General features: G+C 69.4%; 47 protein-coding genes, 1 tRNA gene and 2 pseudogenes (1 of these 50 running past the window's edge). 18 read left to right on the top strand and 32 right to left on the bottom strand.

Annotation, left to right across the window (positions count from 1 at the left end; translation table 11 throughout):
* A protein-coding gene (locus ACFYM2_RS00250) for a CehA/McbA family metallohydrolase (RefSeq protein ID WP_388832074.1) crosses the window boundary here: on the bottom strand, positions 1–810 show its 5' portion. It extends 726 nt beyond the left edge of the window; 810 of the gene's 1,536 nt are visible here — the first part of the coding sequence; the start codon lies at positions 808–810; its stop codon lies off the left edge, out of view.
* Positions 811–1,722: 912 nt separating this feature from the next.
* Here ACFYM2_RS00250 and ACFYM2_RS00245 point away from each other — a divergent pair.
* The 3 genes from ACFYM2_RS00245 (at position 1,723) to ACFYM2_RS00235 (ending at position 6,448) form a co-directional block, all read left to right on the top strand.
* Positions 1,723–4,317, top strand: coding sequence for a bifunctional FO biosynthesis protein CofGH (locus tag ACFYM2_RS00245; protein ID WP_388832071.1), 2,595 nt, complete (start codon positions 1,723–1,725; stop codon positions 4,315–4,317).
* A 528-nt stretch (positions 4,318–4,845) separates the two neighbouring features.
* The gene (locus ACFYM2_RS00240; protein WP_359008286.1) at positions 4,846–5,964 is read left to right on the top strand and encodes an ADP-ribosylglycohydrolase family protein; all 1,119 of its coding nucleotides are present in this window, start codon (positions 4,846–4,848) and stop codon (positions 5,962–5,964) included.
* Between the two features lie 82 nt (positions 5,965–6,046).
* Positions 6,047–6,448, top strand: a complete 402-nt coding sequence (locus ACFYM2_RS00235) for a hypothetical protein (protein WP_388832068.1) — start codon at positions 6,047–6,049, stop codon at positions 6,446–6,448.
* 76 nt (positions 6,449–6,524) lie between these two features.
* Here ACFYM2_RS00235 and ACFYM2_RS00230 read toward each other — a convergent pair whose 3' ends face one another.
* A complete protein-coding gene (locus tag ACFYM2_RS00230) occupies positions 6,525–7,307 on the bottom strand; it encodes an SDR family oxidoreductase (RefSeq protein WP_388462143.1) in 783 nt (260 codons plus the stop codon).
* 81 nt (positions 7,308–7,388) lie between these two features.
* Here ACFYM2_RS00230 and ACFYM2_RS00225 point away from each other — a divergent pair, with 81 nt between their 5' ends.
* Positions 7,389–8,240 carry a hypothetical protein gene (locus ACFYM2_RS00225; RefSeq protein ID WP_388832065.1) on the top strand — a complete coding sequence of 284 codons (852 nt, stop codon included), beginning with the start codon at positions 7,389–7,391 and terminating at the stop codon, positions 8,238–8,240.
* A gap of 94 nt (positions 8,241–8,334) precedes the next feature.
* On the opposite strand, the gene ACFYM2_RS00220 is transcribed toward ACFYM2_RS00225, so the two are convergent.
* The 3 genes from ACFYM2_RS00220 to ACFYM2_RS00210 form a co-directional block, all read right to left on the bottom strand.
* The gene (locus ACFYM2_RS00220) at positions 8,335–8,538 is read right to left on the bottom strand and encodes a DUF397 domain-containing protein (RefSeq protein WP_350230948.1); all 204 of its coding nucleotides are present in this window, start codon (positions 8,536–8,538) and stop codon (positions 8,335–8,337) included.
* A gap of 216 nt (positions 8,539–8,754) precedes the next feature.
* The gene (locus ACFYM2_RS00215; RefSeq protein ID WP_359008294.1) at positions 8,755–9,624 is read right to left on the bottom strand and encodes a helix-turn-helix transcriptional regulator; all 870 of its coding nucleotides are present in this window, start codon (positions 9,622–9,624) and stop codon (positions 8,755–8,757) included.
* A 230-nt stretch (positions 9,625–9,854) separates the two neighbouring features.
* Positions 9,855–10,598: a GPP34 family phosphoprotein gene (locus tag ACFYM2_RS00210; RefSeq protein WP_350230946.1), complete on the bottom strand. Its 744-nt coding sequence runs from the start codon at positions 10,596–10,598 to the stop codon at positions 9,855–9,857.
* Positions 10,599–10,793: 195 nt separating this feature from the next.
* Between ACFYM2_RS00210 and ACFYM2_RS00205 the strand changes: the two genes are divergently transcribed.
* Together ACFYM2_RS00205 and ACFYM2_RS00200 are read left to right on the top strand one after the other, a co-directional pair.
* Positions 10,794–13,469, top strand: a complete 2,676-nt coding sequence (locus ACFYM2_RS00205; protein ID WP_388832062.1) for a serine hydrolase — start codon at positions 10,794–10,796, stop codon at positions 13,467–13,469.
* 609 nt (positions 13,470–14,078) lie between these two features.
* Entirely contained in the window at positions 14,079–15,968 is a 1,890-nt protein-coding gene (locus ACFYM2_RS00200; protein ID WP_388833046.1) for an MFS transporter, read from the top strand.
* Positions 15,969–15,970: 2 nt separating this feature from the next.
* On the opposite strand, the pseudogene ACFYM2_RS00195 reads toward ACFYM2_RS00200, so the two are convergent.
* A pseudogene (locus tag ACFYM2_RS00195) lies at positions 15,971–16,165 on the bottom strand (HD domain-containing protein); the annotation flags it as partial.
* 848 nt (positions 16,166–17,013) lie between these two features.
* On the opposite strand from ACFYM2_RS00195, the gene ACFYM2_RS00190 reads away from it, so the two are divergent.
* The gene (locus tag ACFYM2_RS00190; RefSeq protein WP_388832059.1) at positions 17,014–17,445 is read left to right on the top strand and encodes a MerR family transcriptional regulator; all 432 of its coding nucleotides are present in this window, start codon (positions 17,014–17,016) and stop codon (positions 17,443–17,445) included.
* A gap of 91 nt (positions 17,446–17,536) precedes the next feature.
* Here ACFYM2_RS00190 and ACFYM2_RS00185 read toward each other — a convergent pair.
* From ACFYM2_RS00185 to ACFYM2_RS00165, 5 genes and pseudogenes are all read right to left on the bottom strand, one after another.
* Positions 17,537–17,965, bottom strand: a pseudogene (locus ACFYM2_RS00185) (SDR family oxidoreductase); the annotation flags it as partial.
* A gap of 291 nt (positions 17,966–18,256) precedes the next feature.
* Positions 18,257–19,108 (bottom strand): TIGR03619 family F420-dependent LLM class oxidoreductase, encoded by an 852-nt coding sequence (locus tag ACFYM2_RS00180; protein WP_359008300.1) that lies wholly within the window; start codon positions 19,106–19,108, stop codon positions 18,257–18,259.
* Entirely contained in the window at positions 19,105–19,434 is a 330-nt protein-coding gene (locus ACFYM2_RS00175) for a hypothetical protein (protein WP_388832056.1), read from the bottom strand. Before ACFYM2_RS00175 ends, ACFYM2_RS00180 begins: the two co-directional genes overlap by 4 nt.
* 238 nt (positions 19,435–19,672) lie before the next feature.
* Positions 19,673–20,953 (bottom strand): MFS transporter, encoded by a 1,281-nt coding sequence (locus ACFYM2_RS00170; RefSeq protein ID WP_388462153.1) that lies wholly within the window; start codon positions 20,951–20,953, stop codon positions 19,673–19,675.
* A 236-nt stretch (positions 20,954–21,189) separates the two neighbouring features.
* The gene (locus ACFYM2_RS00165) at positions 21,190–21,888 is read right to left on the bottom strand and encodes a hypothetical protein (protein WP_388832053.1); all 699 of its coding nucleotides are present in this window, start codon (positions 21,886–21,888) and stop codon (positions 21,190–21,192) included.
* 662 nt (positions 21,889–22,550) lie between these two features.
* On the opposite strand from ACFYM2_RS00165, the gene ACFYM2_RS00160 reads away from it, so the two are divergent.
* The 3 genes from ACFYM2_RS00160 (at position 22,551) to ACFYM2_RS00150 (ending at position 28,996) form a co-directional block, all read left to right on the top strand.
* Positions 22,551–23,315, top strand: coding sequence for a nuclease-related domain-containing protein (locus ACFYM2_RS00160; RefSeq protein WP_388832050.1), 765 nt, complete (start codon positions 22,551–22,553; stop codon positions 23,313–23,315).
* Between the two features lie 133 nt (positions 23,316–23,448).
* Complete coding sequence (locus tag ACFYM2_RS00155) at positions 23,449–28,032, top strand: AAA domain-containing protein (RefSeq protein WP_388832047.1); 4,584 nt, start codon at positions 23,449–23,451, stop codon at positions 28,030–28,032.
* 1 nt (position 28,033) lies between these two features.
* Positions 28,034–28,996 carry a hypothetical protein gene (locus ACFYM2_RS00150; RefSeq protein ID WP_388832044.1) on the top strand — a complete coding sequence of 321 codons (963 nt, stop codon included), beginning with the start codon at positions 28,034–28,036 and terminating at the stop codon, positions 28,994–28,996.
* A 102-nt stretch (positions 28,997–29,098) separates the two neighbouring features.
* Here ACFYM2_RS00150 and ACFYM2_RS00145 read toward each other — a convergent pair whose 3' ends face one another.
* Positions 29,099–30,463 carry a hypothetical protein gene (locus ACFYM2_RS00145; RefSeq protein WP_388832041.1) on the bottom strand — a complete coding sequence of 455 codons (1,365 nt, stop codon included), beginning with the start codon at positions 30,461–30,463 and terminating at the stop codon, positions 29,099–29,101.
* A gap of 1,176 nt (positions 30,464–31,639) precedes the next feature.
* Between ACFYM2_RS00145 and ACFYM2_RS00140 the strand changes: the two genes are divergently transcribed.
* Together ACFYM2_RS00140 and ACFYM2_RS00135 are read left to right on the top strand one after the other, a co-directional pair.
* The gene (locus tag ACFYM2_RS00140; RefSeq protein ID WP_388832038.1) at positions 31,640–32,647 is read left to right on the top strand and encodes a hypothetical protein; all 1,008 of its coding nucleotides are present in this window, start codon (positions 31,640–31,642) and stop codon (positions 32,645–32,647) included.
* A 259-nt stretch (positions 32,648–32,906) separates the two neighbouring features.
* A complete protein-coding gene (locus ACFYM2_RS00135) occupies positions 32,907–33,191 on the top strand; it encodes a transposase (protein WP_388832036.1) in 285 nt (94 codons plus the stop codon).
* A 308-nt stretch (positions 33,192–33,499) separates the two neighbouring features.
* Here ACFYM2_RS00135 and ACFYM2_RS00130 read toward each other — a convergent pair whose 3' ends face one another.
* From ACFYM2_RS00130 to ACFYM2_RS00065, 14 genes are all read right to left on the bottom strand, one after another.
* Entirely contained in the window at positions 33,500–33,841 is a 342-nt protein-coding gene (locus tag ACFYM2_RS00130) for a glutamate ligase domain-containing protein (RefSeq protein WP_388832032.1), read from the bottom strand.
* A complete protein-coding gene (locus ACFYM2_RS00125) occupies positions 33,838–34,389 on the bottom strand; it encodes a C39 family peptidase (protein ID WP_388832029.1) in 552 nt (183 codons plus the stop codon). The genes ACFYM2_RS00130 and ACFYM2_RS00125 overlap by 4 nt, the downstream gene beginning before the upstream one ends.
* 12 nt (positions 34,390–34,401) lie before the next feature.
* A complete protein-coding gene (locus tag ACFYM2_RS00120) occupies positions 34,402–35,493 on the bottom strand; it encodes an ATP-grasp domain-containing protein (RefSeq protein ID WP_388832026.1) in 1,092 nt (363 codons plus the stop codon).
* Positions 35,490–36,599 (bottom strand): diaminopimelate epimerase, encoded by a 1,110-nt coding sequence (dapF, locus tag ACFYM2_RS00115; protein WP_388832023.1) that lies wholly within the window; start codon positions 36,597–36,599, stop codon positions 35,490–35,492. Before dapF ends, ACFYM2_RS00120 begins: the two co-directional genes overlap by 4 nt.
* 82 nt (positions 36,600–36,681) lie before the next feature.
* Entirely contained in the window at positions 36,682–37,221 is a 540-nt protein-coding gene (locus tag ACFYM2_RS00110; RefSeq protein ID WP_388832020.1) for an NUDIX domain-containing protein, read from the bottom strand.
* The gene (locus tag ACFYM2_RS00105; RefSeq protein ID WP_388832017.1) at positions 37,218–37,487 is read right to left on the bottom strand and encodes a hypothetical protein; all 270 of its coding nucleotides are present in this window, start codon (positions 37,485–37,487) and stop codon (positions 37,218–37,220) included. Before ACFYM2_RS00105 ends, ACFYM2_RS00110 begins: the two co-directional genes overlap by 4 nt.
* Before the next feature lie 215 nt (positions 37,488–37,702).
* Positions 37,703–38,545, bottom strand: a complete 843-nt coding sequence (locus tag ACFYM2_RS00100) for a helix-turn-helix domain-containing protein (protein ID WP_388832014.1) — start codon at positions 38,543–38,545, stop codon at positions 37,703–37,705.
* Between the two features lie 27 nt (positions 38,546–38,572).
* A complete protein-coding gene (locus ACFYM2_RS00095; protein WP_388832012.1) occupies positions 38,573–39,085 on the bottom strand; it encodes a DUF6879 family protein in 513 nt (170 codons plus the stop codon).
* Entirely contained in the window at positions 39,063–39,290 is a 228-nt protein-coding gene (locus ACFYM2_RS00090) for a hypothetical protein (protein WP_188276832.1), read from the bottom strand. Before ACFYM2_RS00090 ends, ACFYM2_RS00095 begins: the two co-directional genes overlap by 23 nt.
* A gap of 166 nt (positions 39,291–39,456) precedes the next feature.
* Positions 39,457–41,142 (bottom strand): relaxase/mobilization nuclease domain-containing protein, encoded by a 1,686-nt coding sequence (locus tag ACFYM2_RS00085; RefSeq protein WP_388832009.1) that lies wholly within the window; start codon positions 41,140–41,142, stop codon positions 39,457–39,459.
* Positions 41,139–41,798: a plasmid mobilization relaxosome protein MobC gene (gene mobC / locus ACFYM2_RS00080; protein WP_388832006.1), complete on the bottom strand. Its 660-nt coding sequence runs from the start codon at positions 41,796–41,798 to the stop codon at positions 41,139–41,141. Before mobC ends, ACFYM2_RS00085 begins: the two co-directional genes overlap by 4 nt.
* Before the next feature lie 145 nt (positions 41,799–41,943).
* On the bottom strand, positions 41,944–42,837 hold the full coding sequence (locus ACFYM2_RS00075) for a DUF2637 domain-containing protein (protein WP_388832003.1): 894 nt from the start codon (positions 42,835–42,837) through the stop codon (positions 41,944–41,946).
* A gap of 213 nt (positions 42,838–43,050) precedes the next feature.
* The gene (locus ACFYM2_RS00070) at positions 43,051–44,289 is read right to left on the bottom strand and encodes a DUF3631 domain-containing protein (protein ID WP_388832000.1); all 1,239 of its coding nucleotides are present in this window, start codon (positions 44,287–44,289) and stop codon (positions 43,051–43,053) included.
* A 140-nt stretch (positions 44,290–44,429) separates the two neighbouring features.
* Positions 44,430–44,672, bottom strand: a complete 243-nt coding sequence (locus ACFYM2_RS00065) for a helix-turn-helix transcriptional regulator (protein WP_388831997.1) — start codon at positions 44,670–44,672, stop codon at positions 44,430–44,432.
* A 467-nt stretch (positions 44,673–45,139) separates the two neighbouring features.
* Between ACFYM2_RS00065 and ACFYM2_RS00060 the strand changes: the two genes are divergently transcribed.
* Complete coding sequence (locus tag ACFYM2_RS00060; protein WP_388831994.1) at positions 45,140–45,421, top strand: helix-turn-helix domain-containing protein; 282 nt, start codon at positions 45,140–45,142, stop codon at positions 45,419–45,421.
* Complete coding sequence (locus tag ACFYM2_RS00055) at positions 45,422–46,660, top strand: tyrosine-type recombinase/integrase (RefSeq protein WP_388831992.1); 1,239 nt, start codon at positions 45,422–45,424, stop codon at positions 46,658–46,660.
* A gap of 94 nt (positions 46,661–46,754) precedes the next feature.
* On the opposite strand, the gene ACFYM2_RS00050 is transcribed toward ACFYM2_RS00055, so the two are convergent.
* The 4 genes from ACFYM2_RS00050 to ACFYM2_RS00035 form a co-directional block, all read right to left on the bottom strand.
* Positions 46,755–47,099 (bottom strand): hypothetical protein, encoded by a 345-nt coding sequence (locus tag ACFYM2_RS00050; RefSeq protein ID WP_388831989.1) that lies wholly within the window; start codon positions 47,097–47,099, stop codon positions 46,755–46,757.
* A gap of 113 nt (positions 47,100–47,212) precedes the next feature.
* A tRNA-Arg gene (locus tag ACFYM2_RS00045) sits at positions 47,213–47,285 on the bottom strand.
* Between the two features lie 438 nt (positions 47,286–47,723).
* Positions 47,724–48,599, bottom strand: coding sequence for a ScbA/BarX family gamma-butyrolactone biosynthesis protein (locus ACFYM2_RS00040; protein WP_388831986.1), 876 nt, complete (start codon positions 48,597–48,599; stop codon positions 47,724–47,726).
* Positions 48,600–49,334: 735 nt separating this feature from the next.
* Complete coding sequence (locus ACFYM2_RS00035; protein ID WP_388831983.1) at positions 49,335–49,991, bottom strand: ScbR family autoregulator-binding transcription factor; 657 nt, start codon at positions 49,989–49,991, stop codon at positions 49,335–49,337.
* Positions 49,992–50,143: 152 nt separating this feature from the next.
* On the opposite strand from ACFYM2_RS00035, the gene ACFYM2_RS00030 reads away from it, so the two are divergent.
* On the top strand, positions 50,144–51,025 hold the full coding sequence (locus ACFYM2_RS00030) for an NAD(P)H-binding protein (RefSeq protein WP_359008321.1): 882 nt from the start codon (positions 50,144–50,146) through the stop codon (positions 51,023–51,025).
* A 37-nt stretch (positions 51,026–51,062) separates the two neighbouring features.
* Here ACFYM2_RS00030 and ACFYM2_RS00025 read toward each other — a convergent pair whose 3' ends face one another.
* Both ACFYM2_RS00025 and ACFYM2_RS00020 read right to left on the bottom strand, forming a co-directional pair.
* Positions 51,063–52,277, bottom strand: a complete 1,215-nt coding sequence (locus ACFYM2_RS00025) for an ATP-binding protein (RefSeq protein ID WP_359008310.1) — start codon at positions 52,275–52,277, stop codon at positions 51,063–51,065.
* 582 nt (positions 52,278–52,859) lie between these two features.
* On the bottom strand, positions 52,860–53,564 hold the full coding sequence (locus ACFYM2_RS00020) for a ScbR family autoregulator-binding transcription factor (RefSeq protein ID WP_388831979.1): 705 nt from the start codon (positions 53,562–53,564) through the stop codon (positions 52,860–52,862).
* 497 nt (positions 53,565–54,061) lie between these two features.
* Between ACFYM2_RS00020 and ACFYM2_RS00015 the strand changes: the two genes are divergently transcribed.
* The 3 genes from ACFYM2_RS00015 to ACFYM2_RS00005 form a co-directional block, all read left to right on the top strand.
* The gene (locus ACFYM2_RS00015) at positions 54,062–54,769 is read left to right on the top strand and encodes a response regulator transcription factor (protein WP_388831976.1); all 708 of its coding nucleotides are present in this window, start codon (positions 54,062–54,064) and stop codon (positions 54,767–54,769) included.
* Between the two features lie 65 nt (positions 54,770–54,834).
* A complete protein-coding gene (locus ACFYM2_RS00010; RefSeq protein ID WP_359008315.1) occupies positions 54,835–56,151 on the top strand; it encodes an acyltransferase domain-containing protein in 1,317 nt (438 codons plus the stop codon).
* Between the two features lie 201 nt (positions 56,152–56,352).
* On the top strand, positions 56,353–57,671 hold a 1,319-nt coding region (locus ACFYM2_RS00005; RefSeq protein WP_388831973.1), incomplete at its 3' end, for an acetyl/propionyl/methylcrotonyl-CoA carboxylase subunit alpha.

Here is a 57,671-nt window from a genome sequence, read left to right as displayed (position 1 = left end):
GGTGCCGAGGGCGACCACGTGGCCGTTGCGGGTGGTGATCTCCTCGCCCGTCATGATCAGCAGGTCGTCGCCCCACAGGCCCTGCCAGGCGCGGTGGCCCGACGTCGTGTTGTGCTCGGAGGTGTTGATGAAGTCAAGGCCCGCCGCGCGGGCCAGCGCCGCGATCTGGGCCGGGGTGCGGCCGCCGTCGGAGTGGACCGAGTGCAGATGGCAGTCGCCCCGGTACCAGGCGCGGCCCCGGCCCTTGGCGCGGGGCGGGGGGTAGCCGGGCGCCGGGGTCGCGCCGGGCTCGCCGTACTTCAGCGTGACCGTCACCGTGTAGGGCAGGCCCTGCGGGGCGACCGTGTACGGGCCGAGCGCGATGTGCCAGGTGCCCGGGCGTATGGGGCCGCGCAGATAGCCCGGGGTGGCGTCGTCGGCCCGGATGAAGAATTCCGTGCGCGCCCCGCCCGACCAGCCCCTGAACCCGGCTCCGCCGAGTGCCGTGCCGCGTTCGTCGAAGACGCCGATGTCGAGGGCGTTGTTCTGGGTGCCGGCCGGGACGCTCGCCTTCTCGTACGCGTACGAGACCGCCAACTCGCGGACGCCGCGCGGCACGTGTACGGGCAGGTAGACGAAGTCCGGGGACCCGGGCGGCAGGGTGCCGCGCACCACTCTGGTCTCGTCGGGGCGGGGTCCGGTGCCGGCGCCGGTGCGGGGTGCCGCGTCCGCGAAGGTCACGGGCCCCAGGGTGAGCGCGGCGGCGGCGCCGGTCGCGAGGAGGCCTCGCCTGCCGATGGTTCCGGGTGCGGTCGGTCCGTTCTCGGTCATGGGCTGAGCTCCCAACGGGTTGGGTGGGGCGTTGGTTCCAGTGTCATACCCGTGGATGAACGCCGGGGGGTGGGGAGTTGAGGCGGGGTGGCCAATTCCGGGTGCGGGCGGGGCGGTGCGGGTCGGTGCGGGTCGTGTCTGGCCGGTCGCGCAGTTCCCCGCGCCCCTGAGCATCCGACGCCGGTCAGGGCAGACCTACCCAGCCCGTCCGGCGTTTGGGGCGGAGCCCCAGGTGCCCTGGCTGCGGGCCGTGCTGGGCTGGTCGCGCAGTTCCCCGCGCCCCTGGCGGGGCTGGTGCTGGCCCGCACACACAGCCCGCCGCCCCTGGCGGTCTCGGTGCGGGCCCGTAGAGGCAACCTCAGCCGGCGTTTGAGGACGAGCGCCCTTAAGGCGCGGCACGGGGTCTGGGGCGGAGCCCCAGGGAGTTCGGCTGCGGGCCGTGGGTGGCTGGTCGCGCAGTTCCCCGCGCCCCTGGCGGGGCTGGACATACCTCAGCCCGTCGCGCGCCGCTGAGCATCTGGTGCTGGCCCGCGTGGGCAACCTCAGCCTGTCCGGCGATTGAGGACGAGCGCGTTCAGCGCGAAACGGGGTCTGGGGCGGAGTCCCAGGAGTCCCGGCTGCCGACCGTGCGTGGCTGAGCGCGCAGTTCCCCGCGCCCCTTGGCGGGGTCGGTGCTGGCCCACATCCGCATACCCAGCCCGTCCGGCGTTTGAGGACGAGCGCCCTTCAGGCGCGACGGGGTCTGGGGCGGAGCCCCAGGGAGCTCGGGTGCGGGCCGTGGGTGGCTGGGCGCGCGGTTCCTCGCGCCTCTTGGCGGGGTCGGTGCCGGCCCGCGTGGGCATGGTCGGCCCGTCCGGCGTGCGCGAATGGGGGCCGGGGCAGCCGGGGTGGGGTGGCTCGTATGCTCGGTGGATGAGCACCCGCGCGGGGACCCCGCAGGCAGACGGCCCGACCGCCAACGCGACGCGGCGCGCGCTGAAACGCGCGAGGGACGGCGTCGCCCTCGACGTCACCGAGGCCGCCGTCCTGCTCCAGGCCCGCGGCGCCGACCTCGACGACCTCACCGCCTCCGCCGCCCGGGTCCGCGACGCGGGCCTCGCCGCGGCCGGCCGCCCCGGCGTCATCACGTACTCCAAGAGCGTGTTCATCCCGCTCACCCGGCTGTGCCGGGACACCTGCCACTACTGCACCTTCGTCACCGTGCCCGGCAAGCTGCGCCGCGCCGGTCACGGCATGTTCATGTCCCCCGACGAAGTGCTGGACGTCGCGCGCCGAGGCGCCGAACTGGGCTGCAAGGAAGCCCTGATCACCCTCGGCGACAAGCCCGAGGACCGCTGGCCCGAGGCCCGCGAATGGCTCGACGCGCACGGCTACGACGACACCATCGCCTACGTACGCGCCATGTCCATCCGCATCCTGGAGGAGACGGGCCTGCTCCCGCACCTCAACCCGGGCGTTCTGTCCTGGACCGACTTCCAGCGGCTCAAGCCCGTCGCGCCCTCCATGGGCATGATGCTGGAGACCACCGCGACCCGCCTGTGGTCCGAGCCCGGCGGCCCCCACTACGGCTCCCCGGACAAGGAACCGGCCGTGCGGCTGCGGGTGTTGGAGGACGCGGGCCGCTCATCCGTGCCGTTCACCAGCGGGCTGCTCATCGGCATCGGCGAGACGTACGAGGAGCGCGCCGACTCGCTGTTCGCGCTGCGCCGGGTGGCGCGCGCCTACCACGGCGTCCAGGAACTGATCATCCAGAACTTCCGCGCCAAGCCGGACACGGCGATGCGCGGCATGCCGGACGCCGAACTCGACGACCTGGTGGCGACGGTCGCCGTCGCCCGGCACATCATGGGTCCCGCCGCCTGCCTCCAGGCGCCGCCGAACCTGGTGGCGGGGGAGTACGGGCGGCTGATCGGCGCGGGCATCGACGACTGGGGCGGGGTCTCGCCGGTCACCATCGACCACGTCAACCCCGAGCGGCCCTGGCCCCGGATCGAGGAGCTGGCGCAGAAGTCGGCGGCGGCGGGGTTCGTCCTGCGCGAACGGCTGTGCATCTACCCGGAGTTCGTCCAGCGCGGCGAGCCCTGGCTCGACCCCAGGCTGCTGCCGCACGTGCGCGCGCTCGCCGACCCGGAGACGGGTCTGGCCGACGCGGACGCGGAGGTGCGCGGGCGGCCCTGGCAGGAGCCCGACGAGGGTTTCACCGGCACCGGCCGCACCGACCTGCACCGCACCATCGACACCGAGGGCCGCACCGGCGACCGCCGCGAGGACTTCGACTCCGTGTACGGCGATTGGGCGCAGCTGCGCGAGGCGGCCGCCCCCGGCATGGTGCCGTCCCGCATCGACGCGGACGTACGCCAGGCGCTGGCGACCGCCGCCGACGACCCGACCCGGCTCACCGACGAGGAGGCGCTGGCGCTGCTGCACGCGGACGGCGACGCGCTCGACGCGCTGTGCGCGGTCGCGGACGACGTCCGCGCGTCGATGGTGGGCGACGACGTGACGTACATCGTCACGCGCAACATCAACTTCACCAACGTCTGCTACACCGGCTGCCGGTTCTGCGCCTTCGCGCAGCGCCGCACGGACGCCGACGCGTACACGCTGTCCCTGTCCCAGGTCGCCGACCGGGCCCAGCAGGCGTGGGACGTGGGGGCGGTCGAGGTCTGCATGCAGGGCGGCATCCACCCCGACCTGCCCGGCACGGCCTACTTCGACATCGCGCGCGCGGTGAAGGAGCGGGTGCCGGGGATGCACGTCCACGCCTTCTCGCCGATGGAGGTGGTGAACGGCACGACGCGTACCGGGATGTCCATCCGCGAGTGGCTGACCGAGGCGAAGGCGGCGGGCCTGGACTCGATCCCGGGCACGGCGGCGGAGATCCTGGACGACGAGGTCCGCTGGATCCTGACCAAGGGCAAGCTGCCGGCGGCCACGTGGATCGAGGTGATCAGGACCGCGCACGAGCTGGGCATCCGGTCCTCCTCCACGATGATGTACGGGCATGTCGACCAGCCCCGGCACTGGCTGGGCCACCTGCGGACGCTGGCGCGCCTCCAGCAGGAGACGGGCGGGTTCACGGAGTTCGTGACGCTGCCCTTCATCCACACCAACGCGCCGGTGTATCTGGCGGGCATCGCGCGGCCCGGGCCCACCGACCGCGACAACCGGGCGGTGACGGCGATGGCCCGTCTCCTCCTGCACCCCCACATCCCCAACATCCAGACCAGCTGGGTGAAGCTGGGGCAGGAGGGGGCGGCGCAGATGCTGCGCTCGGGCGCGAACGATCTGGGCGGGACGCTGATGGAGGAGACCATCTCCCGTATGGCGGGCTCCAGTTACGGCTCGTACCGATCCGTCAAGGACCTGGAGGCGATCGCGCGGGCGGCGGGGCGGGGGGCGCGTCCGCGTACGACTCTGTACGGTGACGTGCCGCCCGAGCGGGTCGAGACGGCCCACACGTCGGACGGCCATCTGCCGGCGCTGCTTCCCGTCCTGGACGCGTGACGCGGCGACGTGCGTCCGCTTGAGGGTGCGGGTGGTGGACGCCTGCTCGCGCAGTTCCCCGCGCCCCTGACTATTTGGCGCTCGCCCACGTCGGCAACTTCAGCCTGTCATGGGGGTCCCCCCTGGCCCTTAAGGCCTTGGGGGAGTTTGAGGACGAGGCCGTTCAGGCCGATCGGGGTCTGGGGCGGAGCCCCAGGGGTGTTGGCTGCGGACCGTGCTGGGCCGAGCGCGCAGTTCCCCGCGCCCCTGGCGGGGCTTGTGCTGGCACGCACCGGCAACCTCAGCCCGTCCGGCGATTGAGGACGAGCGCCTTCAGCGCGAATGGGGTCTGGGGCAGATCCCCAGGGACGTCGGCTGCGGGTCGTGGTCGCTTCTCGCGCAGTTCCCCGCGCCCCTGGCGGGGTTGGTGCTGGCCCGCACCGGCAACCTCAGCCCGTCCGGCGTTTGAGGACGAGGGCGTTCAGGCCGGACGGGGTTGGGGGTGGGCACACTTAAAAGGGGGCATTCGTTCGGGTACCGTGCTGCCGCATGAGCGCAGCCGCATCCACACCCATATGGGGCCGGGCCGAACAGCAGGACTTCCGCAGCCGGGTACGGGGCTGCCTGCTGGGCGGGGCGATCGGGGACACCCTGGGCGCGGGCGTCGCCGGGCTCGCGCTGAGCGAGATCCGCGAGCGGCACGGCCCGGACGCGCTGAGCGACCTCGCCCCGGCGCACGGCCGCACGGGCACCGTGACCGCGGCCACCCAGCTCACCCTGTTCACCGTGGACGGCCTCATACGCGCCCAGGTCCGCCGCGACACCGGCGCCTGGCACCCGCCCACCGACGTGCACCGGGCACATCTGCGCTGGGCCGCGACCCAGCGCGACTGGGGCCCCGACGAGCGCCGCGAGGACAACGGCTGGCTGGCCCGCGAGGAATGGCTCTACGCGCGGCGCGACCCGGCCAAGGCCTGTCTGGTCGGGCTCGGCGACGACATCATGGGCACCCTGGAGCAGCCCAAGAACCCGGGCGCCGACGACCCCGCCGCCCTCACCCGCTCCGCGCCGTTCGGCCTGCTCGTGGGCTGGGAGCCGCAGTTGGTGCTGCAACTCGCCGTGGAGTGCGCGGCGCAGACCCACGGCGACCCGGCGGCGTATCTCTCGGCGGGCGCGCTCGCCGTCGTCGTGCACGGGCTCGCCCGGGGCGAGTCCATGGACGGCGCCGTCCAGCGGGCCCTGGCGCAGCTCGCCGTGCGCCCGGGCCACGAGCCGGTCACCGACGCGCTGCGGCACGCGCTCGGCGCCGTGCGCCAGGGCATGCCGAGCCCGGCGCTCGTGGCCACCCTCGGCACCGGGCACCGCGCCCCGGAAACGCTCGCGATCGCCGTGTACTGCGCGCTGGTCGGCGAGGACGTCCGGCACGGGCTGCTGCTCGCCGTCAACCACGACGGCCCGTCCGACGCCACCGGCACCGTCTGCGGCAGCCTGCTCGGCGCGATGCACGGCGAGACCGCGCTGCCGCCCGCCTGGCTCGCCCAGCTGGAGGGCCGCGCGACCGTCCTGGAACTGGCCGACGACTTCGCGATGGAGATGACCCAGGGCCCCGCCCTGCACGGCCCGGCCGTCAACACGGCGGGCTGGCTGCTGCGCTATCCGAGGGGCTGAAACCACTCGTACGGGCGAAGGAACCGCGCTGACGCCGCGTGTCCCTCGCGCGCGTACCGTGTCCTTCGTCAGGGTCGTTCCCATGACCCCCCTTCCCAGGGCCCGCACCACGCACGCCCGCCGTACCCCGCCGGCCCGCTGGTTCACCGGCCCGCTGGTCGCCCTCGCGCTGCTCGGGTGCGCCGCGGTCCCCGCCTCCGCCGCCCCGGCCGACGACGCCGCAGGTCAACAGAGCTACGCCCAGAACGAGACCGAGCCCGCCGTCACCGACCCCTCGGCCCGTGAGGGCGAACTCCCCCCGTACGACGCCCGCGACGCCCAGCAGGCCGTCGACGACATGGTGATGGACGAGGAGGCGGCCGAAGAAGAGGAAGCGGAGGGGGCGCAGGACGCGGGCCGGCACTGCCCGCCGGACGCCGAGGACCGCGCGGCCGGCTACGAGCGCCGGGGCGCGCACCGCGACGACGCGCAGATCGTCGGCTGACCCCGCCCGCACCGGCCCGCCGCGTCCCCGGGTCTGCGGCAACCAGGCGCGTCCGGGCCTCTCCCCACGCCGGCGGTCACCTCATCAGCTCGCCCGCGTTCACCAGGAGCGACTGGCCGGTGATCGCGCGGGCCCGGTCGGAGGCGAGGAAGGCCACCGCCTCCGCCACGTCCCGGTCCGTGGCGAGGTCCGGCAGGGCCATGCGCTCGGTGAGCCGGCCCAGCACCTCCTGTTCGGACACGCCCTCGGCGGCCGCCGTGAACTGGACGTACGCCCGCACCGGCGGCCCCCACATCCAGCCGGGAAGCACCGTGTTGACCCGGATCCGGTCCGGTCCGAACTCGCGCGCCATCGAGTACATCGCGGACGTCAGCGCGCCCTTGGACGCCGCGTACGCCGCCTGCCGCACCTGCGAGGGCGCCGCCACCGCCGACTGCGTACCGATGATGACGACGGACCCGCCGCGCGCCCTGAGCGCGGGCAGGCAGGCCCGGGTCATGCGCAGGGTGCCCAGCAGGTTCACGTCCATGACCTGCTGCCAGGTGGCGAGGTCCGCGTCGGCCACGCCGCCGAAGTAGCTGTCCCAGGCGGCGACATGGACGACCGCGTCGATGGCGCCGAACCGCTCCACGGCGAGCGCCGCGAGGGCTTCGCACTGGGACGCGTCGGTGATGTCGGTGGGCAGCAGGGCGGTGCGGGCACCACCCGGGTCGATCTCGGCGGCGCACTGCGCGAGGTTGGCCTCGGTGCGCGCGCCGAGCACCGCGTTGCCCCCTTCGCGTACGACGGCGGCCGCGACCTGGTGCCCGAGCCCGGCCCCCACCCCGGACACGACGACGGTCTTCCCACGTAACAGCATCCGGTCATCTCCCGGCCCTGGCGCATCTTCTGACGGAGCGTCAGAGTAAGTCCGTCCGGTGACGGAGGGAAGGGATGCGGCATGAGCGAGGACGGGCGCCCCGAGGCGTACGAGGAGCTGGCGTCGGCGGGGCCCTACGGGGTGCGCCCCGGGCACGCGCTGATCACCATGGTGGAGCCGCACCCGGGCCATGAGTACGCCTACAACCGCTGGTACGAGGACGACCACTACTACGCGGGCGCCATGGCCATGCCCTGGATGTTCGCGGGGCGGCGCTGGGTGGCCACCCACGACCTCCAGGACCTGCGCTACCCCGAGAAGTCCGCCGTCGCCCAGCCGGTCGGCGCGGGCTGCTACCTCTCCACGTACTGGATCACCGAGGGCCGCTACGACGAGCACATGAGGTGGACCGTCGGCATCAACCGGCGCCTCAACCGCGACGGCCGCGTCCACCAGGAGCGCACCCACGTCTTCACGGCGTTCCACGACCACGAGGCGACCGTCTACCGGGACGGAGCGGCCGGCCCCCGCGACCACCACGCCCTCGACCATCCGTACGCGGGTCTCGTCCTGGAGGTCATCGACGCCCAAAGCCCGCAGGCGCGCGGGGAGTTGCTGGAGTGGCTGCGCTCGCGCCGCCTGCCCCGGCGCCTGGCCCAGGGGCCCGCCGCGATGGTGACCGTCTTCCGGCCCACCCCGCTGCCGGGCGACCGCATGACGTATGTGAAGCAGGTCGAGGGCGTCGGCACCCGGCTCACCCTGCTCTGGTTCCTTGAGCGGGACCCGAGGGAGGTCTGGGCGGACCACTTCACCGGACTCGACACGGATCTCGCCCGCAGCGGCCTCGGCCGCGTGGAGCTGGTGGCCCCCTTCATCCCCACCGTGCCGGGCACCGACCGCTACGTGGACGAACTCCGCCGGCGCGAGGCCTGACGGCGGACATGGCCGAGCCCCCTCGGCCGGGACGGCGGGCCAGTCGAGAGGGCTCTTGACGGTCGTGCGGGTATCACGATGGCTGGAGGCGTGGTCAGACGAGGGAGTCCCGGGTCACCTCGGCCACGAACGCGCTCCACGCGCCGGGGGCGAAGGAGATCGAGGGGCCCTCGCAGACCTTGGAGTCCCGTACGGCGACGGTCTCCATCACGGGGGACTTGACCTCAACGCATGCGCCGTTTCCGGTGGAGTACGAGGACTTGGTCCAGGTGTCCGTGGCGCCCTGAAGAATTGCCATGTTCGCTCCGGTTCTCGCGAGTTGGTCGTTCTCGGCCAGCGGTTTCCGTTGGCGTGATCGACGCTACTCGCAGCCTCCGGGCTGCGGGACGGCCATTCACTCGACCGGATGGCATATTCCGGCTGGGTCTTCCACCGCGGTACGCGCGGGGTGTACCGTGCCGCGCTTCAGCGCCGAGCCGGCCGATCGCGGCGCTCGGTCAGCCGTTCCCGGTGCTCAGCAGGCCGTTCCATCGGCGTACTCCTTGGCGATCGCGGTGATGAATTCCCGGGTCTGGTCCACATTCAGGGCCTGCGCCCGCAGATGCTCGTACATCACGCTGTATTTCTGGACATCATTGGCCTTCTCCAGATACAGATCGCTGGTGACGCCCTCGATGTAGACAACGCTGGAGTCCGACGCGTCCGGGAATTCCAGGATCGCGTACTGGCCGTTGATTCCCGGATGCGCGCCCATGTTGAACGGCAGTACCTGCACGGTGACATGGGGCAGCCGGGACTGGTCGATGAGGGATTCCAGCTGGTCGATCATGAGTTGTTTGCCGCCGATTGTGCGGCGCAGCGCGGCCTCGTCGATGACCACCCACAGGCGCAGCGGGTTCTCGGTCGCCTTCACGCGCTCCTGGCGCCGCAGCCGCACGTTCACCCGCTTCTCGACGTCCGCCGGGATCGTCTCGGGGAGCGCGCCCGCGATCAGGGCCTGCGCGTACTGGGGGGTCTGGAGCAGGCCGGGCACGACCTGGGGATCGTAGACGCGCAGGCTCGCCGCGTCGGTCTCCAGGCCGATGTAGACGCTGTACGGAATGTCGCCGAAGGCGTGCCACCAGCCCTGCTGGCGGGAGTCCTTGGCCATTTGCATCAGCGAGTCGACGATACGGTGGTCCTCGACCTCGTACACCCCGCACAGATCGCGCACGTCGCGCTGGCTGATCGAGCGGCGGCCGTTCTCGAGGCGGCTGATCTTCGACTGGGACACCAGCAGGCGCTCGGCGACCTCTTCGGCCGTCATGCCCTTCAGCTCGCGGAGTCTGCGCAGCTCCTGGCCCAGTCGGCGCCGCCTGACGGTGGGATTGACATTGGACGCCACGGGTAACGCACCTCCGGCTCACGGCTTTTCTGTTCGTCTGCTCAGCAGACTGCCACCAACCTCCGGGCGCGCGCTGGAAAACGGCCACACACAGCGACAACGCGAACGCGCGGGGCTGTCGAGACAGCCCCGCGCGATCTTGGGTGCGGCTCCCGGACCGGGTCATGGGGACGACGGTGCGGCGGTGGTGCGACTGGGCGGTACGGGCGTTGCTGGTGGTGCGGGTGTCGCTAGTGGTGCACCACGGCCCTGGCCATCGACCCGAGATGCGGCTGCATCGGGACGCCGGCCGCCGTAGCGTGACGGCTCGGGTTGTCCGGCGTGGTGGCGTTGGCGCGGCGCGGCTGAGCGGCCACGCCGTTCTGGACGTCCATCACGGCGTGCGCGACGAGGCCGCCCATCGGGTCGTGCCTGATCAGATCCCGCAGCCGGGAGCGCGATGACCGCCCCTCGTTGCCGGGATACAGGTGCTTGCCGAGCCCCACCGCGTGGGCGAGCGCGGCCAGCGCCGCGGTCCGCGGGTCCGGCGGTACGCCGGTGCGGATCGCGCTGTCCAGCCGGGCCCTGATGTCCCGGCTGATCGCCGTGTCCGTCGCCTGGTAGCGAGTCGTCGGCAGCACCCCGCACATCTGGCCCGACACGGCATGGACCATGCCGCACCGCTCCAGGTGCGCGAGGTAGATCTGACGGAGCCCGAGACGGGGCCCGCCGATCCAGTGGACCGCCCGAACCGGACTGCCGCGCCTGCGCAGCAGTTCCAGTGCGGAGTCCAGTGTTGGATCTCCTGTCGGCCGTGCCATCACCACGGCGATACGATCCCCGTCCGGGGCTATCCGTCCTGCCAGAGCCAGCTCCACTAGCTGAGCTCCGGCGAGGCCGAGGTCGAGCGACTGCGGCTGCGCTGTGGTACCCGTGGCCGGGTCCAGAGCGAGCAGCAACAGCTCTTCCGGAATCGTTCTGCGGCTCCTGCCCATCCATGCCTCCCCGCGTGGATGAATGACAGGGTGACCCCTCTCACATTCATCTGTCGAGAGCGCCTGGGTGGTTCGTACGGGAACCAACTGGTATGTCGTTCTCGTCTAGCCGGGGGGTCCTACCCGGCACACAGGACACTGGTACATGGTTCGGGCAGTTTCGGATGACGCCAGCGGCGTCTGGAGGAGGCATCGGTGGCGGGCGAGTCCCCCGACAAGTCGGAGCAGAAGCAGTCGTCGGGGGAGACGGCTACGAGCGAACGCGATCCGCGTCTCGCGCTCTCCCACTCCCCGTCCGGCGAGGAGAAGGACGGCGCGAAGGCGGTGAACGGTTCCGGTTCCGGTTCCGGGGAGAACTCCGGCTCCGGTTCCGGTGCGGGTTCCGAAGCGGGTACGGGGTCCACGGGCGCCCCGGCCGACCAGGCGACGGCGGTCTTCCGGACCCCGCGCCAGGAGGACGGCGACACGCGGCTGCGCGCGGCGGTGGCGGCGTGGGTGGACCAGGAGGGCGAGGACGCGGACGCGGAGTCGAGCACGGACGCGAACGCGGACGCCGGTGAGGGTGCGCCCGGGCGGGGCGGCGCCAAGTCGGCGGCTCCGGACGGCGACGAGGCCACAGCGGGCGCGATAGGGGCCGCCGGGTCCGGGGCGGCCGCCAAGAACGCCGCCCCGGCCGTCGAGCCGGATGCGCCCAAAGACGCCGGGAAGGCCGCGGCCGGGTCCGAGGCTGCCACCCCTGACGTCGCGACTGCGAAGAAGTCCACGGATGCCGCCGAGCGGGGTGCGAAGGGCGACGCGGACGCGTCCGCCGCCACGGACGCCGAGGCCGACGACGACGCCGACTCCAGCGCACGCGCCGCGTCCTGGGGCGCCGGCAAGAGCACCCCGGCGGCCGAACCGAACGAAGCCGACGCGGACGCGGCGCCCTCCGACACCAAGGCGGCCCCCGCCGAGTCCGGCGACGCCGAGTCCGATGACGACAAGGCATCCGGCACCAAGTCCAGCGACGCCAAGTCCGGCCCCGTCAAGTCCGGCGAGGGCAGCGGCGACGCCGAGTCCGATGACGACAAGGCCCCCGGCACCAAGGCAGGCCCCGCCGAGTCCGGCCCCGCCAAGTCTGGCGACGCCGAGTCCGGCGAGGGCAAGTCCGGCGACGACAAGGCCGCCGGCACCAAGGCAGGCCCCGCCAAGTCTGGCGACGCCAAGCCCGGCGACGACAAGGCCGCCCCGGACGCCGAGCGCGGAATCGATCAGCCCACCACCACGTTCAAGCCCGTCGCCGCCGCCCCGGCCGTCGACCAGCCCACCGCGATGCTCAAGCTCCCCGCGCCCAAGCGGGAGCCCGACGTCGAGCGGGCGGGTGAGCGGGCCGGCGAGCGGACCGAGCGGTCCAGCCAGTTCGTGCCGCTGCGCTCGGACGACGCGGCCGCCGGCGCCGCCGCCGGCAAGCCCGAGGCCCCCGCCAAGCGGCCCGAGGCCCCCAAGGTGACCCCGCCGCCCCCGGCCCCCGGCGCCCCGTTCGGCACCGCGACCGGCGCGGCCGTCCCCGAGCGTGCCGAGCGCACCAGACAGCAGCCGCTGCCGCCGAAGCCCCCGCTCGACCTCCTGGCCGAGCTGACGAACACCCCGCCCCCGGCGCAGACCGCCGTCCGCTCCACGGTGCGCCGGTTCAAGATCTGGACCCCGCTGGTCCTGCTGCTCCTGGTCGTCTTCGCGGTCGTACAGATCATGCGGCCGCTTCCCGCGCCGAAGCTGGACCTCACCTCGTCCGCCACGTACACCTTCGAGGGCAGCGGGCTCGACCTGCCCTGGCCCTCCGACGGCCAGTCGGCCATCACGGTGGACGGCGTGGGCAGCCTGGGCACGCACGGGGAGCAGAAGCCCGCGCCGCTGGCGAGCGTGGCCAAGACGATGACGGCGTACGTGATCCTCAAGGGCCACCCGATCTCCGGGAAGCAGGAGGGCGAGAAGATCACGGTCGACCAGCAGGCCGAGGACGACGCGAAGAAGCCCGACGAGTCGACGGCGCCGATCCGCAAGGACCAGCAGTTCACCGAGAAGCAGATGCTCGAACTGCTGATGATCCCGTCCGGCAACAACGCCGCGCGCCTGCTGGCCCGTTGGGACGCCGGGAACGAGGAGGCGTTCATCGCGAAGATGAATGCCACCGCCAAGGAGCTCGGCATGACCAACTCCACGTACACCGACCCCAGCGGTCTGAAGGAGACCACGGTCTCCACGCCGACCGACCAGCTCAAGCTGGCGCAGGCCGTCATGCAGAACGACGTGTTCCGCGAGATCGTCAACACGCCCCAGATCAAGATCCCGGGCATCGACACGATGATCTACAACAACAACAAGATCCTGCTCAAGCCGGGTGTGAGCGGCATCAAGACCGGCTCGTCCACGCCGGCCGGCGGCAACCTGCTGTGGGCGGCCGACACGGTCGTCGACGGCAAGAACCAGCGGATCTACGGCGTTGTCATGGGCCAGCGCACCGGCACCACGCTCGACGCCAAGCTGTCCTCCGCGATCAACAACAGCTACAAGCTGATCCAGGCGGTGCAGAAGGGCGTCACCTCCGCGACGGTCGTCAAGAAGGGTGATGTCGTCGGGTACGTGGACGACGGGCTCGGGGGCCGTACGCCGCTGGTCGCCGCCAAGGACCTCAAGGCGGTCGGCTGGCCGGGTCTGAAGGTCGACGTCAAGCTCGGCGCGGGCGGCAAGCCGGTCCCGCACTCGGCGAAGGCGGGCGACGTGGTGGGCGAGCTGTCCATCGGCTCGGGCAACGGCAGGCTGACCGCCCCGGTCCAGCTGAAGAGCGCGCTCGCCGAGCCGGGCGTGGGCGCCAAGCTCACCCGACTGGGCTGACGGCCCCGATCGCGTCGAGGGCGCCCCGGCCCTTGGGGCGCCCTCGTGCTAGCTTCGGGCAACCGGGGGCGCGGGGGACGGCGTCCTGTGGAACGGGGCAGAATCGAATCCTCCCGTTCACAGCAGTACGGGCCGGACCGGGCGGCCCCCCGCGCGCCGTGTGCGACCGCACACGGCAGCGCGTTTTCCAGCTGAGAGACAGCGTGAGGCGGGAGAGCCGCAGTGACCACCGCTGAGCCGACGCCGACCCGCGCCGACGGCAGCACGAGCGCGAGCCGGGGTGCGGGCGCCAACCCGCCCCGCAGCGACGCAAGCGCACCCCGGGCCACGCCCGAAACCCCGGCGGCCTCCCAGCCCCCGGCCGAGTCCGAGACCTTGGGCACGCCCGAGACCCCGGCGGCCTCCCAGCCCCCGGCCGAGTCCGAGACCTTGGGCACGCCCGAGACCCCGGCGGCCTCCCAAACCCCGGCGGAGTCCGAGACCCTGGGCACGCCCGAGAACCTGGGCACACCCGAGGCCCCGGCGGAGTCCGAGACCCTGGCCGAGTCCGAGACCTTGGGCACGCCCGAGACCCCGGCGGCCTCCCAAACCCCGGCGGAGTCCGAGACCCTGGGCACGCCCGAGACCCTGGGCACGCCCGAGACCTTGGGCACGCCCGAGACCCCGGCCGCCTCCCAGACCCCAGCGGCGCCGTCCGTACCCGGGGCCGAGGCCACCCCCGAACCGTCCCCTGGACCTTCGTCCGCCTCCGGGCTCGGGGCGCGAATACGGGGGCTGTGGCCGGGGCCGGGGTCCTGGGCGAGGCGTCATCCCGTCGCGTTCATGACGATCGCCGGGGCCGTCACCCACATCCTGTGGTTCTTCCTCTTCGCCAACAGCGGCGGCGACCTCGCGGCCCAGGACGCCTGGACCGAGTTCGTGGGCCGCAACCCGGAGTCCGCGTACAACCTGGCCTGGTACGGCGGGATGCACCCGGTCTCCTACAGCGTGGTCTCGCCGTATCTGATGGCGCTGCTCGGCGTCCGTACGACGATGATGATCGCCGGCACGGTCTCGGCGGGCCTCACCGCGCTGATCCTGGTGCGCGTGAAGTCGGTCCGCAACCCGCTGGCCTGCTCGTTCGCCGCCCTCTTCGCGTTCCTGTGCAACGCGATGTCGGGCCGGGTCACCTTCGGGCTCGGCACGATGTTCGCGCTGGGCGCGGTGGCCGCGGTGTTCTGCTGGCCGCACAACAAGCGCGAGAACCGCTGGCCCAAGGCGGGCGTGGCCGCGCCCTGCGCCGCGCTGGCGACCGCGAGCAGCCCGGTGGCCGGCCTGTTCCTCGGGCTCGTCGCGGCCGCGCTGTTCCTGAACAAGCGCCGCCCGGGCGCGTACGCGATCGGCCTGCCGCCGGTCGCGGTGGTCGCCCTCTCGGCGTGGCTGTTCCCGTTCTCCGGCACGCAGCCGATGTCGCTCGCCACCACGTCGGGACCGTTCCTGTTCGCGGTCCTCATCCTCTTCCTGGTGCCCAAGGACTGGCGGACGGTCCGCACGGCGGCAGTGGTGTACGGCGTCGCCGTGCTGCTGTGCTTCGCGATCCAGTCGCAGATCGGCTCGAACATCACGCGGCTCGCGATGCTGTTCGCCGGCGTGGTGCTGCTCGCGGCGCTCCCGTACGCCGTCCCGAAGACCTTCAAGTGGTACGCCATCGTGCTGGCCTTCGTCGGCCTCAACGGGTGGATCGGCTTCAAGTCGGTGGACGACATCGTGCACACCGCCCCCGCCGCGACCTGGGCCCGCGACCTGGCGCCGCTGGTGGACCAGTTGCAGGGGCTGGACGCGTCGACCGGGCGGGTCGAGGTGGTCCCGGCGTCCAGCCACCGCGAGGCGTCGGCGTTCACCCCGTACGTGAACCTGGCCCGTGGCTGGAACCGGCAGGCGGACATGGAGCGCAACCCGCTCTTCTACGACGACACCCTGAACGCGGACAACTACCACGCCTGGCTGAACCGCTGGGCGGTGCGGTACGTAGTGCTGCCGCTGGGCCCGGCGGACCGCAACGGCGCCGTGCAGGAGGGCAAGCTGATCGAGCAGGGCCTGCCGTATCTGAAGCAGGTCTGGTCGAACGAGCACTGGCGGCTGTTCGCGGTCGAGAACCCGACCCCGCTCGCGGACCCGCCGGCCAAGGTCAAGCACGCGGGCGAGGGCGAGCTCACGGTGGACGTCCGCACGGCGGGCACGGTCCTGATCCGGATCCCGTACTCGCCCTGGCTGAAACTGGTCGACGACCAGGGCAAGGGCCTTGAGGCGCCGCAGGAGACCCCGGCGTCGAAGCTGCGGGGCCACGGCCCCAGGACGTACACCAACGTCAACGGCTGCCTGCGCAAGTCCCCGCTGAACGCCTCGGGCGACGAGTGGACGGAACTGGTCGCCCCGAAGCCGGGCACGTACCGCGTGGCGGCCCCGTACAGCATCCCCCGAGGCACGGGCTGCCCCCAGGGCACCCTGGTCAACCCGTAGACCAGGAACGCGGCCCTGGCGGGGTCGGCGCCTTCGAGCCTGGCGATGACCGACGCGATGAGCGCGGTACGCCACGAGTGTTGCGCGACGGTTTCCGGGAGGCGGTCCCCAGCCATCCACCATCCGGAACGCGCGGTGTGCTTCAGCGTGCCCGCCTCGTACAGGAAGTTCGCCACCGGGGACAGGTCGTCGGACACCGCCGACACCTCTCACGCCTCGGCGAGGCGGATCGCGTATCGGATGCTTGCCAGTTCTGGCCGCCCGCGCGGGCCGTCGGCCGCAACAGATGATGGCGGCCTTGGAGCAGTGCCCACACATGTGGATGTTGAGCTCCACGTAACCGTGCAGTGGGGTGAGGCCGTCGACGAGATGGGCCAGGAGTTTGTCGCCGGTCCACTGCCCGAGCGAATTGCCGCGCGGTCGTAGCCGCAGAGATACAGGGCCTGCCGACGGAGGAAGTGCCGTGGGCCGCGTGGGGGCCGTCGCGTTCGTGATCCGCGCCATACTCACGCCGCCCCGACCCGTCCGTCGTGCGCGCCGTTCAGCGCAATGGCGCACACCCCGGTCCATCGGCATTTCCGTGCGGCCCCTTCGCGGGGCACACCCGCACTCCCGCAATCCGGACCCGGGGACGGGTGTTGTGGAAGGCAGGGGTGAACTGGCCGTTATTTGCCGGGGTTTGTGTGTTGCTCGTTGGTGTGCCGCGTCCTTTCGCCGGACCGGTGCGTCATCGTGCTCGATGAAGCTCCCCACGACCGCACCCCGAACCGGCCCATGCGGCCCGGCCGTTCGTCGGTGTCCAGCGGTGACACCGGTCGGTGTACACGGCAGCTTTGCTCGTGGTGCGGCCCCAGGAGCTATTTGCGGTCCCTTGAGTTGGAAGTTTTAATGGCCACCGATGAGGGTCTGTCCCACGCGCCTCGGTCGAATGCGGAGGTCCGTGGTGCGTGCCGCCGACACAGTCGACCGGGGGGAAACAGTGTCACGTCAACTTCATGAACCAGGCGTCACGAAAGGCGCGGCGGGGAGTATTACCGTTCCTGCCTTGCTGCCACTCGAATCCACAGACGCGGAAACGGTGAATACCCGTGACACCCAGGGAAGATCGACGCAGCGGTACCTGCGGATCGGCGAGGTGGCCGACGCGACGGGGGTCAACGAGCGGCTCCTGCGCTACTACGAGAGCCGTGGCCTGCTGACGCCCCGCCGCACCGATATGGGCCATCGCCTCTATGCCCAGGAGGACGTGTCGCGGGTGCGCCTGATCAGGTTCCTCCTGGACGGCGGTGTGAGCACGCAGAACATCTCCGTGCTCATCGACTGCGCCCACAACGGGATCGACATCTCCGGCATGTGCGGGGAGCTGGCCGCCGTGCTCGACGACGAGTTCGAGCGGATCTCCCACGAGATCGAGTCGCTGAGCCAGGCGCGCGAGTACATCGCGGTGCTCACGGGCCGCACGGTCTCGCGGGCGTGACCCGTGGCCTGACGCGCCGGCCCGGTGAGGGGTCCGCGCGGGCGTCCGCAACGACCCGTGAGGTGCCGGCGCGGCCGTCCCCGACGTGGCCTCACACGCGGCCCGGCACGGACCTCACGTTGGCGTCCGCCGCGATCAGGGACAGACCGCCGTCGACGACGAACGACTGCCCGGTGACGGAGCCGCCGGCTTCACGGGCCAGGTAGCTGATGAGGCCGGCGACCTCTCCGGCGTCGCCCGGCCGGCCCACCGGGACGACCGGGCGGGCGAGGTCGCGGGCGTCCACCGTGTCGTCGTGACCTTTCATGGGGGTGACGGTCGCGCCCGGCGCCACCGGCATCACCGAGATGCCGTGGCGGCCCAGTTCCAGCGCCATCGTCCGAGTCAGCATGCCCAGCGCGCTCTTGGCGGCGCAGTACGCGCTGCCGCCGGAGATCGGACTGTGCTCGTGCACGCTCGTGACGTTGCTGATCCGGCCGCCCCTGCCCTCGCGCACCATGATCCAGGCCGCCCACATTGATGAGGCACTGGACGTCCGGGGACAGGACGACGTCCTCGAAGCAGTGTCCGCCGCCGTACACGGTGAAGCGGCGCTCCGCGTCCAGCGCGCGCTGGAGGGCCGGGACGGTCACGCTTCTCCAGGACCACCGGGACGGTCACCCTGCCCGCGCCCGCGCACCGGCCGCCCGCGCACCGGCCGCCCGCCGCCGCTGTCGGCACAACCCCTGTCGCCGCGCCCGCCGCCGCCGTGCCGGGGGCGGCGACCTCCAGGAACCGGCGTCTGCTCGTACCCGGTCGTACCAGACACCCCCTAGCTCCCCACCTCGTGGCCGAGGGCCGCACGCAGGCTCGCCTCGAAGGGTTCGAGGAACGCGCGGATCTCGGCGAACGGCGCCGAGGGCGCGAGCGTGGCGACCTGGTCGACACCCGCCGAGGCGAGCGTCTCGATGACGCGGGGGTCGTGCGGCACTCCCATGACCACGACCGGGATGCGCCGGCCCGTCTCCTCCTCCAGCTCCCGTACCCGCTCCCGCCGGGCGAGGAGTTCTCGCGGGGCGACGGAGCCGTAGTCGGGCATCCAGCCGTCCCCGAAGTCCCGGATGCGCTCCACCACCCGCGGGCCCGCGCCCGCCACGTAGACCGGAGGCCCCGGCCGTTGCAGAGGGGTGGGGTGTACGACGATCTCCTCGAACGAGACGTACGGCGAGGAGAAGGTGGTGGGCTCGCCCGACCACAGCGCCTTGACGGCGCGGGCGTGCGCCCCGAGGTGTCCGTTGCGGCGCTTCGGGTCGACCCCGTGGGTGAGCATCTCGTCCTCGATCCAGCCCGCGCCCACTCCGACGTCGAGCCTGCCGCCGACGAGCCGGTCCAGCGTCGCGAGGCGCTTGGCCATGGCGATGGGCTCGTGCTGGGCGAACAGGGAGATGGCGGAGCCCACCCGGAGCCGTTCGGTCACCGCCGCGGCCGCGTGCGCGGTGACGAACGGGTCGAAGGTCTCCCGGAAGCGGCGCTCCAGATCCGGCTTGTCGCGTGCGACGCGCGACGACTGGTGCGTGTGCTCGCAGAAGTAGAGGGCGTCGTAGCCGCGCTCCTCCAGGTCGCGAGCGAGGTCGTGGACGGGTGCGGTCTCGGTGGTCTGAAAGATCGAAACGCTGACCTTCATCGGGCTGCCGTGTTCTCCATGTCGTGTAGCGATGCCTTCAACGCCCTGATCAGAGAGCCGGCCCGCTGGTCGTTGTTGCCGATGTCGAGGAGCCGGTTGGGCGGGTAGGGAAGGGCGATGCCCGCGCCGGAGCGGGCGACGTGGGCGGAACCTCCGCCGTTGTGCCCTAACGTGTCGGCGTGGACACCGGTCCGGGGCGTGCCCTTGAGCCGGACGCCACCGTGCCCGTAGGCGAAGGGGAAGCCGGGGGTCGGGTCCTCCTGCCGTACGTGCGGGTCCAGCACCCGGCGTGCGGTCGATGCCCGCGCGAGGTTGATCCGGTTCACTTGCTTGACCGCGTCGACCGTCCAGGAACCGCCGGCCTGTCGCTCAGGCCATGCCGATGGCGCGTGGAAAGGCTCATGGTGAAACTCCCGTCGGTGTGTGGCCCCCGGTGAAGGGGGCGGTTGCCTGTCCCAGAGCGCGCAAGCGGAACTGTTTTCGCGCTGGGCTTTCCCCCGTTGGCAGACTGCTCCTGTGAGGCGGGTCGCCCCGCCGCGGCGAGCCGTTCTGCGTGAAGACGGGCTATTCCTCCGCGGCGGTGACCGCCGCCGTCCGTTGCCGCGCAGTGTTCTGCGCCGGGCGGCTCCGCGAGGAGCCGTAGGCGCGGAAGAGCAACCAGGCGATCACGGATCCCAGCGCCGCCGCGGGCAGTGCCAGCACGGGGAGATGGGTGATGGAGTGTGCGGAATTCAGGTAGAGGGACCCCACCCAGCCCGCGAAGGCGATACCGATGTTGAACGCGGAGCTGTTCAGGGCCAGAGCGAGATTGGGTGACAGGTCCTCGGAGTTCTTCGCCACCCAGGTGTTCAGCGCGGGGAACGTCGCGAAGTAGGTGAACCCCAGCAGGACCACCAGCACGACGGTCGCGACCGCGTTGCCGGGCAGGAGCGACATCAGGACGAGCGTGGCGAGCGTCGCGCTCACCGTGATCGCCATGGCCTGAACGAGCTGCCGGTTGGCGAGCCGGGCCCCGACGGTGTTGCCGAGTACGCACCCCACGCCGTAGGCGAGCATGATCCAGACGGTCATCGAGGAGTCGATGTCCGAGCCCTGGGTGAGGAAGGGCGCCACGAAGGTCACGACCGTCAGCGCGGCCATGCCCGTGAGCGCCGTCGTGGCGATACCGAAGGCGACCTGCGGCCGGCCGAGCCCGCGTACGTTGCTGAGCCGGCTGCCGCCCGCGGCGGGCCGGTCGCCGGTGTCCGGCGGGAACGTTGCGACGATCAGGACCAGGCTGATCGCGCACAGGACGGCAACCAGCACGAACGCGGCCTGCCACGCGACGTGCTGTCCGAGGAAGACCCCAATGGGCACGCCGAGCACGGTGGCGACCGAGAGCCCGAGCGTGATGTTCGCCGCGGCTGACGCCTGCTTCTCCGGAGCCGCGAGGCGCATCGCCGTCGTCATGAAGATGACGAGGATGGTGGTGTGCACCAGCCCGGTCAGTACGCGGGCGAGCACGGCCACCGCGAACGTCGTACTCACCGCCGCGAGCAGGGACCCGGCCAGGTAGAGCGTCATGGCCCCGACCAGCAGCTTCTTGGGCGCGATCCGGTCAAGGAACAACGTGAGCACGGGCCCGGCCACGGTGACCGTACCGGCATACGCCGTGACCAGCAGCCCAGCGGAACCCTCGGACACCCCGATGCCCCGCGCGACGTCGGACAGAATGCCGGCGACGACGTTCTCACTCGTCCCAAGAGCGAACGCCCCCAGGGCAAAACTCAGCAACAGCAGCTTCGCACTGCCGGCTCTCCGTTGGGGTGCTTGCGTCGGCTGGCTCGTCTGCGTCGGCTGACTCATGGACAGGACGCTAGGTGGTGACATGGTGTCAGGGCGTAGCCGGAGCGGGTGTGATTCGGGCCACGGGGGTGGTGCGTGCACCGTTGGCGTGTGCGGGTCGGGTGCCGCGGCATCCGGGAGGCGTTGATATCAGCGTCAGGTGTCAGCGGAACAGCTCGGGCATCGGTAGGTCTCCAACAGTTCCTCCGGCAGTTCCTCCGGCAGTTCCTCCGGTCGTCCGGTGTCGCGGTTCTGGTTCAGGGCTCGAACAGCCAGCGTTCGATCTCGTCGACGCCTATGCGGCGCCCGAGCCGCCTGCTCTCCTCGTGGGCCCAGCGGTCCAGGAGTGTGCAGTATCGGACGTAGGTGCTGGTGGGCCACGCGTTGTCAGCGAGCGAGTCCCACTTGCAGATGTCCCTGAGCGTGGCGGTCACCCGGGAGTCGAGGATCGCGCATGGGTGATCGACAGCGCCGCGGCCGGCAAAATACAAGAGCTTGGTGGAAAAGGCCGGGCCCAGATACGCGATGGCGTTGCGGTCTCGCGGGCGCAGAGCTTCGTATGCCCGTGCCGGATCCTCACCGGCGCTCTTGACAGCCTGGCGCAGAGCCACCACGGCTGAGGACGGGCTGTCCGCTACAGCTCGTATGCGCTTGCGATTCAGGCGGACTCTCATGCCGCTACCCCAAGCGAGTACACGCCACAGAAATCGCAGCAGCTCGTCGTCGGAGTCCGCGTCGAGCGCGGCAGCATCAGTGAACAGGTCGCCGCGACTGAGCTGGGCGACGCCTGAACTGGCTATGGGCGCGCCAGGTAAGCCGGCGGCGGCCAGCTCGGTGTTCCACCAGGCCGTGGCTACAGGGATGGTGTGACTTTCGATCCGCTCCGCCCGCTGCTCGGCAAGTGCCTCATGACACGCGCGTGGCAACTGCAGGCGAGACAAGTCGGTGGGTGCCATGACCCGATCCTGCCCTGCTTGAAGGAGGAGGGACAGCAACTCCGGGAGCGTGCTGGGCGAGATGACGAACAAGACCCCCGGCTCACCGTGGTGCGCCATGCTGGGGCGCCCCTCCGAGATTTTTTCGGAGGAGCACCCCGTCCGAACTTGTGCCCCCGGCAGGATTCGAACCTGCGACACCCGCTTTAGGAGTTTTCCCTGATCAAGGCTGTGACCTGCGCGAACGTCGGCTGCGGCACGTCTGGCCTGGGGAAACTCCCCTCCGTAGTTCTCACGTGTTCGCGGGGTTTCCCGGCCTCATGTGTGCTGAATGCGTTCTGGTGGCTGACTGGAAAGCGTCCTCTGGCAGCCCACCCCTTGCGGCAGAGCGAGAAGTCCTACCACTTGTGTAGCGATTGGTGATGGTAGGGCGATGACCTGGGGTTTCGCGAGGCAATGTTGCGTTGACCTGCCCTGGATGTGCTCCCGCCCTGTCTGCAAAACCGGCTGGGAAGCCCCCGATCTCGACCACCAGCCTGCTCGGCGGGGACATGAGGCTATCTTGCTCGCTGTTTCTGATCATGGTCACATGGGCATTGGCCTTTGACGGGATGCGAGACGGGGGGCGCGTGAGCGGCTTACAGGTCTCCGCATGGAAGCGTTACGGACATGACCGTCTCTACGTGAATCAGTCGGACGGCAAGAAGGTCGCATGGTTCGACCGCCGCACGGGGTATCTGGAGCTCCTTGTTGAGGAGCAGCGGGACGCGGTACTTGATGTCCTTGCGCCCTATCTCACTGCTTCTTCTTCGCCGGTAGCACACAAGGCACTGCGTTCTGAGGACGATCTTGCCGGGAACCGCCCGGGAGACGCGCTGCAGATGAAGGTGGACGAGCTGACGCCCGGCTTTTGGAAGTGGGCTTTGGCCAGGTTGTCCGGTCGGCGTCTGGAGGCAGACAGTTGGCGCGCAGGACTGGCCGGCGAGCGCCGGGTGGGAGCGGAACTGGAGAGGCTGGCGCGGCGAGGCTGGCGAGTTCTGCATTCCATACCCCTGTCCGGTGAAGTTGACATCGACCACGTCCTGGTTGGTCCGGGCGGCGCCTTCTGTTTCAACACGAAGTGCCACCGCGGAGCGCGCGTTTGGGTGGGTGACGACTCTGTTCGCATAGGCGGCCAGTCGTACCCCTACGTGCGCAAGAGCCGAGCAGAGGCGCGGCGGGCCTCAGCTGCGCTGACGAGTGCGTGCGGCTTCCACGTCGAGGTTCAGCCGGTGCTTGCCTTCGTTGCGGTGGCAGAACTGAAGGTCGTGCCGTCGCTCCGGGACGTGCGTGTCCTTCAGGAGCGCGACATCGCGGCGTTCAAGCACCTCAAGTCTGGCTTGCGACCGGACAAGGTCGAATTGGTGTACATGGCGGCACGTGATCGCCGCACGTGGGTTCGCCCCTAACAGTTGGCTGGGTTACAGCCAACTTTCGCGAAATGTGGCTTGTTCACGTCATTACTCGCCGGTCTCTGTTGATGGCGGCGCTTCTCTCCCACATCCTGGAAGGCTTTCCATCGAGCCATGACCTGGGGGATAAGTGTCTCTTCGCTCTGCACTCCGTGCGAACAATCCGGAGGCGGTCCACCGCACGCGCCAACTAATCGAATATATCCGCGAATTCGTTCGCGGGTCGTACAAGCCGGTGCGGGACTGGCAGAAGTATCCGGAGGTCCTCTGGCTCTCCGGCCTGCCGGACGACAGGCTCCGGCGGAACCCGGACGGCGACCGGATGCTTCTCAAGGTGGCACATCGCCCGCCTCGCCCGGCTCCTGTCCTGCCCGAGGTGCTGGCGGGCTGGATCGATCCCGAGGCCGCCGCCACCGCGACGCCCGAAGCGCCGCCGCTGGCCGAGTCGGGGCCGGGTCAGGGCTGGCAGGAGGATGAGAACGGAAACCTGTTCGAGGTTTCCGAAATCCGCCGGGAGGAAGCGCACGACGTGCTGCGCGCCTACACGCGATGGCTCGACGCGTGGCGCAAGTGGTCGGAGAAAGAGCGCGTCGACCGGCCTTACCGGGAGCTCTATCAGCAGCTGTACCGAATGGCGACCAGGATTCAGCAGGACGGTGAGGAATACGAGGCGGTACTGGGCGCCGGACTGCTGACCGTCGGAGCCGCACGTCCGTCGGCGCGCATCGCCCGGCACATTCTGATGGCGCCGCTGATACTCACCGTGAATTCCGCGAACATGTCCATCACCGTCGCCCTCGCACCCGGCGACCCGGCGCGCCTGGAGGACAGAGAGTTCCTCGACGCGGACGAGGGCTACAGCACCCGTCTGCTGGGCCCGCTGCGGGAACGTATCGATGCGGAAGGATTCCATCCGCTGTCCCCGGACTCCCAGGACATGCTCGGTGACTGGTCGGAGAGGGCGTTCGGCACCGATCGCGCGGTGGCGTTCCACCGTGCCTGGGGCCGCCCGCCCGCCGACCCGGCGCTGCCGGTGCCCACGCTCGGTTTCGCGCCGGCGATCATTCTCCGTCAGCGGGGCCAGGGCGCCCTCGTGAACTTCTATGACGGCATCGCGAACCGCCTCGCCCAGCCCGGTGCGATCGCGCCACTGGGCCTGGCTCAGTTGCTGTACCGGCTCGAAGCGGAGGACCGCAGGGTGTGGGGTACGGCGGCGGGGGGCCGTGACGTGCCGCCCGCCCTCGGCCCCGACCCGCTGTTTCCGCTGCTGTCGAACGAAGCCCAGCGGGAGGTACTGAGGCGCCTGCAGACCGATACCGGCGTTGTCGTTCAGGGACCGCCTGGCACGGGAAAGACGCACACCATCGCCAACCTCGTGTGTGCCTTGCTGGCGGACGGCAAGCGAGTACTCGTGACGAGTGAGAAGGGCCAGGCGCTGAAGGTCTTGCGGCAGCAACTGCCTCATGAGCTGCGTAGTCTGTGCGTCCTCCAGGGCGACCGACGCCAGGACGGCAGCGACGACCTGGAACAGTCCGTGCGCGCGCTCTCCCAGCTCAGTGCCACCCAGTCGACGGAGCGCCTCGACGTAAGGATCAAAGGCCATGAGGCGCTGCGCTCTGAACTGTCGGACACCCGCGCGCGGCTCCGTGAGGATCTGCGCGCCATACGTGAGGCGGAGTGGTACGAACACCTCGACGTGGCACCCGGATACAAGGGGCGGCTCGTGGAGATCGTGGAGACCGTCGCAGCCGGTGCATCGAAGTACGACTGGATGCCCGATCTGCCGGCTTCGGCACCGCGACAACCTTCGCTGAGCCAGGACGAGGCTCAGCGCCTGTTGGGTCTGGTATCCCGGCACGGGGCCGGAGTGCTGGACGAGCATGCCGCCCGCTGCCCGGACCCCGCAGACTTCGTCGCACCCGTGCTGTTCGAAGAGGCGGTCAATGCCCTAGACGCCGCTGTACGTGCCTGTGCTGCGCCGGCGTCTGACACACTCGCCCTCGAACTCGCAGATCGCGGAAGTGAGTTGATCGCGACACTGGTCGGTCTGCTGGACGCGGCGGAACACGCGCTGCAGAGCGAGGGACTGCCGGGCGACCCCGCTGCCTGGCCGCCCGAGGAGTGGACCACGCGTGCCTTGCAGGACGGAATGGCGGGCCGACGGCAGCAGCTGTGGGAGGGAGTGCGGCAGGCGTCCGCCCGTGCCGAAGACGTGCAGCGCGTGCTTCAGCACACGCCCTTCGCCATGCTCGACGTACCCGACGTGGCGCTTGCTGAGGAATCACGTCTCATCGCCGCCGGGAAGGACCTCGAACAGTACTTGCGTGCAGGTGGCAAGCTGCGCAAGCTCGCCCCGAGGCCGGTCCAAAAGGAGGCCCAAGTCCTCCTGCGAGACTGCCGGGTGGATGGGCGGCTGCCCAGCACACCGGACGAGATCTCCGCGTTGGTGGCTCATCTGGCGGCACGCCAGTGCGTCCGGCAGCTGAACGAGCGCTGGAAGAGCGTCGACGCGCCCGAGGCCGAGGGCTCCACACAGGTGGCTCTGTCGGAGCTGCTGGACCGGGTGCCGACGCTCCGCGCGGTGGACGGATTCACCCACTCCGTACGTACGCTGCACGATGTCCTGCTCAAGGCCCGGATCAAGGCCACGGTGCGGACGGCACAGCAGTGGGATGACGTCCGTACGTCGGCGAACGCTGCGGAGCAGCTGCTCCGTGCCCGTGAGGCGGAGGAGAGGCTGCGATCCATCTCCGAGCAGCTGCCGCGACCCGATGCCCGCGGAGTGGCCGAACTGGCAGAGGTGCACCGGGCTGTCACCGCCCGTAATCCGCGGGCGTACACGTCCGCGATCGACTCGCTGACCGAGGCGTTCCACCGTGAGGCCGATCGCCGGGAGGCCCGCAAACTCCTGGACCGACTGTCCGAGGACCACCCCGAACTGGCGCGGCGCTTCGCCGAGTCCCCGACCGAGGCGGCCTGGGAGGCCCGCCTCGTGAACCTGGACGGAGCCTGGGCGTGGCGGCGAGCACGCACCTTCCAGGACACGATGCTGACACCTGGCAAGGAAGCTCGACTGGAAGGTGAACTGGAAGCGGTCGAGGCACAGTTGAGGAACACGGTGACTCAACTGGCCGCCAGCAGGGCGCTGTATCACTGCCTGGACAGGATGACGGTCGGTCAGAAACAGGCACTGAGCGCCTATGCGTCGGCCATGGCGAACGCAGGCAAGGGAATGACGAAACTCGGCAAGCGGCATCTGAAGAACGCCCGTTCCGCGATGCGTGAGGCGCGTGCCGCGGTTCCGGCCTGGGTCATGCCGATCAAGCAGGTCGCCGAAATGATTGATCCTGAGCCGGACGCCTTCGACGTCGTCATCGTGGACGAGGCGAGCCAGGTCGGTCTGGACGGGCTGATGTTGCTGTGGCTCGCTCCGAGAGTCATCGTCGTGGGTGACGACAAGCAGTGTGTCCCGTTCTACACGGGTGGCAAGCACGAGCGGTTCGACGAACTCCTCGACTCACTCCTGCCCCATCTCATCGACTGGCAGCGGGACGGGCTCAGCCCAAAGTCCAACCTGTATGCCCTGTTGTCCGCCCGTTTTCCCGAGACGATCCGGCTTACCGAGCACTTCCGGTGCATGCCGGAGATCATCAAGTGGTCCTCCACCCAGTTCTATCCCGACAACGAACTCGTGCCGTTGCGACAGTACGGAGCGGATCGACTGCGGCCCCTCGAAGTCGTCCATGTCCATGAGGGCCACTGCGAGGGACGGGGAGACACCCTGGTCAACAGGCCCGAGGCAGAACGCATCGTCGCCACGTTGCAGAAACTCGCGGAGGACGACGCGTACGCGAAACGGAGCTTCGGGGTCATCGTGCTCCGTTCCGGACACCAGACGAGGCTGTTGGAAAATCTCATCGACACACGGATTGACCCCGCGATTCGTGAGCGACACAACATACGTGTCGGCACGGCTGAACAGTTCCAGGGAGACGAACGGGACGTCATCCTGCTCTCGCTGGTCATCGACGCCGACCACACCCGGGCCCTGACCGGACAGGGGGACGGAAGGCGGTTCAACGTGGCCGCCAGCCGGGCGCGCGACCAGATGTGGCTGTTCACCTCCGTCACACCGGACCAGCTGCGCAGCAGGGACCTGCGCCACTCCCTGCTCACCTATATGCAGGCGCCGCCGGAACTCCAGGGCGCCTCTCCCAGCCTATCGGCCGTCTCGCCCGACGAGCCGTGCAAGCCGTTCGAGTCCCTCTTTGAGCAGCAGGTCTTTCGAAGGATCAAGGAACGTGGTTACCACGTCGTTCCGCAGTGGAAGGTCAGCGGCAAACGCATCGACCTCGTCGTCGTCGGAGAGGCGGGCCGCCTCGCCGTGGAGTGCGACGGCAGTCCGTATCACTCCAACCTTGACGACATCCGTGAGGACTACGAACGGGAGCGCGAACTGCGCCGAGCGGGCTGGCAGTTCTGGCGCGTGCGGAGCAGCGAGTTCGCCCTGTCCCCGGAGGATTCGCTGGCCTCGTTGTGGCAGCGGCTCGACGCTCTGGGCATCAGCCCCGGAGTCACCGAGGAGGCGCACGGTGACGCGGGGAGCACATGGACTCCGGTCGACATCGACGACGCCGATGACACCCAACTCACCACCGACGAACTCGACGCCATGCTCGATGAGGATGCGTCGGTCTCTCCCGAAGGAGCCTGACATGAGTGAAGTCTTCGACGACAGCACGCTGACGGAGATCGCCCACCTGATCTGCGGGGACGAGCCGCCGCTGCTCTACCGCAAGGGGTACGAGATCGCCGCGTTCTTCCAGCGGGCGGGCTGGGACGACGTTCCGGAGTACGACGGCAGCACCCCCAGGCACAAGTGGGCCAGGGAACTCCTCAAGGAGCGGCATGAGGACGGCACGGATGATGCCGAGCGCGCAATACTGCGCCTGGCGAACCGCCTTGAGTACTACAACCAGCAGCACGAGTACCGTGCCACGCTGAAGCAGCTCAACGAGATACTCGTGCTCGGCGGACGCCGCATCGGCGAGGACGGAGGCCAACTGGCCATTATCCGCTGTGAGGCCGGATTCGGGGACGAAGTACGGCAGCTGCCGCGTGTCGAGCTGAAGGTCTCTGTTACGGAGGTGGTGAGCGACCCGGAACTCGCCGCCACCGTGCAGCTCCGGCTGGACGAGGCCCGCACCTGCTACGAGCACGGCGCCTACACGTCAGCGGTCATCATGCTGGGAAGCCTCCTGGAGGGTGTGCTCGCTCATGCTGCGCAGGTCCGCGCCGCAGGCGTACCTATGCCGAAGCCGTTGCGGAACATGGGGCTGAATGACTTCTTGAACTTCGCGTACGAGAACAACTGGATCGAGTACGACGCCAAGCTGACCTCGGAGCTTATCCGGCAGTACAGGAATCTCGTCCATCCCCTGGCGGAGAAACAGAAGGGACACAGCCCGAACCGCGACACGCTCGACATGTGCTGGCCAGTGGTGAATGCCACGCTGAACGATCTCGCGGCGACAGCGGCAGCGCCTCCTGTACCGCCCACTTCGCCTGCGCCCACAGAACGAGGTCGTGGTCGCAATCTCAATGCCTCCGCCCAACGCCCAACGCCGGCCTCTGTCGCTCGTCGCCGTCCGGGTGGGGGAACAACGGCGGGTACATGAACCGGGGGTGCACTCGATCCAACGTAGGCGGAGAAAGCGCGGAGTTTCTGATGGCGTCTCCTCCGCCTGCGCAGAACATAGAACACTGAGACTGAAGGGGGGTTACGTCGAGGCGTCCTCAGTGCTCGTGCTCTTCCTTAAACGCAGTAGGCGCATGGCCAGGACTGTTCCGTCTTCTTGGATCGAGACAGGGCCTCCCCAGTTCGGATCCCACGTCTGTCCTGGCCAGGTGCCGCGCCTTGTGTAAATTTCACTGCGGTACTCCTCAGCCTTCCCAGCCGAGAGGAGGGCGAAGAGATCGGCTGCGACGCCGGAGAACGCCTCTACGCGCTTGTTGTTCAGCCGGAAGACGTGATCCGTGCCGACGAAGGGGATGCCGAGAAGCCTGTACGCCGCGTCTTGGACGCTTCCTGATGCCGCATGCGCGATACCGGCGTCGTAGCGTCGACTCCCCTGGTCGGTGGTGAGGTAGCGAGCGGTTGTGGCGCCATCGCCTGCGAAGGCAGCTGTTCCGGCTGTCGCTGTTCGTGCCACGACGTGCTGGAACCACGCTGAGTCCTCGGACTGGACATGGAAACCGGGTTCGGACTGGCGAACCCGGTCACCGCGCGTGGGAAGTTGGATGCCCGGCACGATGTTCCCCCTTTCGGCGGGACCGTTCACGCTTCGCAGTGGATGCTCGGGCGAGCCGTATAGCCAGCCGTCCTGTCCTCGTGCGTGCAGGACATGGACTGTGACGGGTCCTTCCGAGGGGAACTCCGTACTGAAGACAAGGCACGGTGTTTCGTTCCACGCGCCGATGTGCATGGCCTCGACATGGGCCGAGCATGCGGCGAGTTGGGAATAGGAGGGTTTGGGGCCTCCATGGTTCCCTGTGGTCGCAATCGGGAAGACACGTGACGGTTCGCCCGGCTTCCAGGCTTCGGCGAAAAAGTCTGGCCGGTAGGCGTAACCGGCCGAGCCCTTGGACCATCCAGCGCGTATGACTAAATCGGCGCTGACGAAGGATACGAAGCGGTCTGGATATCGACGTCGGAGGGCGTGCCGTGTCAGGGCAAGGGCGAAACCCTGCCCCAACTCTCGCGACTGCAGACGCTTGTAGTCCCGGGCTATCCCTTTGGCTTCGGCGGACAACTGTATGTAGCTGTCCGCTACAGCATCGAGTGCCTGGCTGTACTTGAGGCTTCCCCAATGCTCGGCGAGACCACGCCCAGCGCCTTGTCGAGAGAGGGAAAGAGCCTGCGCGAGATCGTGCAGTACGTGCCACGGAGCCAGCTCTACCGACTGCCCGAGTTCCGCCCTTGGCAGGGCCTCCAGGTCGCTCTTCCGTCGGAGCGAAGTACCTTTCTCTGCACGCTTCTTGTCATCCTTGGCCACGGCCACCTCGACGCTGCCGACCAGCGCCGCATCCGACTGAACGGCTACGTTCGACAGACGCGCGAGGTCCCGGAACACGCCTTTCGTCACCCTTGGTTTCGCCTTCAACCTGCACGCCCCCAGTGCCCGTACGATTTGTACACGTCAAGCTGGAAGCTATGCCGCAAGTGCGGGGCGCACGCAAGTGCGCATGTCCGCGTAACGGAGGCATACCAGCTGGCTGCGCTGGGTCGGTGGCCAGGCACTGATCTCCGCCTGGGAGGAGCGGCAGTGGTGAGCCAGCGGCACTGTTCCAGCAGCCGGCGATCAGGAGGATGACAGTCCCGTTCCGAAACCAGCCCTTTTATGACCGTTTGAACGTCTTTGCCGTAGATCAGGCAATGGGCTGGCGGAGGTCGTCATTGCACAATCGGGTGGGGCTAGCTCACAGTGTTATCGGTTGCTGGACGGATGCTTGGCCCTCCCTGACCGCCGACACCTACACCTCGCTGCTGCCCCCGTTCGAGAAGGTCGAAGCCACGGTCGCCCTGGTGCCGCGAGCAGGAAGGCGGCAGGAGCTCCCAGCCGTGGCTGATGTTCCCAGCGATGACCCCGATGAGACGGCCGCCTGACGGCTTGTTTGGAGCTGCGGTCCCAAAGGAAGTGCTTACAAACACCTTTTTCAGCTTCTGCGCCAAGGCAATCCGTCGCAACCAGGGCCACTCAAGCCAACACATCGAACGCGCCCTCTGCATTCGAAGTAAGCCACGACGGCGGCAGCGCCTCACGGACGGCTGAAGCGCACACTCCAGCCATCCGGGAGGGCATGGCGCTACGCGATCATCACGTGAAGTGCTCCAGCAACCATGATGAACGTCCCGATGGCGGCGGCCAGTCCGCCTACTGCCGCGGCAGGAATTGACGCCGCACCTGCGACTGCCATGATCACGGCCCACCGCAGCGGGAGGCGCTCCGGCTGTCGCTCCACTTCATTTGATCGGCTACTACTGCGTACGCTCGACAAAGGCGTAATCTCCCACTCTGCTGTCCGGCCGAGGATCAGAGCGCCGCTTGTGATGGCTCCCGGCTGGTACCCGGGAGTCATCGCGCTCCTCAACGGTGTTGATCCGGCTGCCCTTTTGGGCTGCGACTCCCACAATGCCTGCGCTCTCCTCGTGGAGGCGAGTAGACTACGAACACGGCTTGATCCGCCTGTGACGCTTACATAGCTAGCTAGCGAGCTCTCACAGGCGGATTAAGGGGTTCAGAACAAAGGGCTCAAACTCGGTGGTCAACTTCTTCGATCTGCTTCCCCTGTCCGCGAGCGAGCTCAAGCGGTTCCACGCGCGCCACGCCAAGCTTCAAAAGATCACCGCTGAAGCCAACCGAGCCTCCACGCGCTTCGCGGAGGTCAGGACGGGCAGGCAGTTGGTGCTTCGCAGCGGCTTCGTCTTTCGCCAAGACCCGGCTGAGGTGTCGGGAGATGCCTCCGACCGGCTTCTGCCTCCATCGGAGCAACGGCCACCGGCCACCCGGCTGGCGTCGCCACGAGGCATCGCCTTGAAGACCTTCCTTACTGCGACCTTCGTTGCACAGTCCCGCACCCCCGGCGAGCGCCCCACGAACACGCTGCCTCTCAACGATCAAGACACGGTCAGCTGGGTTGACCTCTTCGCCACGCCTGCTGTTCGAGGGGGTGGCGTGAAGACCTACGCAAGTATTCGGGACAAGAAGGCACGCCAGCTCCAACACGCCTTGGGCCGCCTCGCTGGCCCCGAGGTGCAACTCGTATATCTGCCGAACGCTTCGAAGGCTGTGGGCAAGTACGAGGGGTTCCTGCTGCTTCATGAACAGGGCACACCGTACGGCGGTGGGGAGAATTCGGATCGCTACACAGTTCCAGGGCAAGACGGGGGAGATCTCCTGCTCACCCTTCCGGCGGGACTGTTCACCAAGGGCTGGATCCATCTCCTGGAAGACAGTGAACTCGCGTTCTTGCTGATGATCGCGTGGCTGCATGCTCGGTTCGGTCATCAGCTGGTCTTTGCACCAAGCGACATCCGCTTGCTCCAGTTCGGACTAGGAAAAGACGCCTACGAAGCTCACCGCATGCTTAATCGCTTCGGCCTCGTGGAGGTCGAGGAGGACGCCGACCGATACTTCGAGGGCGGCAAGATCGCCGGCTATCAGGACGGCCAGCGGCCTAAGCTGCATCGCTTCCGACTGGTGCCCTCAGGGTTCGACGAGCAGGCGACGGAGAAGGTGCGCGACGTGATCGAGCGCAAGCTGGCCTAGGCTCTGCCAGGCTCCTGACACGTGGTCCACGTCTGGTCCACAGACACTGATCAGCGACGTGACAGAGACGGATCACGGTGAGACGGGCCCCGTGTACACCGTATGCCTTCCGCGACTCCGAGACGAAGGCCCACACTGCCGACGGCACGCCGATCGCGCACCAGTGGTGACCCGGCCTCGGGGGACACCGGCCGCGGGCCCGTCACTTTGATCTTGGATACCTCGACACTGGATCTTGAGTTCAGGGAGAGGAGTCCAGGTGGGGACCTATAAGTACTCGGCGGAGTTCCGGGCCGACGCGGTGGCGTTGGCGCGTTCGTCGGGCCGGCCTGTCTCGCGGATCGCCGCCGAGCTGGGTGTGAACCACGAGACGCTGCGGCAGTGGATCAAGACCGCTGAGAACGCCGAGCGGCCCGAGACGGTGGCGGCATCGGTGAAGGAAGCGGAGATCGCGGCCTTGCGCAAGCAGGTGCGCGAGTTGGAGATGGAACGCGACATCCTGCGCCGGGCGGCCAAGTATTTTGCGGGTGAGACGAACTGGTGAGCCGCTTTGAGTTCGTTGCCGACCATCGCGGCGCCTTCGGTGTGAAGCGGCTGTGCACCATGCGCCACCTGGCTCAGGGGCAGCTCGTGGTGATCACCTTCAAGGCTCGTTCCCTCAGGGAACAAGAAGGTCGTTCCTCCAGGGAACAGACGGCGCGTTCCTTGGAGGAACAGCGGGGGCAGCCCTGGTTTCCTCGATGCCCATCCGGCAAAGGCTTTCGGCGAGCCTCACCGCGCGGGATGAGTTCGCTGGTTGCGCAGCTGCCGTCTCAGCCGAAGGACAGCGAACGGCTCCAGGAGAGGGACTCGTCAGAGTCCGGTGACGGGCTGCCCGGTGAGGGCTTGGGCGACCTGCCACAACATTCCGCCCCGTGAAGCCTTCGTGAGCACGACGTCTCCGGGGCGGAGGAGAGAGCCGACGAAGGCCGCGGCGGTCGCGTTGTCGGCGACGATCGCCACGTCTGGCACGCCCGCCGCGCCCGCCGCGAGAGCGAGCTGCTTCGCGAGGTCTCCGCCGACTGCCACGACGAGATCGACGCTGTTCTCGGCGGCCATGCGCCCTACGGCCCTGTGGGCCTCCAGGGCTTCGTCGCCCAGTTCCAGCATTTCCCCGAGCACGGCGATCCTCCGGCCGCCTTCTGCCTCGGTCATGAGGACGCTCCGTTACCCATGAGGGGGGCGAACGTGATGGCTCGGCCCGTGTAGGAGGGCTTGACCCGGCTCAGGGGGACGCAGTCGTTGGTCTGTCCCCACGCGGAGGGGTCGCGGATGAAGATGGTCGGGTCCAACCCGTCCTCGTAACCGCGCGCGATGACGAGATGGCCACCGGTTCGGCCGTCGTTGGGGAACTGCTCGGTCACCGACATGATCAGCGGGGCCTCTTCGAGGCGGGCGACCAGGCTTTCGGCCGCGACTGGCTCGGCGCGGGCAGGAACTCCGAGGTCGGTTGCCAGGTTGGCGATGCCGGCATGCAGTGCTCCACGTGGGGTCAGCACCTCGTGCTTGAGCGCGAGTTTCAGCAGCTCAGTGACCGATGGTGCTTCATGGCCGTAGGCGAGCAGGATCATTCTCAGCGACGCCAGGCCGCACGCCCGGTTGGACCACTCGGTCCTGTCTCCCAGTGCCCACCCTCCGTGGAGATCCCATTCGGCGGGGGCGATGAGCTGTCGGCACATGGGGACGTTGTGGATGTGCGGCACAGCGGCTGGCTCCTACGGTGAGACGGCAGCCTCCCGTGTCGGTGTGGAACTGCTGAACGCGGGAGTGGGCAGGGGGACATCGTAGGGCGGGCGGGCCAGAGCCTCGTGAAGCATCGCCAACACGATGTCTGTGTGAGTGAGCCCGACCATGGCCCCGCCTACGGCGAAGTTGCTGTCGCGCGACATGCCCGGCGTCGTGTTCACTTCCAACGCGTACACCTGGCCGGCCTGGGTGAGCACGAAGTCCACCCGTGCCGAGCCGCGCAGGTCCATCCCGTCCCACAAGGTCGTCGCGTAGCCAGTGGTCTCGGCCAACAGCGCAGGCTTCAGCTCGGCGGCCCTGACCGTCACAGCGCCCTTGGAGTCCGCGTCGAGCTTTGTGTCCGCGTCGTAGAAGTCGGCCTCGGTGACCTCGGTGGCCAGCGGCGGGAAGACGAGGACCTCACCGCTGGGCAGTTCCAGCAGCCCTACGGTGAGCGGTACGCCGGGGACGTAGTCCTCGACGAGAACAGGATCACCCTCGTCGCGGGCGGCGTCGGCCAAGGCCAGAGGAAGGGCTGCCCGATCCCGGACCAGGCTCATGCCCACGCTGGAGCCACCGAAGGGCGGTTTGACCATCACGGCCGTCCCGGCCCAATCCACGGGACCGCCCGACCACACCCACCAGCCGGGGGTGGGGACGCCCAGGCTCTCCATCACTCGCTTGCAGAGAACCTTGTCCGCCGCTACCGCCGATGCCGCGACACCGCTTCCGCAGTACGGCATGCGGATGTAGTCCAGGAGTCCTTGCAGGCGCCCGTCCTCGCCGAACGGGCCGTGAAGGTTCGAGAGGACCGCGTCGTATCCGGCCAGTTCAGGGATGAACGACGGCTCGCAAGGGTCCAGGACCTTCCACCGGACACCGATCTCCTTCAGCGCTCCGGAGAGGGCCGTCACAGAGCGCTGCTCGACGGGGCACTTCGAGTGGTAGAGACGGTCCTCAAGGCTGACGGGTCCGTAGACCAGGGCGACGCCGAGCCCTTGCCGGGCCGGTTGCCACTCGTGGAGTGTGCGGGTGGCCTGCTGCACGGCCTTGCTGGAACTGGCGGTGAGGAAGCGCGTCATGCGAGTACCCCTTCGAAGGTGTGAGTTACGGGGCCGCCGACCCATTGAGTACGTGCCGGCCGGCCAGGGTGGGGGTGTACTGTCAGCGGCTCTCCGGCCTGGTTGTGGACGGTGACGGGGCGCCGGGCGACCAGCCCGCGCAGGGTGGCAATCAGGACGGCCGCCACCGCTCCGCTGCCGCACGACAGCGTTTCGGCCTCCACGCCACGTTCGTAGGTGCGGAGCTTCAGCTCCTGCCTGCCAGCGGCCTGCACGAAGTTGACGTTCGTGCCGAGCGGGGCAAGGTCGGCATGGTTGCGAATCAGGCGGCCAACCGTCACGGTGTCGATGGCGTCCACGTCGTCCACGACCGCGACCACGTGCTCGGTGCCGGTGTACGCGCTGTCGAACCAAGTGGGCTTGCCGTTGATGACCGCCTGCACGCGCCGCGGGTGGATGGCCCCTACTTCGGCCGTGACCCACACGGTGTCATCGCCCACAACTGCCTCGTGCGCCACCCCGGCCATGAGGAGGCGCATCTCTTTGAGGCCGTGGTCTTGGCTTGCCGCCCATGCGGTGCAACGCAGGGCGTTCCCGCACATGGTCGCGGTCGAGCCGTCCGCGTTGAAGCATGCGACTTCGAGCAAGGCGGGGTCCGTGCTGACCAGCCTGCTGATGACGAGGCCGTCAGCGCCCACGCCGGTCCGTCTGGCGCAGAGCTGCTCGGCCGCCTTCGCCCAGTCGTTGTCCCTGCCCGGCGTGGGGTCGGAGAGGAAGACGAAGTCGTTCCCCGCTCCGTGAATCTTGCGAAAGCGCATGGCGAAGCTCCTCGGTCGGGTGAGGTGACGGCCCTTGCGCGCTGGCCAGAAGGGCGAGCGGAATCGGGTGAGTTCGATGGGGCGGTACGTGATCGTCGGCGCCGCCATCAGCCACGGAGGGTGCCCGTCGAAGAACAGGACCCGGTGGGCCGCGGTGCCGGCCGACCGTATGTCCGCGACCCGTAGGAACAGGCCATCGCGGTACACGTAGTCGCCGATCTTGACGTCACTCGGGGACCGGAGATCAGCTCTGGTGCCGAGTGGGGCGGGCAGGGGAGTCGGTTCGGTGGAGTGGCAGCGCTCGTACATCAGCCTCTCCAGATGGCCAGCAGTAGCGCTCCGCCCACGGCCACGAGGCTCACCACGTATGCGAGTTGCTCTCCGCGCGGACTCACGTGGCACTGATCAAGTGGTCTTGAACGCGCTCGCGTACGGAGGGAATGCCGATCTCGGCTAGGGGCACCCAGGCCGCTGCGCCAGTCTCGATCACGGCCGGGAAGACGGCTCCCGAGTGGGCGCGATAGAGGTAGCGGAAGCCGACCCTGATGCGAGGGCCGTACTCGCGCGGGGCCCTGGTGACGTCGACCAGGAAGGGGCCCTCGGATCCGGGCTCGGTCCATACGTCGCGGATGCCGACTTCTTCGGCCAGCAATCGCAAGGCCGCGCCGCTCAGCGAGTCGTCCTGGGTCTCGGGCGCCGTCTCGGCGAGGCAGTAGCCGCCCTTGTGTCGCAGGGACAGAACCCTGTTGAGCTGGTCAACGACGACCGCTCCCGCCATCACGAGGGGGCAGCGGCCATGGTGAAGACAGGCCCGACGCTTCGCGTGATCGCACGCTGCGTCATACAAGGGCATGAGCGCCATGGCCTCGGCCGGGTGCTCGTGCAAGTAGTGCGCGAGTTCCTTCACGATCTGGTCGCCTCGAACGCTCACGGGGCACCGAGCCCGTTGCGCTGGGTGTAGATCCACAGGAGGCGCCGCGTGAGATGGGCTGCGTCTCGGAGGTAGATGAAGGCGCCGAACGAGGGGGTCTCCGCGGTCGGGCGGCTCGTGTAGTCGACGAGCTTGCGCCCCCGGTGGAGGAGCTCGTGCACATCCTCGTCCTCAGCCGCTCCCAAGTCCTCATTGAGCAGCTGGTTGAGATGTCCAAGGATCATCGGCGTGGCTCCATCCATGTCCTCGCGGGTGGAGGTGGACATCGGCATGGAGAGGATCAGGTCTGTGCTTTCGGAGATTGTCTCTACGTCGACCGGCTGAACTTCGGTTTCAGCGAGGTCGGTTGCTGTCGATTCCTTGCCCGTACTTGCCACAGTGATCACCGCTTCGCCCCTCTGGAGCACGATTTAGGCAGTGCTGCAAAGCTAGGAAAGGCGATGGGCGGGGCTCCATGAGTGTGCCGGAACTTGCCATGCATTCACCCCAGAGATTCGATGGTAGCCGTAATGATTTGCCTTGCTGCCGCGCCGTAGACGGCGAGTTCCTTCAACTCGGCGAACGTCTGGGCATACATGGCAAGTTCGTGATCCTGTACGACGGTGAGATGTGCAGAGACCAGCTCGACGTTCACGGTGTGGTCGTCGTACAGGAAGAATCCCTCGACGGGCCAGAGGGTGCGATCGACGTCCTGCGGAATGATTCCGATGCTCACCGAGGGCAGCGCCATGACGCTGAGCAAGTATCCCAACTGCCCTGCCAGGACTTCCGCTCCGCCAATGCGGTAACGGAGCGCGCTCTCCTCCAAGAGGATGGCGAACGTGTGGTTCCCGTAGACGATGTTCTGCTTCTCCACGCGGACCTTCACGGCCGCCGGCACATCGTCCTTGAGGCCGCGGCGGTCGCGGATGGAGGTCAGAAGGGCTGTGATGTACGACGCCGTCTGCACTGGGCCAGGGATGAGCCACGGTGAGTAGATGCGAAAGCGCTGGGTGCGTTCCCACAAGGGGAGGACCGACTCCTGGGCCAACTTGAGCCCGTCGCGCTCCATCCTTCGCCACTCGACGTACATGCCCTCGATTCCGCGGGCCGTCGAGATGAGATCTTCGGCTTTGCCTTCCGCCTCGCAGGCGGAGCACCAAGCGCGAAGGTCGCGCTCCGAGGGCGCACGGGTGCCGCTCTCGAAGCGCGAAGCCTTCGACTCGTGCCAGCCGCAGCGTCTGGCCAGTTCCCGCTTGCTTATTCCGGCCGTACCCCGGATCTCAGCCAGACGTTTCCCGAGCGCCCTGCGGGCTTCCTGAACGCTCGAAGATGGAGAGGTCATGTCGTCACGACGGTGTCGTTCGAACTGTCAGGACAACTCGAACTCTGCGTGTGGCGTTGCCCGTTTCCACACGGCCGCAAAGGCGGCCTCGCAGAGCTCCGCCACCTCGGGGGCTTCCGTGAGTTCCATCTCCATGTTCTCGCCCTCGCCGTCAAAGTGATTCAGGAGGACGAGGCTGGAGTCGAACAGCCAGAAGTCGTTGCCGGGGAGCGCGATGTCCGTTGCCTGGCGGCGCGAGAGCCAGCGAACGTCTTCCCCCGCGGCGATGTTCAGCCTGTCCGTGACAGCGTGCTCGAAGCGGATGTACTCGCTGACGGGCGTCGACACGATGCGTGCCCTGCGGACCTCGACGCCTCGGGAGGCCGCTTCCGTGACGATCGCGTGCCAGTCCGCCCAGCGCTCGGCCGGGTCGAGCGTCTTGCCGGCCTTCCAGTCGATGAAGGCCAGGTCCGACTTCATGTAGGCATCGCGCATCTCCAGATGGACGGCTGTCCTACGGCAGTCGCGAAACAGATCCTCAAACGTCGGGACCTTCTTCACCCGTCACCTCCAAGAAGAACTGCACCATGGTTCGGGGGATCTCCACCACCGACTCATGACTGGGGAGGTCCATCTGGTCGAGGCGCTCCTTGTCGAGGACGGTGACGCCCTGGACGAGGTACTTGTTCGTCACATCGTCCAGGTAGATCGTGGGGGAACCGCCACTGGGGCTGTCGGGGTCCTTACCCAGCTTGATCAGGGCCATGATGTCCACCTCCGCTGAAGGCAACGATCGATGTGCCAGAGCTTGCCCCCAACTCATGCCCCAGACGAGGAACTTGCCAGAACTTGCCAGCCGGGCGGTGCTGATGGGGAGCAGGCTGGCGTGGATCCGCCCTTTGGCGGCCGGATTGGCACGAGTGCGGTCGTGGTCAGCGCCGCCGTGCGGGCGGTGGCTGCGGCGCCGGAGTCGGTGTCGAAGCGGGCGCGGAGGCAGCGGGGCGTTGTGTGGTGTTACGCGCCTTGGCTGCCTGTGGACCGGGTGCGTGCCGTTGGCCGAGGCGTTCGATGCGCCAGGTCAGGACTTGTGCGGGGCGGCGGGCGTCGTCCAGCGCTCGCTGGTCGGTGGCCTGCTGGAAGAGCTGCTTGGGGTCGTGGCCTGCCTTCTCGGCGTCCGCGAGCACGGCGGTGAGTGCGTCGAAGGCCGGGTCCTCCAGGACCTGTTCCGCGTGGTCGTGCACGGTCTGCCGGATGAGGAGGATGTGCCGCTCTACTGTCTGCTGGGGAGGCCGGCGCTGGGCTCGTACGGCCAGCGGTGTGGCAGCTGTCTGCTCGTAGGCGGCTTGGAGGTGGAGCAGGGTCTGGTGGGCTGCAGCCACCTGCTGGTCGTGGCGGCGGAGCTGGTGCCATCGCGCGGCGGCGATGACGACGAGGATCGCGGCGTCGAGGAACATCGCCAGCAGAGCCCCGTCCTTGGAGGCGGGTTCGCGGACCATGGCCCGTACGGCGCCGCGCAGGGCGCGGGCGTGCTGGTGCTCGGCCTGGATGCGGGAGCGGGTGGCCCGCTCGAACGCCTCTGCTGCCTCACGGAGTTGGGGACGAACGCCCTGGGGTGCGAGGAGGGGCAGGATGTCGAGGGCTTCGCCGAAGGCGGCCATGTGGGCCTGGGCAGCCCCGTCGTCTGCCTGGTCGAGGTGGTGGGGGATGCGTTCCGTGGCGGCGGTGGCCTGGTGCCAAGGGTTCGCCCGGCGCGGTCCCTGCGGCTGTTTCGTGGCGTCGAGGCGCTTCTGGATCTTAGGGAAGGACAGGTCGGGGGAGAGTTCGGACCCGGAGAACCAGACGGGCTCCTGCATGCCGTTGGTGTTCCCTGCGAGGGCGACGGTGTAGCCGCGTACGTCGCCGGAGGGGAAGCGCACGACTTCGACGAGGACGCCGTCCGTGTGTTCCAGCAGGCTGACGAACTCCTCCATGCTGGTGGCGGCGGCCACGGCGGTGCGCACAGTGGTGCGCAGGTGTTCGCGGGCGGTGCGGTCGTGGCCGGCGCGCTTGGCCTTTTCCTGCTCGGCGCGGGTGGGCCGCTTGGCGGCGGTGCGGTCCCCGCGTACGACCTGGTGGAGCCCGTATTCCTTCTCGATGGCGGCGAGTTCGCGGTCGGCGGTGAGGTAGTCGTTCCAGTGGCGGGCGGTGCGCAGATCGGCTCGGACCTTGGTGGCGGCGATGTGGATGTGGTCGGGTGCGTGGCGCACGGCGACCCAGCGGCAGCCGTCCAGATCGCCTTCCGGGGCGATGCCGGTGGCGGCGACGACCCGGCGGGCGATGTCGCCCCAGTCCTCGTCGCTGAGGTGACGGTCGGTCTCGGCGGCCCGGATCGAGCAGTGCCACACATGCCGCTCGGGAGCCCGGCCGTGGTGGCGGGCCTGCTTGACGTGCAGGTCGAGGTCGGCGACGAGGAGCTTCTTGGTGGCGTCGAAGTCACCAACGGTGCGGCCGGGGTCGGGGGCGAAGCCGTCCCAGGAGGCGACGATGTGGGGGTCGATGTGGTCCTTGGCCTTCTTGGTGTCGTACAGGTAGCGGATGAGGCCGGCGGTGCTCTTGCCGCCGCTGATCTTCGCGATCATCGGGCCGCCTTGGGGCTGACGGCCTGGTTTGCGGCTGCCGCGATGTGGCCGACGGCGCTGCCGACGGCGTTCAGGGTCCGGTCGGTCTGGGCGAGCAGAGCGCTGTCCCCAGGATGGGGATGGCCGCCGGAGTTGAGCTTCTTGGCGATCTGGTTGACGTTGTCGCCGATCTTGGTGACTTGCTTGCGGAGGGCGTTGAGTTCGTCGATGTAGTCGTCCAGCTCGGTGCGCTGGCCGGGCAGGGTGAGGTCGCCGTGGACGTGGGCCAGGGCGACGACGGCGACGTAGTGGGCGCCGCTGACGTTCAATGACCGGGCCTTGGCATGGATGGCTGCCTTCTCCTCGCTGCTGTAGCGGGCGTCGACACGTCCTTCGCGTCGGCCGGTGGGGTCGGGCTTGCGGCGGCGGGCGACGCGGTGCAGGGCGGCGACTTCGGCGGCACGCGGCAGCGGCACATCAGCGGTGGCGGGATCGGCGTCGGCGGGCTGTTCCCCCTCGGGCACCCCCTGGTGCCCGAGTGCCTCCGCCACCCCCGGGGCGGAGGCATCGCCGATGTGGCCGTCCTTGGACGGTCCAGCGGCATACCTTGCTGCGCTGTTGAGGTCGGTGGTCATCTCCTGCTGAGGGATGGGGAGGTCGCGGTGCTGGTCGTGCATGGATCGTTCTCCGTGGGGTGCTGGTCTCAGGTGCCTCGCTGTGCCCGGCCCCGCGTCTCCGCGCTCTCTGCACGGAGACACGGGGCGAGCCGGAGGAGGCGATCGACGTGATCGCCGGAGCGGGGTGGTCGACGTGGTCGCAGGGTCAGGCGGCGCCGACGGGGGCCGTGCCGAGTTCCGTCTCCTGCTGGGAGGCGGCTTGGTTGAGTTCGGCCTGGAGGATGTTCTTCAGCCTGTCCGCCTCTGTCCTGCCGATGGTCAGGTCCTGACTGCGGAAGGTGTCTTCGATTTGGCGGCGCGAGGCGAGGCCGTAGCGCCCCAGCGGCGCAGTACGTGCGATGGCGAGTCGTTCCGGGGAGACCTTGCTGGCCTCCTGGTCCTGAGATTCGACGGAGGGGTGAGGCCCCTCGGCCACGCTGGAGGTGTCCGAAGCCACGTCGGTGGAATCCCGAGCCAAGTCGCCGGAGGCGTGAGCCACGTCGGCAGCGGTTGGCTCCGGGGCATCGGGAGCGTCGGAAATCGGGACAGTGGGCTTGGCGCCGTCGGTGTCGTTGTGGCTAAGCCCGACGAGGTTGTGGCTCGCGGTGTCGCCTGGCGCCAGGGGGAGGGGAGCGGGCTGGCGCCGGATGACGATGTAGAGGTGGACGGCGCCGGCCAGAGCGAGCGGGGCGATGGCGGACAGGGCGCCGACGGTGAGGTCGTCGAGTCGCAGGCCGTCGTCGCGGCGGGACTGCTGGTTGAGGCGGACTGCATGAAGGGCGTTGGCCCAGATGCTCGTCACGGTGGCCGCACCGACGAGCGCCCACACGTATACGCGGGAGCGCGTCGGGGCGGTACGGAGCATGAGCAGGGCGCCGACCCCGATGGCGATGAACCCGTCGATCACGAGTGGGAAGGCGTAGGTGAGCGGTCCGCGGATGTGGATGGCGACGGCCATCTGCCGCAGGGAGTCATAGGAGAGGGCGAAGGCGAAGGCTGCGAGCAGGGCGATGCCTGCGCGGATCGCGGTGGTGCCCGATATGGCGGTGGGGGAGGTCAAGCGGAGGTACTCCAGGTGGGGTTGGGCGGCGGCCACCCGGCAGGGTGGCGAGCGCGGGGTGGCCGCCGTGCGGCGTGGTGACTCGTACCACTCGTTACATGCCTGGTCAGGGCAGGTACGAGAGAAATGGCGATGACGAGACGACTCGTTGCGGGCTGACCACTCGTACCCGCGCTGACCTGCGTGGATACGAGTGGTACGAGACAAGTCGGGTCAGGCTGCGGTGCCGGGGGCAGGCTCGGCTGCATCCTCAGGTTGTGGGCAGTAGCGGGTCCAGGCGTCGAGGAACTGGTTGCGCGCGAAGCCCTTGGCCTGGGCGCTGTCGGGGAACCGGCGCGTGCTGGAGCCGATGCCGTAGTCCTTCAGCAGCTCCTGCAAGCCCCGTGCGGTTAGGCCCGTGGCGCCGTACTCGGCCCATGGAGCTTCGGCGTCCTCGTTGAGGTAGTCGAGCAGGGTGCGTGTCCGCAGGGCGGGTGGGTCGCTGTGGAAGGCGAAGGCCCGGCGGATGTCGATGAGGATGCGGGTCTTGAGGCCGCTGTCCTCGTCCTGCCCGGCCTCGTACGCGGCCATGGAGCGGCAGGCGGCGCGGGCGAGCGCGGGCCAGTCGCCTCCGGCGAGGTCCGCCACGATCACCAGCGGTTCCCAGGTGTCGGCCGCGCGGTCCTCGACCGGCATGGACGGCTCCATGGCCACCGCCTGCGCGTACAGCGGCGTCAACCAGGCGGCGAGTCGGTCGCGGATCGCGTTCAGGGCGGGGGTGTCGCGGCCGACGCGGAAGGAGGCCACCTTCTCGCCCCCTGCCCGGCGGCGCATTCGTATGACCACGGACCGGTCCATGATCGTGTCCGGCAGGTCGCCGATCCCGGCCAGCGCGGCCATGGCGAAGGTGGGGAACGCCACTGGCTTGTGCTCGGGACCAGTGACTCGCAGGGTGGGCCGGTTGCGCTGGTGCCCGGCATTGAGCAGGCCGCGCAGTTCCTCGTTCTTCTCCGCCATCTTGGCGGTACCGAAGAGGGTGTCGGCCTCGTCCAGCAAGAGCGTCGGCGGGTCCTCGTCGGTGATCGAGCGGAAGATCGCCGCAGGGCTGGCGTTCATCGTGATCAGCCGGTTGTGCACGGTCTCGGTCACCATGTCCAGCAGTCGCGACTTACCGCACCGCTTGGCCGGACCGACCACCGCCAGACGAGGCGCGTGCTGCCAGGCGGGCTGCAGGTGCGTCGCCGCGATCCACAGCGTCACCGCCGTGAGGGCCTCCTCACTCGGCATGACGACGTACCGCTTGATCTGCGCCCGCAGGTCAGCCAGGATCTGCGCGCCCTCGGGCAGCGGCTCTGCCGCAGGCACATCGTCGCGGTTCCCGTCGGTGGGAGGTGCGGCGGGGATGGCGACGGCGGGCGGCAAGTCGGGCGACGAGGATGAGGCGGGGGCGGTGGAGGACGTAGGTTCGTCCACGGGCGTTCCTTTCTGGTGAGCCGGACGGGCAAGGTCCGGACGCACCGGTCCGATCGGTCAGGCAAGGGCGATGAGGCAGGGACTCCTGCGGCTCCCGGCGCTGGCTCGTCGGGAGCCGCTTCCCTGTCCCGAGATGGGTCTCAGACGGCGAGGCCGTACGTGGTCTGGGCGTTCAGCCAGGTGTCGACCTCGTGCCAGCGGTAGCGCAGGTGACGACCGACCTTGTGCACGTTGGGGCCGATGCCCCGGTACTTCCACTGGTAGAGCGTCTTCACCGGCACCCCGAGGTAGTCCGCGACCTCCGCAGGGGTGGCCAGCGGGCCGCGCGGGGCAGCCGCAGCGGTGGCAGGGGCGTTGGTGTTGTGGGGAGAGGTCTTCGGCACAGGGCTCCTTTTCGGTCTTGAACAACGGGCTTGGACAACACAGCCACACCCCCCGGAGAAAAGTCCAGAGTTAGCTCTGAAACTCGGTATTAATTCCCTCGGTGTGGCCGGGGGAGACCAAACAGTAAGGGTGGATCCCCGGTTGCCGAAATCGCTCCCGCAGCACCGATATTTTTCTGAGGCGCAGCGACCGGCAGAGGTGCCGGAATCCGGTACCCCAGCAGCTCAGAGGCGGCGCATCGTAGTCAGAAGTGATGCGACCAGCGTGCCGGATATTGAGGTTGATACTTGCTCAAATCGCCCATCTTGGAAACGTTTAGGGAACGTAGCACGGCCTCTCAACGGAAACCGCTCGTGATGTGCTGGAATTCGATGAGACGAACACCACTTTGACTCCGGACGGCTTTTCTGGAGTTTAAGAACTAACTCTTGCCATGGCAGCCGGCTGCAAGTTACAGCTATCTGTCATGCCCAACCGACCTGTCGAAATAGGCCCCGCTGGCCTCCACACCGCCCGCGCCATCGAGCACCTACGCCTCGCGCGTGGCCTGACCCAGCACCAACTCGCGGCCCGCTGCACCGCACTGGGCCGCCCGATGGCCAACACCGCCCTCAGCCGCACCGAACGCGCCCGCCGCCGCTGCGACATCGACGACCTCGTCGCCATCGCCACCGCGCTCGGCGTTTCTCCCACGACCCCGCTCCTGCCGCTCCCTTCGGCGTCCGGTGATGACCGGAGGGGGTGCTAGTTGGCGCGCGTCTGGATCGAGGACCGCATAGCGCACGCGGCGTACGTACGGGCCGTCGCGGAAGCCAAGGGGGCGAGCCGTACGCCACCGGGGCGGTATCGCGTGCGCTGGTACGACCCCGACGGCAAGCCGAAGATGAAGACCTTCACCCGCAAGGTCGACGCCGAGGCCGAGCGGACGAGGATGGAGTCGCGTCTCAACGACGGCTCCTACCGCGATCCCGCAGCCGCGCGGGTGAAGTTCGCCGAGGTGGCGGAGTCCTGGCTGGCGGCGCAGCTCCACCTCAAGCGTTCAACCCGGGCTCGCTACCGCGGTGTTCTCGACGTCCACGTGATCCCCAAGTGGGGCACCACGCCACTGGACCGCATCCACTTCGAGGACATCGCCGAGTGGCTCGCGGACCTCATGTCCGGCGAGGCGACCGGCGGCAGGAAGCTCAGCCCCCGGTCGGTCCGCAAGGCGTACGTCGTCCTCAGCCGCGTTCTCGGCTACGCGGTCAAGGCCCGTCGTCTGGCGGTCAACCCGGCTGTCGGCGTGCCCCTGCCGAAGGTGATGCCGGCTGACCACGTGTACCTCGACGACATGCAGGTCGACGCGCTGGCCAACGCGTCAGGCGCCTACCGGGTGTTCATCCTGCTGCTGGCCTACACCGGCCTGCGCTGGGGCGAGGCGTCCGCGCTGAAGGTGGGCCGCGTGGACCTGGATGCCTGCCGGGCCCACATCGTCGAGGCGTACGCCGAGGACAACGGCAAGCTCTACCTCGACACCCCCAAGAACCACGAGCGCCGGTCGGTACCGATCCCGCGGTTCCTGGCCGAGGAGTTGAAGCCGCACGTCCAGGGGCGGGAAGATGAGGAGTTGCTCTTCACCGCCCCTCAGGGCGGCCCGCTGCGGGCTCGCAACTTCCGGCAGCGGTTCTTCGCACCGGCGGTCGTGAAGGCCGGGCTGGGGCACCTCAAGGTCACCCCGCACAAACTGCGGCACACGGCAGCCTCGCTCGCCATTGCCAGCGGCGCGGACGTCAACGTCGTACAGACGATGCTGGGCCACAAGTCCGCGACGCTGACCCTGGACACGTACGGGCATCTCTTCCCGGACCGTCTGGACGAGGTCTCGAAGAAGATGCACAAGCGCCGGGCCAAGCAACTGGCCAAGGCGAAGGCCAAGCTGGAGAGGGCGGAGAGGAAGGCTCGCGGGGCCGCCGAGATGGTGGCGGCCCTGGAGGAAGGTGCCGTGTGATGTGTGCCTGATCCGTGCCGGGGTGCTGTAACCAGGGAGCCGCCCCACCGCGCTGATGCGGTGGGGCGGCTCCCTGCGTCTCCCCCGGATCAGGTCAGCCGTGCGGTCGGTGGTTTTCCTGCCGGGCTCGGTCGATCGCGGCAGCGGCTGCATCTCCGGCCAGCCGCTCGATCTCCTCGGGTACCTCCCGCTCGTCGAGGACGAAGAGCCTTCCACCGACGAGGCGGGTGGTCGCCCTCCAGCCGAGACGCCGTCCCGCCTCCCTGGCTGCACGCCGAACGTCCTTGAGCTCGCCCATCTCCGCAAGATCGTCAACGCCAAGGATCAGCTGGCCGCAGTAGCCCTCGTACTCCGGCTTCAGAGCGGCCCGCATCAGCGACTCAAGCCGCTCGACCAGCTTCTCGTACCGGCGCCGGGCCAGCTCGTCGTTCCCGGGCATCTCGCACAGCTCCCCACCTCTGCCCGCAGCCGCATGTGTGCCATATGTGTGCTGCGAGGACGAAGGCCCTCCCGTCCGTCGGACGAAAGGGCCTCTGACCAGGTGTTTCTCTGTGCCCCCGGCAGGATTCGAACCTGCGACACCCGCTTTAGGAGAGCGGTGCTCTATCCCCTGAGCTACGGAGGCGGGGGCCTGTGGCACCTCGGGGGAGGCCCAGTGCGTGGGTCCTCGGTCTCGGTGTACAAGCCCGCTGGTCAGCGGGGCCTGCGGATGCTCGCGCCGGTTTTCCGGGCGGGCATTGCGTGTGGCCTGGCCGCTGACGTGAACAGCGTAGCGGATGGGTGTGGAGCGGCGGGGCGCGGTACGGGGGCTTCCGCCGTTCCGGGGCGGCTGAGCTGCGTTGCCGCGTGGCCAAGAGGCCGGGGTGAGGCTTTGCGGCTCATGGGTCTGCGGGCTGCGGGCTGCGGGCCCCGGGTCTGCGGCTATCCGGCTATCCGGCTATCCGGGCCTCGTGCTCTGCGGACTGCCGGACTTTGGCACCTTGCGGGGAGCTCAAACCGGCGCGTCGGTTTCCGGGGCCCTCGGCCCCTCCTCGGGTGCGGGAGGGGCCTGGCGGCGGATGGTTCAGATGTGGCCGGTGGCGGTGGCCGTCGGCTTTTCCAGGAGGCAGGTGAAGACCGACTTGCCGTCCTGGACTCCCGTTACCTTGACCCGGGTCGAGGAAGGCGCGGGCAGGACTTCTGCCTGGATCAGGCACGGGGAGGTGAGCTCCGCGTACCTCTGGAAACCGATCAGGCCGGCGGCCGGGACGAAGGGGGCGGGGCCCGTCAGGACCGTCGCTGCCTGGCGGGCTGCCTCCAGCAGCAGCATGCCGGGGATGTGGTCGTTCGGGCGCTGGAACAGGGTCGGGTGGCTGGTGTCGGCGCGCAGCAACCACTCCTGCGGGCCCTCACCCGGGCTGAGCATCACGTCTGCGAGGCCGTCCCTGCCCACGAGCGTGGGGGAGAGGGCCGGCCCCGGCCGGACGGGGGTCCCCGGCGGCAGCGCCCCGTTGCGCAGTCGGCGGTAGACCCGGGGGTCGGTGAAGCGGGCGCGGGCACCCCCGGTGGCCACGACGGCGCCGGCCCGCCGCAGCGCCCATTCGCAGCGCAGCCTGCTCGGCCGTCCGGCGCTGTACTGGATCTCCGGGACGAATACGTCGAGCTCCATCGTGGCCATGCCCGCGGCCACCCGCAGAAGTTCGGGGCGGCAGGAGAACTCCAGGTCGGACAGCATGAAATGGTGACCGAGGGGGACGCCGACCCCGGCGTGACTCACCACGTTCGACGACTGCCGCATGGTCTCCACGAGCAGCAGCGGGTCGTAGGTGCCGTCAGAGGTCGGCGGGTAGAAGGGGTGGTCGTGGGGGAGGCGTACCTGCAAGCGGAAGTGCTGGGACCCCAGTTGCGTCCAGGCGTGGACGAAGGTGTCCGCCGGGCGCGTGCGATGCGTCAGCGCCATGGGCGCGGGGACGTATCTGCTGCTCGGACCGGCATCCGTGACGCGTTTATGGGCAGGACGAACCGCTGTAGTCATGAGGCCCCCCTCGGGATCGGTGTGGTTGCGCCTGTTTCAGCCGCACCCCGCCTCTGTAAGATACAGACCAAGCGGTTTTCTTAAAAGTGATCCGGGGAAGAAGTAATCACGCCGTTTCGAGGGGGCGCTCCATGCGGGGTGCGGGGCGGGGGTTCGCGCTGCCTGGCGTCACCCGGAGGCGCGGGTTCCGGCGGCGGTGCGTCCGCCGGACTGGAGCCACGTCGCAGAGCGCGTTGTCACAGGGTGCGTACGGCCAGGCGGGGCCCGAGGAGGAGGGCGTCGACCTCAACAGCGTCTGTTCTCGGCCATGTTCAGGCCCGGCGTCCTGGCCGAGGTCGGCCTCTGGGGGAGCGCGGACGACGCGGCGACGCTCGATTCGACGAGCGGTACGGCCCGGTGGCGTGCGCGGCGGTATGTCCCAAAGGTGCGGCACGGCGGTACGCCCCAAAGGTGCGCGCGGCGGAATGCCTCACGCCGGTGCGTCGCGGACGTACGCCGCCGAGGCGAGCCGGGTGGGCGGGTGCCCGGGTTGTCCCGGCGGCGGGAGCGGGAGTGCGCGGCACCCGGGGCCGGGAGAGGCGCGGGCCCGGGCCGACGCCCGCGCCCTCGGGCCGCCCGGGCCCTCGGGTCAACGCCCGCGCCCCTTGGGCGAACCGTCGCCTACTCCGCCGCCGCGCCCTCAAACGCCTCGATCTCCGCGAAGACCACCGCGCCCCGGTCGACGGGGTAGTCGAGCGCGGCCAGCACCGACGGCACGACGGCGGCGGGCAGCAGATAGCGCAGCAGGGACCTGGCGCGCTCGGAGAGGTCCGCGTAGTTGGTGAGCGTTTCCGACATCGCCTGGACGCCGGCGAACGAACCGACCAGGATGTCCGAGGCCTCGGCGATGTCCACGTGCGGCAGGAGCTCGCCCTGGTCCTTCGCGGCGGTGAGGATCTTCCGGCAGACCTCGCCGAACTCCCGGAAGGGGCCGGTGCGGTCGAGGCCGTACGCGTGCGGGTCGAGGGTCAGCCGGACGGAGGCGCGGACCAGGGGGTCGGTCTGCAACCGGTGCGCGTGCACCATCACCGCGTCGACCAACTCCTGGACTTTGCTGGGCCGGGCGGGAAGACTCCACGCCTGTCCCTGTTCGGCGAGCACACCGTGCGCGAGCTCTTCCTTGGAGCCGAAGTGGAAGTACAAGGCCCCCTTCGTCACGCCGGCCTCCTTGAGGATCTGGGTGATCGTCGCGGCCTGGTACCCGTTCTCCTCGAAGACCCGCGCCGCCGCGGCGATGATCGTCTGCCGCGTTCGAATCGCCCTGTCCTGCTTGGCCATACCGACTCCTCTGCCCCCCGAAGCTTGCTGTTACGTCCGCAGAGCGCCCACCCTTGACTCCGCAGGGAAACCGTCCAGTCTGTATTTTACACGGTAACGGTATGTTCTTGACCGCCCCGTACCCGTACCGGGCGGAGTGACGGGAAACGATGATGATTCTGGTAACAGGTGCGACCGGCACGGTCGGTCGCGAGGTGGTCGGCCAACTCTCCGGCCGTGAACAGCTGCGCGTCATGGCCCGCGATCCCCGGCGCGTCACGTGCGCCGGCGCGTCCGACGAGATCGTCGCGGGTGACTACGCGGACCAGGAGTCCCTGGTGCGCGCCCTGCGCGGCGTGCGTGCGGCGTTCGTCGTCACCACCCGTGTCGGCGGCGGGGACGACGCCGCGTTCGTGACGGCGGCCCGGGCCGCCGGTGTACGTCATCTGGTCAAGCTTTCGGCCGCCGCGGTCCGTGATCCGCTCGCCGACGACTTCATCACCACGTGGCAGCGCGACGCGGAGGACACCATCCGTGCCTCCGGGCTCGACTGGACGTTTCTGCGTCCCCGGTCCTTCATGTCCAACACTCTCTCCTGGGCGCCGACGATCCGGGCGGAGGGTGTCGTCCGGGCCTTGTACGGTAATGCCCCCAACGCCAGTGTTGACCCCCGCGACATCGCGCGGGCGGCGGCGGTGGCCCTCACCGAGCCCGGGCACGAAGGCCGGGCCTACACCCTGACCGGCCCCGACGCCCTCAGCGCCGCCCAGCAGACGAAGCAGCTCGCCGAGGTCCTGGGAAGGCCCGTCGCATTCGAGGAACTGGGCCCGGACCGGGCGCGGGAGCTCTGGGCGAGCCGTTATCCCGGCCCGGTCGTCGAGGCCCTGCTGCACAGTGCCGAGCGTCAACTGGCCGGAGCCAAGCGGGAGGTGGACGACACGGTGCACCGGCTGACGGGCCGTCCGGCGACCTCGTACGCGACCTGGGCACGGGACCACGCCGACGCGTTCGCGCCCCAGGACGCGCCCCAGGACGTGCCCCGGGACGCACACTAGGACGCGCCAGCCGGGCCGGGCCGGGCCGAGCCGTCGGCTACGGGCGTACGCGCAGGGGCACGTGCAGGTCGACGCGCGTGCCCTGCCCGGGGGTGCTGACCAGGGTGAAGCGGCCTCCCAGGTCCTCCACCCGCTCCGCGGCGCTCCGCAGCCCGTGCCCCTGCTCGCGCGAGGGCGCGGTGGTCACGAAGCCGACCCCGTCGTCCGTGACGCTGACGTGCGTCCATTGACGCGTGACGCGACTGGTGACGGTGATCGTGCGCGCTTGTGCGTGGGCGAAGCAATTGCGCAGGCATTCGCGTACGGCGAGGAAGAGTTCGCGCCGCCAGGCATCGGGCACCAGGCTCTCGTTGCCCGTGGCGCTGAAGGTGACCTGGACGCTGCCGGGTGCGGCCTGCGCGGCGAAGGCCTCGACGGCCTCCCGCAGCGGCGGCACGGCCGTCTCCTCGCGCAGGCCGGTGATCAGATCGCGGGTGTGGCCGAGCGCCGAGCGGACGCTGGCCGCGACGACCGTGAGATGCCCGGTCGGGTCCTTGGTGTGGCCCGTCTCCATGGTGAGGTGGTGCAGCGCCAGGGACAGATGGGTGCCGAGCTCGTCGTGCATCTCCTGGGCCAGCCTGCGCCGTTCACGCCACACCGCGTCGTGGGCGCCCGGGGTGCCGGCCGATGCCGCGCTGTGCCGCCGAAGGGCCTCCCCGAGCGACTGGACCAGCGCGGACATGTGGGACCCGGTCGCCGCCGGGCCGGAGCGCGCGAGAGTGTGCTGGACGGCGCATTCGATCAGCAGGGTGCCGACGGCCGCGGTCAGCGACGGGGCGAGGGAAGGCAGGCCCGGGCCGAGCGGGGCGGGCGAGACGGCCCGGCCGCCCGCGATCTCCCGGGCGTCCGCGAGAACGCGCCGGGCATACGCCAGACAGGCGGCGCGCGCGGCCGGACTGTCCGGATCGAGGACGTGGCCCGGCTCGGCCAGGGTCAGCAGCCGTTCCTCGAAGCGGCGCAGGATGGCGCCGGCCTCGGGCAGCGTCGGAACTCCGGGGGTGCCGTCGCGGGGCGGGGCGGAGTGGACGTCCCGGACCGGACCGGCCGGGCGGTGCGCGGCCTCCGCGCGTCTTCGCGTGCCGCGTGCGGCGCCGCCGTGCGGAGAGGCCGTACGGCTCAGGCCGTCCTGGAGGGCGGCGGCGAAACCCTGGCCTACGACGGCCTCCAGCAGCCCGAGGCCGGGCTGACCGGCCGGCCGGGTGGATGTGTCCATGGATCAGCCTCGCTCGTGTGCTGACGGAGTGCTGCGGCCCGGCGGTCGGTCCGGATTGCCGGGTGGCCGCCGAAGCAGGGCTCGAAGCGGCAATGAAAGTAACAAACCGTCCGGACTGTTTGTCAAGGGATTTCGTACTGTCGCACCCCTGGGGCAGGGGGATACCGGGGCAGACGGGGACAGCGAGGGAGGCATGCGGGATGCGGGAGAGGGTGGTGCGGCCCCCTGGCCGGGCTGGCTTGAACCCTTCGGTTGGTTTCGTGGCCACCCGCGGGACACCTCCGGCCGGGTTCGGGCCATGCCACGGCCCGGCGTCGGCCACGGGGGTGCGAATGTCGGCCACGGAGCCCTCGGCGTGGGCCCCGGGAGGTTCGGCGCCGACCACGTAGGCCAGGGCGTAGGCGCTGAGGGTGCGGGCGCCCAGACGTGGAGGGGCGGCACCGGCCACATAGGCCAGGGCGCAGGCCCGGGAGGTTCGGCCACCGCTCGCGTAGGCCAGCGCATCACCCTGGCGGCCAGGACGTCGCCCGGGCGGCCAGGGCATCGACCCAGGCGGACAGCGCGTCGGCCCGGGCGGTCCGGTCAGAGTGTTGCCTCGTGCGGGTCGGCGGGGGCGCTGCGGGCCGGGGCGGGCCCGAACTGGCGGGGGACCGACGCCAGTTGGTCGAGGACGGCGTCGGTCCCGTTGGGGTCGGTGCTCGCCTGGGCCCCGGGGGTGGCCACGGCGCTGAGCAGCTGCCGCCAGAACCCCGCGAGCGAAGAGCGCGAGAGCCACGCGCTGTTGCGCCAGCTGAGCACTTCCAGACCGGTGGTGGTGGCCACCACGGTCGTCACCAGCGCCTCCTGGCTGGCCTCGGGCCTGAGTGAGCCCTCGTCCGCGGCGAGACCGGCCAGCTGCTGGACGCAACTCTGCCACTGCTGAAGGAGGTTGAGACCGGAACGCAGGTCGGCGTTGCAGTTGAGCCGGTAGCCGGCCCGTACGACGACATCGTCGTTCAGCAGGTACGCGAAGCTGTGCGACATGTCGATCATGGCCTGAAGCGAGTTGTCCTGACTCTGCGAGGCCTGCCGCGCGGCGCGGCGCAGGGCCCGGATGGCGACGTCCTCCACCGCGCCGGACACGGCGGCCTTGGTCTCGAAATGGAACGTCAGCGCCCCCCGGCTGACGCCCGCACCCGCACTGATCTCGGTGAGCCCTGCCTTCAGGTAGCCGCGCTCTTCGAACAGTCTGGCGGCGGAGTGGATGAGGGCGGCGCGGGTACGGGTGGCCCGCTCCTGTTTGGTCACAAGTGGCTCCCGATGCCGTCTTGTTCCGTGGACCGGCGTGTCCGGTCTCGGCGCTTGGGCGGCTCTCCCCGGGCGAGCTGCGTGTAAATATCAAACCAACACCCCGGTATTTCTTCCACCGTCAGATCCTAGTTGTCCGGATTGTGACCCGGCTTATGTGCGTGTCGCTCGGCCCCAGCAGGGGCCGGAACAGCGCAGGTGGGGCCCACAGGGCTCATCCCCACCTTGCACGAGTGGCCGATTCCCGCCTTCGATCAGGCGCTCCATGGAGAGTCGTGCGACGCCTGGCGGCACTCGGTTGACCCTTTGACAAACCGGCATTCCGGTTTGTAATCTCGGGCCACCTACTCGCTAGGCGCGCTCAGCGTGGACATGGGGGAGATCAGATGTCTCGGTCGTCAACGGAGGTACTCGCGCCCGCGGGGTCCCGTCCGCACGGTTTCCGGGAGGTCCCGGTGCGGCAGGTGGCCTCGGCCGTTTTCCCGGCGGAGCGCGCCGTGCCGACGGGGCGGGCGGATCCGGGAATCCACCCGCGCCGCGAGGCCCTGTCCGTGCTCGTGGTGGAGAGCGAGACCCGCGCCGCCGATTCACTGGTGCAGGGGTTGCGCCGCCAGGGTTATCAGGCCGACAGCGTCGCGACCGGAGCCAAGGCGCTCCAGGCCTACCGGAGCGCGGATCTGGTGGTCCTCGACCTCGATCTGCCCGACATCGACGGCCTTGAGGTCTGCCGCAGCATCCGTGCCATGTCCGACACCCCGGTCATCGCGCTCACGGCGCGCAACTCCGAACTCGACCGGGTGCTCGGCCTCCAGGCCGGCGCCGACGACTACATGGTCAAGCCGTACGGTTTCCGGGAGCTGGTGGCCCGGATGGAGGCCGTCATGCGCAGGGTCAGACCGCAGCAGATCCTCGAACAGGTCATCACGCACGGCCCGTTGCGCATAGACGCCGGCACCCGCGAGGTCCTGCTCGACGGGCAGCCCGTCGAGATGACCCGCAAGGAGTTCGACCTGCTGCATCTGCTCGCCTGCCAGCCGGAGACGGTCATCTCGCGCAAGCAGGTGATGACCCAGGTCTGGGACGACTCCTGGTCACGTCCGGGGCGCACCATCGACACCCATGTCAGCAGCCTGCGCAACAAGCTCGGGTCGAGCACCTGGATCATCACCGTCCGTGGCGTGGGGTTCCGCCTCGGACACCCGTGAGGTCCCGAGCGCCCGCACCGTCACACATCACGCCCGCCCTCGCGGGCCCGGGGGGAGAAACAGTCATGCTCAGGTCCGAACTGGAGAAGGTACGCCCCGAGTCGGGGACCCGCGAGGAGATGGTTGGTCCGCCGCTTCCCGCGCTTCCCTACGTACTGTCCGCCCCGACGCCGGAGGCGCTGCGCTCCCGCGCCGGTCAACTGGCCGCTGAGGGACGGCCGTTCGGCCCGGACCTGGCCCGCTCGCTGGCTGCGGCCCCAGCCCGCCACGAACAACACCGCGCCGTTGTGGTGGCGGCGGGGCGGGACGAGCTGGTGTCGGGCCTCGCGTCGGTCGCGGGGTCGGAGGGAACAGGCCGGTCTGTTTTTCGGGGGCGTACGGCCTTCCTGTTCACCGGGCAGGGATCCCAGCGGGCCGGCATGGGGCGCGAGCTGTACGGGACCTTTCCGGCCTACGCGCTGGCCTTCGACGAGGTGTGCGCGGCAGTCGGGCCGGTCGGCGGGCGCGACCTGAGGGACGCGGTGTTCGGCCAGGACGAGAGCCTGCTCGGCCGGACGGAGTACACACAGCCGGCGATCTTCGCGCTCGAAGTGGCGCTGTTCCGTCTGGTCGAGTCGTGGGGTGTGCGCCCGGACGTACTGGCCGGGCACTCCATCGGGGAGATCGCGGCGGCCCACGCGGCCGGGGTGATGTCCATCGAGGACGCCGCGCGGCTGGTGGCGGCCCGTGGGCGGTTGATGCAGGCCCTGCCGTCGGGTGGGGTGATGGTGGCGGCGATGGCTTCCGAGGGGGAGGTCGAGCCGCTGCTCGCGGGGTACGAGGACCGCGTCGGGATCGGGGCGGTCAACGGGCCGAGGGCCGTGGTGGTCTCCGGGGCGGCCGACGGGGTCGGTGAGATCGTGTCCGCGCTGACGCGGCAGGGGATCAAGACGCGGGCGCTGAAGGTGTCGCACGCGTTCCATTCGCCGCTCATGGCGCCGATCGTGGACGAGTACCGCTCCGTGGCGGGTGGATTGACGTACACACCGGGACGCGTTCCGATCGTGTCCACCGTCACCGGGGCGGTCGCGGATGTGGCGGATCCGGAGTACTGGGTGCGGCACGTCCCGGCCACGGTGCGGTTCCATGACGCCGTCACTGCCCTGGGGCGGAGCGGGGTCACCACGTTCGTGGAGTTGGGGCCCGACGCGATCTGTACGGCGATGGGCAAGGCGTGCGGGGTGGGGGAGGACACCGTGTTCGTCCCGGCGCTGCGTCGCGGCCGCGCCGAGGTCAGGACGGTGGTGGCGGCTCTGGGCGAGTTCTACGTCCGGGGTGGCGCGGTCGACTGGGACGGGTTCTTCGACGGCATGACGATCCCCGACGGACGTGTGTCCGTCTGAGCCCGCCAGGGTTGCGGCGTCGGGTCGCCGGGTCGCCGGGTCGTCGGGTCGCGGCGTCGGGCCCGCTGACACGTCGGTACGTCTGAACAGGCGTGCCGCGAGCCCGAGTTGACCAAGCTCTGTATCCGGTGGCGTTGACCCCTGAAGTTCCGCGCGGTCAGGATGCCTCCAGGTTTCGACCCTCAGGAGAAGTGACTTATCGTGCGCAAGGTGCTCATCGCCAACCGAGGCGAAATCGCTGTCCGTGTTGCCCGGGCCTGCCGGGATGCCGGGATCGCGAGCGTTGCCGTTTACGCCGATCCGGACCGGGACGCTCTGCATGTCCGGGCAGCGGACGAGGCATTCGCCCTGGGCGGTGACACCCCGGCGGCCAGTTATCTGGACATCGCCAAGGTGCTCGCGGCCGCGGCCGACTCGGGGGCCGACGCGGTCCATCCGGGATACGGATTCCTTTCCGAGAACGCCGAGTTCGCCCAGGCGGTCCTGGACGCGGGCCTGACCTGGATCGGCCCGCCCCCGCAGGCCATCCGGGACCTGGGGGACAAGGTCGCGGCCCGCCACATCGCCCAGCGCGCCGGCGCCCCCCTGGTCGCGGGCACCCCCGACCCCGTATCGGGCTCGGACGAAGTCGTCGCGTTCGCCCGCGAGCACGGCCTGCCCATCGCGATCAAAGCGGCCTTCGGCGGCGGCGGACGCGGCCTGAAGGTCGCCCGCACCCTGGAAGAAGTCCCCGAGCTGTACGACTCCGCGGTGCGCGAGGCGGTCGCCGCGTTCGGGCGCGGTGAGTGCTTCGTGGAGCGCTACCTCGACAAGCCCCGGCACGTGGAGACCCAGTGCCTGGCCGACACCCACGGCAACGTGGTCGTCGTGTCCACCCGGGACTGCTCGCTCCAGCGCCGCCACCAGAAACTGGTCGAGGAGGCCCCGGCACCGTTTCTGAGCGAGGCGCAGAACGCGCAGCTGTACGCGGCGTCCAAGGCGATCCTGCGTGAGGCGGGGTATGTCGGCGCGGGCACGGTGGAGTTCCTGGTCGGCGCGGACGGCACGATCTCCTTTTTGGAGGTCAACACCCGCCTCCAGGTCGAGCACCCGGTCACCGAGGAAGTCACCGGTATCGACCTGGTGCGGGAGATGTTCCGTATCGCCGACGGCGAGGAACTGGGCTACGACGACCCGGTCATGCGCGGGCACTCCTTCGAGTTCCGGATCAACGGCGAGGACCCGGGCCGTGGTTTCCTGCCCGCGCCGGGCACCGTGACGCTGTTCGCGCCGCCCTCGGGGCCCGGTGTGCGACTGGACGCGGGCGTGGAGTCCGGCTCCGTCATCGGCCCCGCCTGGGACTCCATGCTCGCCAAACTGATCGTGACCGGCGCGACCCGTGAGCAGGCGTTGCAGCGGGCGGCGCGGGCGCTGGCGGAGTTCACGGTCGAGGGCATGGCCACCGCCCTCCCCTTCCACCGCAAGGTGGTCACCGACCCCGCCTTCACCGCGGAGCCCTTCACCATCCACACCCGGTGGAT

It is taken from the genome of Streptomyces sp. NPDC006711, assembly GCF_042869775.1.
Lineage (GTDB): Bacteria > Actinomycetota > Actinomycetes > Streptomycetales > Streptomycetaceae > Streptomyces.
Note: the sequence above shows the minus strand (reverse complement) of the source record. Positions and strands in the feature narration are given on the sequence as shown.

Bases quoted from the DNA above. Each gene is read 5' to 3' on its own strand.
- ACFYM2_RS00210 (WP_350230946.1), bottom strand. From the start codon at position 10,598: ATGGGCAGGAGCCGCAGAACGATTCCGGAAGAGCTGTTGCTGCTCGCT.
- ACFYM2_RS00030 (WP_359008321.1), top strand. From the start codon at position 50,144: ATGATTCTGGTAACAGGTGCGACCGGCACGGTCGGTCGCGAGGTGGTC.
- ACFYM2_RS00245 (WP_388832071.1), top strand. From the start codon at position 1,723: ATGAGCACCCGCGCGGGGACCCCGCAGGCAGACGGCCCGACCGCCAAC.
- ACFYM2_RS00170 (WP_388462153.1), bottom strand. From the start codon at position 20,953: ATGAGTCAGCCGACGCAGACGAGCCAGCCGACGCAAGCACCCCAACGG.
- ACFYM2_RS00150 (WP_388832044.1), top strand. From the start codon at position 28,034: ATGAGTGAAGTCTTCGACGACAGCACGCTGACGGAGATCGCCCACCTG.
- ACFYM2_RS00100 (WP_388832014.1), bottom strand. From the start codon at position 38,545: ATGACCTCTCCATCTTCGAGCGTTCAGGAAGCCCGCAGGGCGCTCGGG.
- ACFYM2_RS00225 (WP_388832065.1), top strand. From the start codon at position 7,389: ATGAGCGAGGACGGGCGCCCCGAGGCGTACGAGGAGCTGGCGTCGGCG.
- ACFYM2_RS00120 (WP_388832026.1), bottom strand. From the start codon at position 35,493: ATGACGCGCTTCCTCACCGCCAGTTCCAGCAAGGCCGTGCAGCAGGCC.
- ACFYM2_RS00050 (WP_388831989.1), bottom strand. From the start codon at position 47,099: ATGCCCGGGAACGACGAGCTGGCCCGGCGCCGGTACGAGAAGCTGGTC.
- ACFYM2_RS00090 (WP_188276832.1), bottom strand. From the start codon at position 39,290: ATGGCCCTGATCAAGCTGGGTAAGGACCCCGACAGCCCCAGTGGCGGT.
- ACFYM2_RS00165 (WP_388832053.1), bottom strand. From the start codon at position 21,888: ATGGCACCCACCGACTTGTCTCGCCTGCAGTTGCCACGCGCGTGTCAT.
- ACFYM2_RS00085 (WP_388832009.1), bottom strand. From the start codon at position 41,142: ATGATCGCGAAGATCAGCGGCGGCAAGAGCACCGCCGGCCTCATCCGC.
- ACFYM2_RS00035 (WP_388831983.1), bottom strand. From the start codon at position 49,991: ATGGCCAAGCAGGACAGGGCGATTCGAACGCGGCAGACGATCATCGCC.
- ACFYM2_RS00040 (WP_388831986.1), bottom strand. From the start codon at position 48,599: ATGGCGCTGACGCATCGCACGCGCCCGGCGGACACCTTCGTCCACGCC.
- ACFYM2_RS00130 (WP_388832032.1), bottom strand. From the start codon at position 33,841: ATGACCGAGGCAGAAGGCGGCCGGAGGATCGCCGTGCTCGGGGAAATG.
- ACFYM2_RS00010 (WP_359008315.1), top strand. From the start codon at position 54,835: ATGCTCAGGTCCGAACTGGAGAAGGTACGCCCCGAGTCGGGGACCCGC.
- ACFYM2_RS00240 (WP_359008286.1), top strand. From the start codon at position 4,846: ATGAGCGCAGCCGCATCCACACCCATATGGGGCCGGGCCGAACAGCAG.
- ACFYM2_RS00220 (WP_350230948.1), bottom strand. From the start codon at position 8,538: ATGGCAATTCTTCAGGGCGCCACGGACACCTGGACCAAGTCCTCGTAC.
- mobC (WP_388832006.1), bottom strand. From the start codon at position 41,798: ATGCACGACCAGCACCGCGACCTCCCCATCCCTCAGCAGGAGATGACC.
- ACFYM2_RS00060 (WP_388831994.1), top strand. From the start codon at position 45,140: ATGCCCAACCGACCTGTCGAAATAGGCCCCGCTGGCCTCCACACCGCC.
- ACFYM2_RS00025 (WP_359008310.1), bottom strand. From the start codon at position 52,277: ATGGACACATCCACCCGGCCGGCCGGTCAGCCCGGCCTCGGGCTGCTG.
- ACFYM2_RS00235 (WP_388832068.1), top strand. From the start codon at position 6,047: ATGACCCCCCTTCCCAGGGCCCGCACCACGCACGCCCGCCGTACCCCG.
- dapF (WP_388832023.1), bottom strand. From the start codon at position 36,599: ATGTACGAGCGCTGCCACTCCACCGAACCGACTCCCCTGCCCGCCCCA.
- ACFYM2_RS00180 (WP_359008300.1), bottom strand. From the start codon at position 19,108: ATGAAGGTCAGCGTTTCGATCTTTCAGACCACCGAGACCGCACCCGTC.
- ACFYM2_RS00230 (WP_388462143.1), bottom strand. From the start codon at position 7,307: ATGCTGTTACGTGGGAAGACCGTCGTCGTGTCCGGGGTGGGGGCCGGG.
- ACFYM2_RS00105 (WP_388832017.1), bottom strand. From the start codon at position 37,487: ATGTCCACCTCCACCCGCGAGGACATGGATGGAGCCACGCCGATGATC.